This is a genomic window from Anaerorhabdus sp. (genome assembly GCF_036657415.1).
Taxonomy (GTDB): Bacteria; Bacillota_I; Bacilli_A; order Erysipelotrichales; family Erysipelotrichaceae; genus Anaerorhabdus.
Genome location: NZ_JAVXGL010000004.1, coordinates 1 through 57,671, shown reverse-complemented (window position 1 = coordinate 57,671; position 57,671 = coordinate 1). Strand labels below are relative to the sequence as shown.

Genomic DNA, 57,671 nt, shown 5'->3' with positions numbered 1-57,671 from the left:
TTTAAAGTGGTTGTATTAGGATTTAAAATCAAGCTATTACTACAAGAATGATATAAAAGTGGTTTATAAAAATAAAAGGAGGATTCAACATGAGTGCAATCATAGAACGTCTTCAAAAAATTGAAGATCGTTATAATGAAATAAATGATTTATTAATTAGTGATGAAATTATTTCACAGCCAAAACTTATGGGTAAACTAGCAAAAGAACAAGCAGGTTTGAAACAAGCAGTTGACGCATATAAAGAATTGAAAAGTTACGAGTCTCGTATTAGCGAAGCACACGAATTATTAAAAGAGGACGACCATGAAATTAGAGAAATGGCACGTTTAGAATTAGATGAGTGTGAGCCAGCAAAAGAAGAATTATTAGAAAAAATTGAAATTTTATTAATACCAAGAGATGCGATTGATGATAACAATGCAATCGTTGAAATTCGTGGTGCTGCGGGTGGCGATGAAGGAAATATTTTTGCGGGAGATTTATATCGCATGTATTCTCGTTATGCAGAAACACAAGGATGGAAGACAGATATTATTGAAATGATGGAAGCTGAAGCAGGTGGATTCACACTTGTATCTTTCATTGTTAAGGGTGATGGAGCATATGGCCAATTAAAATTTGAAAATGGTTCTCACCGTGTACAACGTGTTCCAAAGACTGAAACACAAGGACGTATTCATACTTCAACAGCAACTGTATTAGTAAGTCCTGAAATTGCTGAAGAAGACTTTGAAATCAATATGAATGATTTAGAAATTGAAACAATGCGTGCAAGTGGTGCAGGTGGGCAACACGTTAATAAGACAGACTCAGCAGTACGTATTACACATATTCCAACGGGAATTTATGTAAAGTGCCAAGATGGGCGAAGTCAAATTGAAAACCGTGCAACTGCATTAAATACGATTCGTGCTAAAGTTTATGCAGAAATGAAACGTATTGAAGATGAAGCAAAAGATAAAGAACGTAAGAGTAAATTAGGAACAGGCGATCGTTCAGAAAAAATTCGTACGTATAACTATCCACAAAACCGTGTGACAGATCATCGTATTGGACTAACAATTACGCAATTAGATCGTATTATGGAAGGAAAACTAGATGATATAATCGCTGGTTTACTTCAAGAAGAACAAAGACAAAAGTTGGCAGGGAATTAATCATGCCAACTTTTAAACAACTTATACATCAATATACAGAAAAGTGTGCAGAACTTGATTTACCAGATCAAACAGCACTTACTTATCTAGTAGAACTAACACAAAAAAATCGTGTTGATTTATATATGAACTATGATGAAGAAGTTCCTGAAAAAGTAAAAGAAGAATATGAGTTGGGAATGACGAGAATTCTAAATCATGAACCTATGCAACATGTTCTTGGATATTCATGGTTTTATGGGTATCAATTTGTGGTTAATGCGAATGTTTTAATACCAAGACCAGAAACGGAAGAACTTGTATCACATATTTTGGCACATATCGATGAACATTTTCCAAAAGGAGAAATTATTTGTGCAGATATTGGAACGGGCAGTGGAGCAATAGCGATTTCGGTAGCTAAAGAAGAAGCTAGAGTAAAGATGTTTGCGACAGATATTAGTGAAGAAGCAATTGAAATTGCGAAGTTAAATGCTTTGAATAATGAAGCAAAAGTTGAATTTATGACTGGCGATATGTTACAACCATTAATTGATAAAGGAATTAAATTAGATGTACTCATCAGTAACCCGCCTTATATTCCTCAACAAGAAGTACTAGAGGAAGCTGTTATTGATTTTGAACCTCATGTAGCACTATTTGGTGGTGAAGATGGATTGAAATTTTACCGCGCAATTTTAGAAAATTGTAATAAGGTATTAAATGAGAAAGCGTTTATGGCTTTTGAAATGGGTTGGGATCAAAAAGAAACACTAACAAATGAAGTAAAAAAATATCTTCCAGATTCTAAAGTGGAAGTGATAAAAGATATAAATGGCAAGGACAGAATGCTATTTGTACTCATTGAGCCTAAGTAGGCTCTTTTTTTATTCTTGAAACGATATTATAAGATAATTTGTGACCAAAATGTCAGTACTAAGTGTTTTTAATATAATATTGTAATTGACACATTATATAACTTTGTAATAACATAGTTATATAAATGAGATTCATAAACAGAAAGGAAGTGAAGAAGTGAATTTTATTGAAGTATCAGATTCTGATATGTGGAGTGAAATACAAACGGAAGCAGAGATTGTTGAAAACTCATATAGAAAGAATATTGAAGTAATTCAAGCGATTTGCAATGAAGTAAAAAAAAGACCTATCAATAACGTTGTATTGGTAGGAAGGGGTTCTAGTGAACATGCACTTATTGTAGGAAAATATGTTTTTGAAATGTATACACCATATGTAACAAGTTTAAGTGCACCTTCGGTATTGACACTTTATGAAGGTAAACAGGATTTGAGTCATTCTTTGGTGATTGGTGTATCACAATGTGGCGAAGCGAGAGATGTTTGCACAGTAATTAAAAACTGTAAAGATCAAGGAGGAATTAGTGTAAGTATTACGAATGAACCGGAATGTTTAATGAGAAATGCAGGTGATTTTTATATTAATTGCGAATGTGGCAAAGAAAAAAGCTTTACTGCTGCAAAGTCATATATAGCTCAGCTGACAATTATTATTGCGTTGGCACTTCATATGAGTGAAAGAGAAGACTTAATTGATGAAATCAAAAATTTCGTGAAAATAACGCAAGATAGTTTAAATTTAGAATCACAAATAAGAAATATAATTCCACTTTTTAGAAATGTTAAAGATATTTTATTGATTGGAAGAGGTTTATCTTATGCAGTTTCTCAAGAAACGGAACTGAAGATACAAGAAGCGAGCTATACAAATGCTAAATCATATGCTGCAAGTGACTACCAGCACGGTCCAATCGCAACTACTGAGAGGTTTACTCCGATACTGTATTTTGCTAATGACATAAAAACTAATCAGTCAACTGTGGATCTCATGAAGAAATTGAAAAATGATTTTAAAACTACAAACATTATGGTTACAAATGATGAGGAGATTGCTAAAATGGCGGATTATGCAATTTTATTACCAAAAGAAGCGGAAGGATTACGAGGGGTTTATGCACTTGTAATTTTCTCTCAAATGTTTGCTTGTTTACTATCATTTGCTAGAGGTTACCACCCAGATAAGCCAATGGGCTTGTCTAAAACGACAATAACTTTTTAAAGTTAATTAATAGGAGAAGAATATGCAAATAACATTAATACAAGGTATATTACTAACAATCATGGTTTTCTTATTTGCTTGGGATGCGAGATGGGAAGCATTCTTTGTGTTTAGACCAATAGTGGTAGCGTTTTTTACAGGGGCAATATTAGGTGATGTGACACTAGGATTAAAGGCTGGAGCTATTGCGGAACTAGCTTATTTAGGATTATTAACGGTGGGGGGAACTGTTCCACCAAATCCATTAATTGCTGGCTTAATGACTACAGTTTTAGCTTACAAAAATGGAATAAGTGTTGAAGCTGCTTTAGGATTATCTTTACCTTTTGCATTGCTTATGCAATGGACAGTAATTGCTTGCCAATCTTTATTTTCTGGCTTCAATGTGTATCTAGACAAATACTCACAAGAAGGAAATTTTAAAAAGTTCTCTTTCTTTATATTTTTACCTGAGTTTATCTTGACAGGTTTATATGCCTTAATTGCTTTCTTATCAGTTTATGCACTACAAGATAGCATTACTTTGTTTGTTAATAGTTTCCCAGAATTCATTATAAGAGGATTTGATATAGCAGGAGGGATATTACCAGGTGTTGGTTTAGGGTTGTTGTTAAAAGTTATGGTAAAGAAAGAAAATGTCGCTTATCTAGTTATAGGTTTTCTACTAATGACCTTTATGGGATTCTCGAATGTACTACCTGTAGCACTTGCAGGTATGGCGGTTGCATTTATTAGTTTCTTAGCTGACACAAATAAAAAATCGGAGGTAAATACAAATGACGGTATCTAGAAATAAACTTTCAAAGAAAGATTTGACAAAAATAGGTTTGAGATCAATTATGTATCAAACAGGGTTTAACTTCCAAAGAATGCAGGCAGGGAGTTTTGCATGGTGTTTACTTCCAGCATTAAAGAAAATTTATGGAAATGATACAGAACAAATTGCGAAGTCACTATCAAATAATTTAGATTTTATTAATACTGAGCAACATGCTGCATCCTTTCTTATGGGACTACTTCTTTCGATGGAAGAAAATGGAGAAGATAGGGAATTGATTAAAAGTATAAAAACAGGTTTGTTTGGTCCTTTTGCTGGTTTAGGCGATGCTGTTTTCTGGTTTACCTTGCTACCAATTACAGCGGCTATCTGTTCATCATTAAATAATCAAAATTTAGTTGTTGGGCCTTTATTATTTATTGCAATATGGGCAGTCTTAGCATATTCAAGAGTTTGGTTTGTTCACGCAGGATATAAATTGGGGACAAGTGCTGTTTCTAAATTAACCACGAATGCAAAGCCATTAACAAAAGCAGCTGGAATTCTAGGTGTAATGGTTGTAGGTGCTATGGTTCCAATCTATGTAAAGTTTGCTTTTCCAGAAGAAATTGTATTATTCAATGTCGTAGGATTGCAATCGATATTTGATGCAATTATTCCAAATTTACTCCCTGCTCTAATTGTTGGTCTATTTTACTTTTTGTTCAAAAAGAAAAATATTAATATTATTACATTGATTGCTTCAATCATTGTTGTATCAATACTATTGGCATTAACTGGGATTATGTAAATGAGTCCAAATATAGTATTTACAAGAATAGATAATCGATTAGTGCATGGACAAGTAGGAAGTACTTGGATCAGTTCAACAAATGCAAATTTGATTGTCGTTGTCGATGATGAAGCAGCTACTAATTTAGTTCAACAGCAATTGATGAGAATGACATCAGACGGAGCAGGAGTAGGGATACGTTTTTTTACAACGCAAAAAACAATAGAAATTATTAGTAAAGCATCAGCTGAACAAAAAATATTTTTGATTGCAAAAACACCGAGTGTAATTCGTGAATTACTTAACGGGAATGTTCCTATTAAGAATGTAAATATAGGAAACATGCATTTTTCTGAAGGAAAAAAAGAATACATTGATGCTCACGTTTATGTTGATCAAAAAGATATTGAGGATATAGCATATATTAAAAGTAAGGTGGAAGAAATTTTTATACAAATGCTTCCAACCGATAGAAAGCAAGTAATATAATGATTTTATGTTCTAGTATGATGTGTATTGATTATGATAATTTGAAGGATGAAGTTATCTCTTTAGATGAAGCGGGTATTGATATATTTCATTGTGATGTGATGGATGGAAATTTTGTATCTAACTTATCAATGGGATTAAATGACATAAAATGTATTCGGAAAAACACTTCAAGAAAAGTAGATGTCCATTTAATGATGAATAATCCAAGCAACATTATTGATACAATTATTAATCTAGGTGTTGATATTATCTACATTCATCCCGAATCGGAAAGAAAATTACTTAGAACAATCGAAAAAATAAAAGATCGAAATGTGGGTGTGGGACTGGCGATTAATCCCGAGACAAGTGTAGAATCAATATTGGAAGTTTTGTATTACGTAGACTATTTGCTTATTATGACAGTAAATCCAGGTTTTGCAGGTCAAAAATTTATCAAGCATACGTTAAATAAAATTTTGAAATTGATAGAATTAAAAGAAAACTTTGATTATCAGATTATTATTGATGGAGCATGTTCATTAGAAGTGATTAATGATTTAAGTTCCAAAGGAGTAGATGGTTTTGTATTAGGAACAAGTGCATTGTTTGGAAAGATGCAAAAATATGAAGATATTTTGATGGATATACGTAAGAAAAAGTGATGGAATAGTCCATCCTTTTTCATAAACTTATTTGAGAATAACAAAATAATGAAGTATAATAACTATGTAATGTTATTGGAGGAAAAATGAAATTAAATACAAAAGAAATAGAATTATTAATTGATTCTACTTTATTACGCCCTAATGTTACCGAAGAAGAAATTAAGAATCATTGTAAAGAAGCAAAGGAATATAAGTTTAAATCTGTTGCAGTTAATTCAAGTCAAGTAAAAAAATGTAAAGAATTACTAGAAGATAGTGGTGTTCTTGTAGGTGCAGCAATTAGTTTCCCTTTAGGACAAACAACAATTGAGACAAAGTTATCAGAAATTGAGAATGCTATTCAAGATGGTGTTGATGAAATTGATTACGTAATCAATATTGGGAAAGTAAAAGATAGCGACTTTAATTATATTGAAGAAGAAATGAAACGAATTGTAGAGTTATGTAGACGTCATAAGGTGACTTCAAAAGTAATTTTAGAAACCTGTTATTTAACAAAAGAAGAGATAGTAAGCGTTTCAACAATTGCTAGAAAGATTAGACCGAATTTTGTGAAGACATCAACAGGTTTTGGAACTGCTGGAGCATGTGTAGAAGATGTTGAACTGATGAAAAGTATCGTTCATGATGAAGTAGCAATCAAGGCTTCAGGAGGAATTCGTGATTTGGAACTATTGGAAAAAATGATTTCTGTAGGTGCAACGAGAATTGGAACATCGAAAGGTGCTCAAATTATAAAGCAAATAAATTCAATAAAATAGGAGATAGATTATGGATTATATTAAAATTAACAAGTTCTCATCAATTCCGCTATACATTCAATTAAAAGAATCAATAAAAAATGCAATACTTGTTGGCAGACTGAAACAAGGAGATCAAATTCCAACAGAAGCTGATGTATGTAATATCTTTGGTTTGTCAAGAACGGTAACAAGACAGGCATATTATGATTTGATGGCTGAAGGATATATCGTTCGATATAAGAGTAGAGGGACTTTTGTAAAGAATGCAGATATAAGTACGGGATTTTTTAAAGAAATTAAAAGTTTTAATGAGGAAATGAGACGCGCAGGATATAATCCAAGAACAGTTGTTTTGAGTAAAGGTGAAGAGGTAGCAAGTGAAGAAATTGCAAAGTTGCTTGAAATTAATGCCGGTGATCCTTATTTAAGGGTGAAAAGACTTAGATTTAGAAATGATGTACCTGTTGTATATGTAGATGCATTCATTAAGAAGGACAAACTTACAGGACTTTTAGATTTTGATTTAGAAAATAATTCCTTATATGAAACAATGGAAAAGGAATTTGGAATTAAAATTTGTAGAACTTGCAAAACATTTGAAGCAAGAATTATAGAAAATCAGTATGCTGACTTGTTGAAAGTAAAACGTGACTCAGCTGTTCAATATGTTGAAAGTAAAGATTACGATCAGGATGCTTCGCTTATTTCTTATGATATTTCGATTTATGTTGGAGAAAGAAATAGTTTTGAAGTCGATATAAATAATCTTAAATAGAAAAAATATTGATACAATGTTTTATTTATTGTTGTAGATAGTATTTTAGCTATAAAATCTCGTTATTAGTAAAATTTAAGTAATGATAACGAGGAGTTTATGATGGAAAAAATATTAGATTTAGTTTTAACGGATCTTGTTAACTACGCAATTCTCTTTTTTGAATTTATTGGTGTTATTATTTTAATTATTTCAGGAATAAAGGGGTTAATTAATTATATTAACAAAAATCCTAAAACTAGACTTGATTTAGCAAAAGGAATGGCGATGGGGTTGGAGTTCAAATTAGGAAGTGAGATTTTAAGAACGGTTATTGCGCAAGATGTTAATGATTTGATAATAACAGGTTTTGTTGTAATTCTAAGGGCGGCTTTGACGTTTTTAATTCATTGGGAAATAAAGAATCAAGAAATGGCACGTATTACGACACAAGGAACAGCAGAACAAAAAGATTAAGGGGAAGAAATCCCCTTTTTTGTTGTTAACAGGGTAAAAACAACAGATATAACCACGATATAACCGAATAAAACAAAACTTCATTAAAAAATTACAGGTGCTTTGTATTATAACCACCATATAACCACGCATTGTTATGATAGATTTATCAAAAATGAATAGAGGGATTAGTGCCATGAAAAATAAAGAAAGAAAATTAGGACCTATTTTAAAAAATATTTTAAGTGCTATTACTGTATTAGCAGTTGTTTCATCAATTGCCATGCCAGTATATGCAGAAGAAGATATTCAAATAGAAACAATGAGTGAACCAGTACAAGTTGAAACGGAAGTTTTAGTTCAAGAAGTTATTGAAGAAACACCTGTAGCAATGATGGCGGAAATTCCTGCAGAGTATACAGTTCAATTTGTTTTAGATAATCCAACAGATGGAGTATATACTTATGGAACAACTGAAATCAAAGTAACAGCTGGATCAAACGTAAATTTAAATTTAATTCCTAATTTTGTAAGTTCAGGCGAAAGAAAGCTAATTGGATGGACAATTAATGGTCAAGCTATGACAGGTTATGCAAATCCATATATGTACTTCATGTACAATAGAACTATCAATGAAAACAAAGTAGTAAAACCAGTATTTGGAGCATATACAGAATATACAATTCAATTGGGCGTTAAAGAATTAAATACAGGTTGGTTAACAGGTCAAGTAACATTTATGTATTCAAGAGATATTCCATTCACTACAGTATTTACTGAAACAAACTTTAATCAAGTTGAAGCGCCAATGGGTTACTATTTCAAAGGGTGGGAACTTAATGGTGTTCTTTATAAAACATACACTGCATTGAGTGAAGAGGCATCAAAAATTCAAAATCAAGCAATTGACTTAACAGCAGTATTTGGGAAAATAGCATTCACAATAGAATTTTTTGTGGATGAAAATAGTAAAGGACTAGTTTCTTTTGAAAATGGAACGGATTATATCAAATTTGTATCGGATACAAAAAATGTAAATGGATACAGTATTATTCAGAAAGTACCTACATTAACTATTGCAGAAGGATATGAAATTGATACTTGGGTATTTGGACAAAGAAACCCAATGAATTATACACAAGAAGAAGTGAATGCTTACTTTATGGCTGATGACTTTAGTTGTAATCAATACTTCACAATTAAAGTTAAGAAAAGTTTAGAAAATAGTACAAATCTTCCAGTAGATTCTGAAAATAGCGAATTATCAAAGGATGATACAAATAATAGCAACACAAATGATACACAAGAAGGAAAAGGCTCTGATGGCGAAGAAGTAAGAAAAGAAACAGTAGTACAAGAACAAGTAAATAACGTAATTACTGAAATTGCACCGGAGTTAGTTCAACTACAAACTGTTCCAGCTACTGAAGAAGTAGCAACGGTTTTACCAGTTACTTTAGAAGATTCAACGATTGAAGCAACAGATAAGAATGAAAGTCTTAATAGTACAATCATTGCTGATGAAGAAACACCATTAGCGTTGAATAACAAAGGTACTTGGGCACTATTTAATTTACTTTCTATGGGTCTTACAATTATTCTAGCAATCTTCTTTCTATTCAAAAAAAATAAAGAAAATGAAGAAGAAACAACAGAAGTTTATTATAAAAAATGGGCTAAAGTGATGATGATTTGTATTGCGGTATTATCTTTAGTTGCCTTTGTCTTAACTGAAAATATGTCATTACCAATGGTAATGGTAGATAAGTATACAGTTGTGATGTTTGTTATCGCTGTGGCACAAATTGTAATGATGGTTATGGGTAAGAAAAAAATAGAAGTTGAAGAGAAAGAAACATTATCAACAAAAGCATAAAATAAACTGTTTGGGAAACTGAACAGTTTTTTATTTATCTACGTTTAAAAATAACTTTTAAAGCTTTCTTGTTTGTGGTATAAAGTATGCTAAAATAGGTGTAATGAATTGAGGGATAGATATGGCTAAAATAGTAGATATCACACAGTGGAAAGAAGCGAGTGAAATTTTAAAAGAAGGTGGCTTGGTTGCGTTTGCAACAGATACCATTTATGGAATTGCATGTCGTTATGATAATCAAGCATCGCAAGAAAAACTTAAACATGCTAAAGCAAGACCAGAGGAAAAATCATTACCACTTGTTGTAGGTAATTTAGCACAATGTGAAGAAATTGCAGAAATTACAAGTAGAGAAAAAAAGATAATTGAAAAATGGCTACCGGGAGCAATAACACTTATACTAAAAAAAAAGTCCTGTGTTCCTGACTGGGTAACAAATGGAAAAGATACATTAGCAGTTAGAATGATTGATGTTACTGGAATCAATGAGATGATTCAAGATGTTGGTGTACCATTATTTCTAACAAGTGCAAATTTATCGGGTGAACCTGTTTGCCAAGATGCAAATGAGGTTAATGAAAGATTAGGTAACAAAATAGAAGTAATTCTTGATGGAAAACATCGTGATGGTCTTGCGAGTACAATCTTAGACTGTACACAAGATGAATTAGTTGTTTTACGTCAAGGACCAATTCAATTAGAAGATATATTAAAATCATTGGAGGGATAATCATGAAAGATATGATCGTATTGGAAGCATTAAATCTAGAAACAAAGCGTCAAAAAAATAATATTGAATTAATCGCATCAGAAAATTTTGTTTCAAAAGATGTTCGTGAAATTACTGGATCAATTCTTACAAATAAATATGCCGAAGGATATCCAGGGAAACGCTACTATGGTGGCTGTGTATATGTTGATATGATTGAAAATATAGCACGTGATCGTTTATGTGAATTATTTCATGCTGAACATGCAAATGTTCAACCTCACTCAGGTTCTCAAGCGAACATGGCTGTTTACATGTCTGTATTGAATCCTGGAGATAAAGTTTTAGGAATGGATTTAAATAGTGGTGGGCATTTAACACATGGTCATAGTTTAAACTTCTCAGGAAGACTTTATCAATTCTTCAGTTATGGCGTAGACAAAGAAACTGAAATGATTGATTATGAAGATGTAAGACGAATTGCAAATGAAGTAAAACCTCAAATGATTGTTTGTGGAGCAAGTGCATATCCACGAGAAATTGACTTCAAAAAATTTAGAGAAATTGCAGATGAAGTAGGGGCATATCTTATGGTTGATATGGCACACATTGCCGGATTAGTTGCAACAGGGTATCATATGTCACCAGTTCCATATGCCGATTTTGTTACTAGTACAACACATAAAACATTACGTGGACCTCGTGGTGGAATTATTTTATGTAAAGAAAAATATGCTCAAGTCTTGGACAAAAATGTATTCCCAGGTATTCAAGGCGGACCACTAATGCATGTAATTGGTGGTAAGGCAATTTGCTTTGGTGAAGCTTTAGAACCTTCATTTAAAGATTATGCAAAACAAATCATTACAAACTGTAAGGCATTAGCTGAATCACTTAATGAAGAAGGATTTAGATTAGTGACAGGTGGTACGGATAATCACTTAATTCTAGTGGATGTGAAATCATCAATTGGAATGACAGGGAAAGAAGCTGAGAAGCTTTTAGATGAAATAAATATTACATGTAACAAGAATACAATTCCTTTTGATACAGAAAAACCATTTACAACAAGTGGAATACGTTTAGGTACTGCAGCTATGACAACAAAAGGATTTAAAGAAGAAGAATTCAAACAAGTTGGAAAATGGATTGCGGATGTCTTGAAAAATCCAAGTGAAGATAATATTACAAAGATAAAACAAGAAGTTGTTGATCTAACAGAAAAATTTATATTCGAATAAGCCAGATTAATTCTGGCTTTTATATTGACGTTAAGAAATATAGCCACTATAATAGACCATATGGTCTATTATAGTGGAGGATTATATGAAAAAGGAACAAAAAACGGCAATTACCAAAGAAAAAATTATTAAAATAGCTCTTGATGAATTTGGAGAAAATGGTTATTCTGGGACAACTTTGAATACAATTTGTAAAGCTGGAGTATCAAAAGGATTGTTTTATCATAACTTTGCAAGCAAAGATGATTTGTATTTGGAGTGTGTTAAGCGATGTTTTGATAGTTTAATTGATTTCATTGAAAAACAAGATATTGGAACTGATTCACAAAAATACTTAGCAGTCCGTTTAGAATTTTTACGGGACAATAAAAATTATGCACGCTTATTTTTTGAAAGTCTTATGCAACCACCAAGAAGTTTAGAAAGTAGTATCAATGAAATAAAAAAAGAGTTTGATTCACTAAATAAGAATATTTATATGAATATATTAAATTCTGTAAAACTTCGCAATGGAATTACATATGAAAATGCGATGAACTATTTTACGTTGATGCAAACAATGTTTAATGGTTATTTTAGTAGTCCCATATCAAATGAGATATCAATTGCAGAATGTATTGACTTACATGAAGAATATTTGTCAAAGATAATAGATTTCATGATTTTTGGAATTGCAGAAAGAGGATAAGAAAATGATAGTTAATTGGATAATTTGTATTGCGTTTGCTTATGTCGTCGGAAAATTGATAACGTTAGTTAAACTTCCTTCAATTCTAGGTTGGTTAATAGCAGGTATGATTGTGGGTCCTAATGCACTGGGGATCTTGTCTACTGATTTATTAAATACTTCAGGATATGAAATGACTTTACATATTTTAGAATGTGCAGTTGGTTTAATGATTGGTACTGAACTTGTATGGAATCGTATTAAGAAAAGTGGAACAGCACTGATTATAACAACCTTGACTCAATCATTAGGGACTTTTGTTTCAGTGACATTCGTATTTAGCTTAGTGTTTCTATTTATGGATATTCCGCTTTACCTCGCTTTCATTTTTGGTGGTATAGCATTAGCTACAGCACCAGCGCCAGCCTTGTCAATTGTCAGAGAATTTAAAACAGATGGGCCAGTAACAAAAACACTAATACCAATGGCAGCATTAGATGATGTAGTAGGAGTTGTAGTCTTCTTTACAGTCATTGCGGTTGTCGCAAGAAGTATTTCAGGTCAAGATATGTCATTGATTGTGATTCCAATAATGATTCTGTTACCACTTGTAATTGGCTTTTTTACAGGATTACCAGCAGGTTTACTTTTAAAGAAAAAGAATTCTAAAACATGGACATTGGTCGTTCTAATAAGCATGATTTTATTGACTGCATTTGTTGGAATTTTATGTAACACATACTTAATGCCAGCACCAATCTTAAATTTTATGTTGATGGGAATGGCTTTTTCAGCAACCTTCTCAAATATGGTTTCAGAAGAGAGATTGAATGAAATCATGGAAGGATTTAATCCGTTTTTAGGAATTTCCATGATTGTTGTTATTTTAAATCTAGGAGCACCTTTAGATTATAAAGCGGTGTTTAGTGCAGGGCTGTTTACTGTTATTTATATCGTTGTACGAGGAATAGGAAAATATAGTGGAGCACGAATTGGTGCAAAACTAACTAATATGCCAATTACTGTTCAAAAATATTTGGGGTTTACGCTACTACCTCATTCAGGAGTATCACTCATATTCACTGGAATTGCAGTTTCAGTTCTATATGAACAAGCTCCTGAATGTGCAGTAATCATTCAAGGAACAATTGCCGCTGCCGCCGTTCTTAATGAAATTATTGCAGTTATTGCAGCCAAAAAAGGATTTGAGTGGGCAGGCGAATTTAATAAAGCAACCAACTAAATAATCTCCATAAAATCATGTGAAAAAATACACGACTAATAATATTCGTTATCATGATTCAAAATCAATAAAAAATGAGTATAAATGCATCGTTAATCCCTAAATTAATCAGCAGAATTATAGAACTTTAAATATGTAAATGATATAATGACAAAAGAATGATAGAAAGAGGTATTTACAATGTTAAATGTAATGAATCATCCATTAATTACGCACAAACTTGCGCAAATGCGAAAGGTTGAGACAGGAACTAAAGATTTCCGTCAAAACTTAGATGAAATTGCGGGATTAATGGCTTATGAAATTTGTCGTGACTTGCCTGTAAATGAGGTAACTGTTATGACACCAGTTTCAGAATGTAAAACTTATGAGTTGTCAAAAGAAATTGTACTAGTTCCAATTCTTAGAGCGGGGCTAGGATTAGTGAATGGAATTACTGACTTAATTCCAACAGCAAAAGTAGGCTTTATTGGATTATATCGTGATGAAGAAACATTGATGCCTCATGAATACTTCGCAAAGTTTCCAAGTACAATGCCTGATGCAGTAACAATGGTTTTAGATCCAATGCTTGCGACGGGTGGAAGTGCTGTTGCAGCAATTGATAACATCAAAAAAAGAGGCGCTAAAATTATTAAACTAGTTTGTTTGGTAGGCGCTCCTGAAGGTGTTAAAGCAGTTGAAGAAGCACATCCAGATGTAGATATTTATTTAGCTGCATTGGATGAAAAGTTAAATGAAAAGGGTTATATCGTTCCTGGTCTAGGAGATGCAGGCGATCGAATTTTCGGAACTAAATAATGAAAGCAATTGCACAAGCGTTATCCCTTGGATTTACTGTTATTGCGAATATATTAGTTGGATGTGGATTTGGATATGTACTTGACTCTTGGTTACACACAACACCACTCTTCTTAATACTAGGAATTCTTCTTGGAACAGTAAGTGCATTTTTATCGCTTTATGCAATGGTGGTGAAAAAATGAATGTTGAATTAAAGAAGACAATAAAGCCGACACTAATCCTATGCGCAATTGCAATGGTAATTAGTGCCTTCATTGACTATCGGGTAAGTTTATCAATTCTAGTGGGAACGCTTGTATCTATTCTCCACTTGAATCGACTTGAAAAAAACATAACTCGTGGACTTGAAGATCGGCAAAAAATTGGTGGTTGGATATTTATGTTTATCACTGATTTTATTCTATTAGCTTTACCATTTATTCTTGCGATTGTTTTTCCACAATTTTTTGAATTAATAGGTGCAGCTATTGGATTACTACTTAATAAGTTTGTAATCTATGGAATGAATTTGAGAAGAAAGGGGAGTTAACGGATGGGTCCAATTACAATAACAATACAAAAAGAAGTTCCTTATATCATTGGTATAGTAACTTTGTTATGTATCGCATGTGTGATAATTGGAAATAAAATTAAGAAAACTGATCCACTTGAAAAACCAAAAGGACTCGTTATGATGGCATGCTGGCTTGTTGAACTGATTGACAATACAGTTACAAACACAGTTGACAAGAAACATGCGAAACGTTTAGCACCTTATATCGGTACAATTGCAATTTATATTTTTGTATCAAACATTAGTGGATTATTTGGTTTATTTTCACCAACACAGAATTATAGTGTTACATTATCATTAGCTTTAATTACTTGGATTATGATTCAGTACACAAGTATTAAGGAAAATGGTTTGAAAGCTTATTTACATGGATATATAGAACCATTTGCATTTTTAATCATTCCAAACTTCTTTGGTAGAATAGCACCATTAATCTCTATGAGTTTGCGTTTGTTTGGAAATATTTTGAGTGGTGCGATTATTATGTCACTTGTATATTCATTTACTGGATTTATTTCAAGTTCAATCGTAGGATTGTTTGCATCAGGTGCGGGTGTGTTAAACTTTATCGGACCATTTGTAGCACCGGTATTACATGCATACTTCGATGTGTTCTCAGGATTTATCCAAATGTTTATCTTTATAACACTTACAATGGTATTCATTGGAAATGAATTACCACAAGAATAGATGATTGAAATAGAGGAGGAAAAATTATTATGGATATCACTAGAGGTTTAGTAGCGATTGGAGCAGGTCTTGCAATCATGACTGGTATGATGACTGGGATTGGGCAAGGATTTGCAGCAGGAAAAGCAGTAGAAGCAGTAGGACGTAACCCCGAAGCAGAACCAAAAATTCGTACAATGTTAATCGTTGGATGTGCGCTTGCAGAAACATGTGCCATCTACGGTATGTTGATTGCATTCTTATTAATTTTCGTATTCAAATAGGATACAAACCTATTGATCACGAAGGAGGAATGAATGATGATCGATATCGATATCGCCCAACAGCTATTTCCTAATCCATCAACAATGATCACTCAACTTTTGGCAACAGGTATCCTATTTTATTTTGTATTTAGATTTTTATGGAAACCAGCTCGTGCACTTATGGCAAAACGTTCAAATTTTGTTCATGAAAAATTGAGTGAAGCGGAAGAGAAACTTGCAGAAGCAAAAGAAAAAAATAAATCAGCTCATGAAGAAGTTTCAAAAGCTGTATTTAGATCTCAGGAAATAATTTCAAAGGCTGAAAAAGAAGCTCTTGCATCAAGAGAAGAAATTCTTGAACAAGCTAAAAAAGATGCAACATCAAAACTCGAAAAAGCACGTGATGAAATTGCGATTGAACGCAGTCAAATGCGTGATGAAATGGTAGAAGAAATGGTTAGTGTAGCAATGTTAGCTGCTGAGAAATTAATCAGTGAAAAAGTGGACAGTGATTCTGATCAAAAAACTATCGAAAAATTCGTAAAGGAACTTAACAAACAAAATGAATCAATTAGCTGAGCGTTATGGAACCGCACTTTTCGAGTTGGCAATGGAAAATAATAAAATTGATGAATGGCAAAAACAAGGTAAATTAATTCAATCATCATTAACAGAAGAAATGGATAAATTTTTTAATTCATATCAAATTTCTAATGAAGAGAAAAAGAATGTACTTTTAAAAGCATTCTCAACACATTTAGATTCAATGATGTTAGATTTTTTATGTTTATTAATTGATACACATCGTTTCATGGGTGTTTCTTTAATCCTAAGTAGTTTTAACACATTGTGTAATGAAGCTAAAAAGATAAAAGAAGGTCTAGTTTATTCAGCAAGACCATTAACACTAGAACAAGTTCATCAAATAGAAGAAGCAATGGAAAATCGTATTCATTCAAAATGTGAACTAACAAATAGAATTGATGAAAGATTAATATCTGGATTCAGAGTAGTAATTGATAATGAAGTTGTTGATTCTTCAATGAAAAATAGAATTGCTTCAATGAAGAGTGAACTAATAAAAGGAACGAGGTGACGTGCTTGGAACAACTTAAACCTGGAGAGATAAGTGCATTAATTAAAGAACAAATTAAGCACTATCATGAAAAAATAGAAATGAATGATGTGGGTACAGTCATCAGCGTTGGTGATGGTATTGCGTTAATTCAAGGTTTAGAACACGCTATGGCAAGTGAACTATTGCTTTTCCCAGGCGATGTTTATGGAATGATATTGAACTTAGAAGAGAATCATGTAGCAGCAGTATTATTAGGTGATGATATTGGAATAAAAGAAGGCGATGAAGTAAAACGTACAAATCGTATTGTTGAAGTTCCAGTTGGTGATGGAATGTTAGGCCGTGTTGTCAATGCTCTTGGGCAACCAATTGATGGCAAGGGTGAAATTCCTTCAACAAAAACTAGACCAGTAGAACGTGTAGCACCTGGTGTTATGACAAGAAAAGGTGTTCATCAACCGTTAATGACTGGATTGAAAATTATTGACTCAATGATTCCAATTGGAAAAGGTCAACGTGAGTTGATTATCGGGGATCGACAAACTGGTAAAACAGCTATTGCAGTCGATGCTATTTTGAATCAAAAAGGCCAAAATGTGAACTGTATTTACGTAGCTATTGGACAAAAAGCAAGTACTGTTGCTCAAATTGTTGAAAAGCTTCGTCAAAATGGTTCAATGGATTATACAACAGTAGTTTGTGCTACTGCGAGTGAGCTTGCTCCATTACAATTCATTGCACCTTATTCTGGGTGTACAATCGGTGAAGAATGGATGGAACAAGGGAAAGATGTTTTAATCATTTATGATGACTTAAGTAAGCATGCAGTTGCTTATCGTACGATGTCACTTCTTATTCGTCGTCCACCAGGACGTGAAGCATATCCAGGAGATGTATTCTATTTACATTCTCGTTTACTTGAACGTGCTGCAAAATTGAATGATGAATTAGGTGGTGGTTCATTAACCGCTCTTCCAATTATTGAAACTCAAGCTGGAGATATTTCAGCTTATATTCCTACCAATGTAATTTCAATTACAGATGGTCAAATTTTCTTGCAAACAGAATTATTTAATTCGGGTGTAAGACCAGCGGTTGATAGTGGATTATCAGTATCACGTGTTGGTTCTGCTGCGCAAACAAAGGCAATGAAAAAAGTATCTGGTTCACTAAAACTTGATTTGGCTCAATATCATGAATTACTTGCATTTACACAATTCGGTAGTGATTTAGATCCTGTTACCAAAGCAACAATTGATCATGGAGCACGTTTAACTGAATTACTAAAACAAGGACAATATCTGCCACTAACAATGGCTTATCAAGTTTTATCACTTTATGCAGCAAAGAATGGTTTCTTAAAAGATGTTAACGTAGAAAAAGTACATGTATTTGAAGAACAAATGCATAAATATTTCAAAACAAATCATAAAGAGTTAGTAGATGAACTTGAGTCAACAGGAACATTAAGTGATGAACTTACCTCAAAGATTCAAACTGCAATGGAAAAATTCTTAGAAGAATATAAACTCATGAATGAGGCTTAATTATGGCACAAGGTAAGCAAGCATTAAAACAAAGAATTCGTTCAATTAATGCGACAAAAAAAATTACAAGTGCAATGGAGTTAATAGCGAATTCAAAACTTCAAAAACAAAGAAACTTAATGGAAAAAAATCGTGAGTACTCTACAGTTTTGAAAAAGACAGTTGGAGAAATACTTGCGAATAATCAAGGATTGGATAATCAGTTCTTGCAAGAAAAGAAATCAGAAAAACGTTTAACTTTCTTGTTTTGTAGTGATCTTGGTTTATGTGGTGGGTATAATTCAAATATGATGAAATTAGCCCATCAAGTATTAAACCCAAGTGATCCAGTAATTTTAATTGGAACAAAACAAATTCATTGGTTGGAGTTAAGAGAGTTTAATATTATCAATGAACATATAAGTTCAGACAATATTTCTTTTTTAGAAATTAAAAAATTAGTTCATCGAGCAATTGATATGTTTAAGAAAGATGAAGTATCTTCATTACAAGTTGTATACACTGAGTTTGTGAATACAGTTTCATTTAACCCAGTGATGGAAACTTTACTACCTTACTTTGCAAAAGGTGAAGATTTAGAGGTTAAGCGAAGTAATGTTGAAACAATCTTTGAACCTAGTCCAAATGAAATTTTAAATTCATTGATTCCAATGATGTTGGAAAATGTGGTTTATAGTCTTTGGATGCAAACGAAAACAGCTGAACAAGGTTCGCGTCGTTTGGCGATGGAAAATGCGACCGACAATGCGAATGAATTAAATGATAAATTAGTACTAGCATATAACCAAGCAAGACAAGCTGCAATCACACAAGAGATTACAGAAATTGTTGCTGGGGCAGATGCTTTGTAGAAAGGATAAAGATATGGCAAGAAATATTGGAAAAATTGTACAAGTCATTGGACCAGTTGTTGATATTCGCTATGCGAATGGTTTATTGCCTTCGTTAAAAAATGCAGTCGAAGTAGTTAAGAGTGAAAATGAAAAACTTGTAGTTGAAGTTGCACAACACGTTGGCGATGACTGTGTTCGTTGTATAGCAATGGGATCAACAGATGGATTGGTTCGTGGCATGGATTGTATTGATACTGAAAGTGCTATATGTGTTCCTGTAGGAGCGGAAGTTCTAGGTAGAATGTTTAATGTGCTAGGTGAAGAAATCGATGGGCTACCACCGCTTGGCTCAGAAATAAAAAGACTACCCATTCATCGTGATGCCCCTTCATTTGAGGAACAACAAACATCAGCTGAAATATTAGAAACAGGAATTAAAGTTATTGATTTACTATGTCCTTATGCACGTGGTGGTAAAATTGGATTATTTGGTGGAGCCGGTGTTGGTAAAACTGTATTGATGCAAGAACTTATTCACAACATTGCGAAAGAACATGGTGGTCGATCAGTTGTAGCGGGTGTGGGAGAACGTACTCGTGAAGGAAATGATATGTATCATGAAATGAAAGATTCAGGCGTTCTTGATAAAACAGTATTAGTGTATGGGCAAATGAATGAATCTCCAGGAGCTCGTATGCGTGTTGCGTTATCTGGATTAACAATGGCTGAATATTTCCGTGATTATGAAGGACAAGATGTATTGTTATTTATTGATAACATCTTCCGTTTTACACAAGCAGGTTCAGAAGTATCAGCTCTTCTTGGACGTATGCCTTCAGCAGTAGGTTATCAACCAACGTTGGCAACAGAAATGGGACAACTTCAAGAACGTATTACTTCAACAAGCAAAGGATCAATTACATCAGTGCAAGCAATTTATGTTCCAGCAGATGATTTAACCGATCCAGCTCCAGCAACAGCTTTTACACACTTGGATGCGAAAACAGTACTTGATCGTGGAATTGCAGCGCTAGGATTATATCCAGCAGTAGATCCACTTGAATCAAGTAGTAGAATTCTAGATCCACTTGTTGTTGGTGAAGAACATTATGCAGTTGCTCGTGGGGTACAAGCATTACTTCAACGTTATAAAGAATTACAAGATATTATCGCAATCCTTGGAATGGATGAATTAAGTGAAGAAGATAAAGTTCTTGTTAATCGCGCACGCCGTGCACGTAACTTCTTATCACAACCATTCAATGTTGCAGAACAATTTAGCGGATTAAAAGGAAGATATGTTCCACTAAAAGATACCATTCGCAGTTTTAAAGAATTACTTGCAGGTAAATATGATTATCTACCTGAACAAGCATTTACCTATGCTGGATCAATTGATGATGTGCTTGAAAAAGCCAAACAGTTAGGTCAATAATGATTCATTGCAAAATTGTAACACCACTTGGTCAATATAAAGAATGTGATACAACAATTCTTAATGTAAAAAACCAATTAGGTGAAATGGGAATATTACCTAACCATGTACCACTTGTAACAATGTTAGAAATATCTAAAATGTCTACAATTGAAGATGGTGTTAAAAATGAATATGCGATTGGTGGAGGTTTATTATACTTTCAAGATAATGAAGCTATGATTTTAGTGGATTCAATTGAAAGCAAAGATGAAATTGAAGCAGAGAGAGCGTTAGCGGCTAAATTAAGAGCCGAGGAACGTTTGAATCAAGCAGATAATTCAATGGATGCTAGACGTGCAGAATTAGCCCTAAAACGTGCTATGAATCGTCTAAAAGTAAAAGGTGAATAAACATGCTAGATTTTATTATTCGTCTCTTTGTTTACTTAGGTTGTTTTGTATTATCAATGTATGGATTAAGTAGTGTAAATTATGAAAAATTCATACGAAACGGAAAAGTAAAACAAGCACAAGTTTTATATCTTCTTGTAGCAATGGGAATCGCAAAACTTGCAGCTGAATTTTTAATGAATATTGCGTATAAAGTAATACCGTAAAGTCATGACATCTTGTCGTGACTTTTTTAAATATTTAAGTTTTTAAAAAAGTGCTTGAAATCAATTTTTAATGAACTTATCATTCAGTTAAGGATATCCTTCAACTAAATAAGGAGGAAATAAAATGCATCAAAAAATGATTGATGAGTTAAATCAGCACATTCTTCAAGATTATGAAAACACTGCAGGAATCATAATTATAAAGAATGGAAAAATGGAATATGAGAATTATTTCAATGGAGCCGATGTAAATAGTTCAAGTCATATTTTTTCAGCTACTAAGAGTATTGTTTCTATTTGTATTGGGATTGCAATTGATAAAGGATATATTAAGGGAGTACAAGAAAAGGTATTAAATTATTTCCCGGATTATAAAATAAAAAGGGGAGAGAAAACAATTCAAACTGTAACATTAGAAAATTTACTAACCATGACAGCTCCCTATAAATATATTTTTGCACCATATACAAAACATTTTTCAAGTAATGATTGGGTAAAAAGTTCACTAGATTATTTAGGTGGAAAAAAACCAATTGGAACATTTAGATATACCCCAATGATTGGACCAGATATTCTAACAGGCATATTGGCAAGAACAACAAGACAATCAGTTTATGATTTTGCGAATGAAAATTTATTTGAACCTCTTGGAATTAAAGTAGAAAAAACAATGATTCTTAAAGACAAAGAGGAACACATGAAATATCACAAAGCCAAAGAAACTAGTGTTTGGATTATGGATGAACAAGGAACGAATACGGCAGGATGGGGCTTGTCTTTATCAACGAGAGATATGGCAAAGATAGGCCAGCTTTATCTCAATGATGGAGTTTGGGAAAATAAACAAATTGTTTCATCAACTTGGATAAAAGAAAGTACAAGTGAACATAGTCGATGGGAAAAACAAAATCTAGGTTATGGTTACTTATGGTGGATAATGAAAAATGGTTTTGCGGCAGTTGGTGATGGCGGTAATGTAATCTATGTGAATAAAGAAAAAGAATTGGTTATTGCGATTAGAGGATATTTTAAACCACGATGCAAAGATCGAATTGAATTAATAGAGAAATATATTGAACCTTTGTTCAAATAAAAGATTGGCTGATTTCATATTCATTCTAGAATTTAAATAATTTGATAAATTAAAAGAAACAAAATTCTATTAATGAAAAATAAGTTGTTTCTTATATTAGAATACGATATTCTTGAAATGAACTTATCATGGGGAGGTTTGTATGTTTCAATTACTATTAGCTGTCATTTATTTAGCATTCATTAGTTTGGGACTACCAGATTCATTGCTAGGATCTGCATGGCCAATTATGTATAAAGAATTTTCTGTACCGTTATCGGCAGTAGGATTAATAACAATAATTATTGCATTAGGTACAATCATATCAAGTCTTCAAAGTGACCGTTTAACTAAAAAACTGGGAACAGGCAAAGTAACGTTATTTAGTGTCTTAATGACAGCAATAGCATTATTTGGATTCTCAATAAGCCGTTCATTTTTATCACTATGTCTTTGGGCAATACCCTATGGGCTGGGTGCAGGAAGTGTAGATGCATCATTGAACAATTATGTTGCACTTCACTACAAGAGTCGGCATATGAGCTGGTTACATTGTATGTGGGGAGTTGGAGCATCATTAGGTCCATATATTATGGGATATGCACTAACAGGTGGGCAAACATGGAGCGATGGATTTAGAATTGTATCAATTCTTCAACTAGTTTTAACAGCAATTTTGTTGTTTAGTTTACCATTGTGGAAAAAACAAAAAAGTGACAATATCATTGAAGAAATAGAAGTAAATAAAAAGCCACTTAAGTTAAAAGAAATTATACAATTTCCAGGTGCTAAAGCAGTAATGGTTACTTTCTTTTGTTATTGTGCACTTGAATCAACAACTGGTTTATGGGCAAGTAGTTATCTTGTATTACATTGGCAAATTCATCCTGAAACAGCTGCAAGTTTTGCGAGTTTATTTTATGTAGGTATCACAGTAGGAAGAGCACTAAGTGGTTTTCTTACAATGAAATTTAATGATTCACAAATGATTCGCTTAGGTTTAGGGGTTATTGCGATAGGTGTACTAGCATTATTACTTCCTTTAGGTGAACAAGCAGCACTTGTGGGATTAATTATAATTGGTTTCGGTTGTGCTCCGGTATATCCATCTATTATTCACTCAACACCAAAACATTTCGGTAAAGACAAATCGCAAGCAGTAATTGGTGTGCAAATGGCTTCGGCTTATGTAGGCGCATGCATTATGCCACCTTTGTTTGGATTAATTGCGAACTATATCAATGTAGCTCTATTACCAGTATATTTGACTGGATTACTTATATTAATGTTTGTGATGCATGAAAAACTGATTAGGGATACAAAATAAAAATAGTAATATAAACATCAAATAAATTTAAATGTAGATACAAACAATATTTTGTTTCTACATTTTTTATATTGTTGACAAATTCAATGACATTAATCATAATATAAACATGTTTATATAATTGTATTTATGGAAAAGAGGTTTTATTGTGGCTAGAAAAATACAAATATCAAAAGAAGTGATTTTACAAGTGGCGCTAGAAATGTTGATTCGAGATGGGTTTGCATCAGTAAATATAAAAACATTATCAAAAGAGATTGGATGTTCAACACAACCTTTGGTATGGCATTTTGAAAATATGGATGGATTGCGTAAAGCATTAGCACAATACGCTTTAGCATATGCGAATACTAAAATGGAACCTAAAGATGGAAATTCAATTGAAGCTTTCAAACAAGTAGGAACAGGATTTGTGCAAATTGCATTAGAAGAACCTAACCTATTTCGTTTTCTTTATTTGGAAGGTTATATGGGATCACCAGCAGATAATTTAGAGATGCTCATCAATGATGAAGAAAATATTGAATTAATAAAAAGAATATCAAAAGACTTAGAAATTTCTAAAAAGAAGGCGAGTAGATATTTACAAAATACAATTGTTTATACATATGGAATTGCAACACTAATTGCTATTGGAATGATTAAGACATCGCAAAAAGAAGTAATGAAACTCGTTAATAATGCTGCCAATGCATTTTTGATACAAGAGGGAGTATTATTAGACGAACTATCTAGTAAAAAAAGGAAGTAACTATGAAAACAAGAAGTTTAATTTTATTAAGTGCAATAATCTTGGAACTCTTATTTATTATTTATTGCGTTTTTCAAAAATCGAATCGTGTTCCTCTTGGATATATTTGTGCTTTTTTATCTTTCATCTTGTTGATTTGTACGGGTTGGTTGCTATTGTTTCCTAAAGTTCCATTAATTGAAACTACAGGAAAGTATGATATTAGTGAAGAAAGTACTTTTTATAAAGATACAAAAAGAGTTGAGATATACACTAGTGATGGAAGTTATCGAGAATTGCCAGTTACATTTTGGTATCCTCAAAAACAGGAGGAGAATCAGAAATATCCACTTATACTATTTTCACATGGAAGTTTTGGAGTAAAAGAGAGCAATCTAACTCTTTATCGTGAATTGGCAAGTCATGGATACATTGTTGTTAGTATTGATCATACATATCAATGTTTTTCCACAAAACTATCAAATGGAAAAACAGTTCGGGTAAGTAGTGAATTCATGAAAGAAATTGCATCAGAGAATCCTCAAAAGAAACCAGAAGAATCGTTCACTCATTTTAAAAAATGGATGGATATTCGTTCGGGAGACATTAATTTGGTATTAGATACAATTATTGAGAATGTATCTAATAAGAGTGAAGAACTTGATGTATATAAGTATATTGATACGACACAGATTGGATTAATTGGTCACTCGCTAGGAGGTTCTGCAGTGTTAGGTGTAGGTAGGCAGAGAGATGATATATCTGCCGTTATATCCTTGGAAGCTCCATTTCTTGCAGATATAAAAAGTGTAGATGAAAAAGGAAATTTTATTTTTGAACAATCAGATTATCCAATTCCGGTGCTAAATATTTATTCAGATGAATCATGGAAAAATTTAAGAAATTGGAAACAATATGAAGAGAATGCTAAACTTTTAGATATAGAATCCGAAACAATTCAAAACGTTTATTTAAAAGGCATTGGACATTTTTCACTAACAGATTTATCTTTGTCATCACCATTTTTAACAATGCTATTAGATGGTGGTCATACAAAAAATAATCCACAAGAAACATTGATAGAAATCAATGAAATATGTTTATCATTTTTAAATAAATTTATGAAGAAATAAAATATTGATAATAAAAGGCATATCCTCTCAAATGGATATGCCTTTAAACTATTTAGAATTGATTGTACTAACACCTACTGTTATTTCTTCTAATACATTTAATAATACATTCACAGTTGATAATGATGTGAACATTGTAATTCCATTTTCCACAGCAGCTTTTCTAATTTCAATACCATCTTGTTGGGCATGATTACTTTCATGAGAAACAGTATTCACAACGTAGGTAATATGTCTTTTTTGTAATGATTCAAGAATTTGATTTGAACCGTTACTTATCTTTTCTTTAACACGTGTCTTGATACCATTTCTTTTTAAGAATTCAGCAGTACCATAGGTAGCTTCAATATTGAAACCTAGTTTATAGAAACGCTTAATTAGTGGTAGTGCATAGTTTTTATCTTTATCAGCGATAGTGACAAAGATTGTTCCATAGTTTGATACAGTAGAACCACTTGCCTGAAGAGCTTTATAAAGAGCTCGATTCAAACTGTCATCATAGCCTATGACTTCACCAGTAGATTTCATTTCAGGAGATAGATAAGCATCTAGTCCTCTAATTTTTGCAAAAGAGAATGTTGGAACTTTTACAAACCATCTTTCTTTTGCGGGTTCTACAAATGTTCCATATCCTTGACTCTTTAATGAATATCCAAGCATTACTTTCGTCGCAACATTAGCTAGTGGAATTTCAGTAACTTTAGAAAGAAATGGCACAGTTCTTGATGATCGAGGATTTACTTCAATGACATAGACTTTTTCATCTTCATCCACAATGAATTGAATATTGAACAAACCAATGATACCAAGACCAAGACCAAGTTTATTTGTATAGGTTGTAATGGTATCTTTTACTTTATTTGAAATTGAGAATGTTGGATAAACACTAATAGAATCCCCAGAATGTACACCGGTTTCTTCAACATGCTCCATAATCCCGGGAATGAATACATCTTTTCCATCTGATATTGCATCAACTTCTAATTCTTTACCAATGATATATTTATCAACAAGTACAGGTTGTTCTTCATCAATATGCACAGCAGTTGTAAGATATGTTCTTAATTGCTCGTCATCATTAACGATTTGCATTGCTCGACCACCTAAAACATAACTAGGACGGACAAGAACTGGATAGCCAATTTCATTCGCAATTTTGATGCCTTCTTCAATTGCGAATACAGCTTTTCCTTTTGGCTGATTTAGTTGAAGTTGAGTCATTATTTTTTCAAATGAATCTCTATTTTCAGCACGTTCAATGGCTATTGTATCACTGCCAATAATCTTTACATTATGTTGCGCAAGCTTTGCTGCTAAATTTACTGCTGTTTGTCCACCGAGGGTAACAATGACTCCTTCAGGATTTTCAGTATGAATAATATTCATCACATCTTCAATAGTTAATGGCTCAAAATATAGTTTATCTGCTACGGTGAAGTCAGTAGAAAGAGTTTCTGGATTGTTGTTGATAATGATAGCTTCATAACCAAGTTCCTTGATTGCCCAAATTGCATGGACTGTTGAATAATCAAATTCTACTCCTTGTCCGATACGAATAGGACCACTTCCAAGAACAATAACTTTTTTATTTGTTGTAACTCTATTTTCATCTTCCTTGGAATATGTTGAATAGAAGTAAGGCACATATTGTTGTTGGTACTTAACATTATCAACGATACGATAATGTGGATATAAATTATTTTTTTCTCTTAACTTATAAATATCATATTCACTACATCCCCAACATTTTGCAATATAGCTATCTGCAACTGATAATTTTTTTGCTTCGCGTAGAATTTCAATATCATTTTTATTTGCGTGTAGTTTCTTTTCAAATTGGATGATTGTCTGAATGCATTCAATAAAATATTTGGTGATTTTTGTTGCTTCACAAATTGTATCAATAGATACACCTTTTCTTAATGCTTCAAATAATGCAAACAAACGATCATCAGTAGGCGTAGTAATATAGGTTATTAAATCACTGCTATTCATATTGGTGAATTTTTCTTTGTTAGGATAAGTGGCACCAGCTTCAAGACCACGAATAGCTTTTAGTAGGCATTCTTCGATGCTTTGCCCTAAACTCATCACTTCACCAGTAGCTTTCATTTGTGTAGATAGATGATTATTTGCTTGTTCAAACTTATCAAAAGGAAAGCGTGCAACTTTAGCGACAATATAATCTATCGCAGGTTCAATGGATGCAGGAATTCCATTAATATCAATTTCATCAAGTGTTAATCCAATCGCAATTTTTGCAGTAACACGTGCAATTGGGTATGCTGTTGCTTTAGATGCTAATGCACTTGAACGACTAACACGTGGATTAACTTCAATTAAGAAATAATTACAAGTGTTTGGTTCTAATGCAAATTGGACATTACAGCCACCTTCGATTTTTAGTTCTTGTATAATTTTCAATGCACTTTGTTTTAACGTTGTCAGTTGTTCTTGTGTCAAGGTTTGGCAAGGTGCAAATACAATTGAATCACCAGTATGAATACCTACAGGATCCATATTCTCCATATCACAAATTGCAATGGCTTTATTAGTTTTATCACGCATAACTTCAAATTCAATTTCTTGATAACCCTTTATACTTTTTTCAACCAGCACTTGATGAACAGGACTTAATACTAATGCATGATTCATGAGTTCAATGAATTCTTCTTCCGTATCTACAAATCCGCCACCAGTACCGCCGAGGGTAAAAGCTGGGCGAAGAACAAGGGGATAACCAATTTCTTTTGCTGCAAGTATTCCTTCTTCTAAATTATTTGCGATTTTTGAAGCGATAACGGGTTCGTTAATAGCAATGCACATGTCTTTGAAACATTCTCTATCTTCTGCTTTTTGAATTGATTCAATGGATGTTCCAAGAATTTCAACTTGGCATTCATCAAGAATTCCTTTGTTATGAAGTTGCATAACAAGATTTAATCCAGTTTGTCCGCCAAGACCAGGAACAACTGCATCTGGACGTTCCATACGGATGATTCTAGCTACATACTCCAATGTTAGTGGTTCCATGTAGACTTTGTCTGCCATGTTTGTGTCAGTCATAATTGTAGCTGGATTTGAGTTAATTAAGACTACTTCATATCCTTCTTCCTTTAAAGCTAAACATGCTTGAGTTCCCGCATAATCAAACTCTGCAGCTTGTCCAATAATAATTGGACCGGAACCGATTACTAATACTTTTTTAAGATCATTTCTTTTTGGCATAATTTTACCTCCCGTGTAAACTTAATCATTTCCAAAAAAAAGCTGATAACAAATGTTAACAGCTTTATGTATAACGATGAAAATAAATGTCAAAGGCATTTTCTGAATATTTATAGTGTTTAAATGCTCTATTACTATAAGTCATCATGAATCCTCCTTGCACTTCTAGATTAATTTTAAAGATGTTTTCAAAAATTGCAAGAAATATTTTATGAATAATTGCCAAATAGTACAAAAATTTAATTCAAAAAAGAGTACTAATCATTTTTGAAATAAAGTAAAATAAAAATGGAAAAGAAGGTGCTGTAATGAAATTAGAAATGATTCAAGAAGCCAAAGCAGTTTTAAAACCAATTTTAAATAGTACACCACTTATTGATGCGGTGACATTACATGATAAACTGTGGATAAAAGCAGAAAATCTTCAAAAAACAGGTGCTTTTAAATTACGAGGAGCATATTTCAAGTTAAGTAAGCTTACACCCGAGGAAAAGTTGAGTGGTGTTGTAGCAGCAAGTGCAGGGAATCACGCTCAAGGTGTAGCGTATGCTTGTAAAGATATGGGGATCAAGGGAACTATTGTGATGCCAGCGACAGCACCTTTATCAAAGATAGAGGCAACACGTAGTTATGGAGTTAATGTAGAACTTGTTGGAGATACCTTCAATGATGCTTATGAATATGCAAAGGAATTAGTTGCGAAAACAGGTAGTGTATTTATAGAACCATTTGATGATGAGATTGTCATGGCAGGACAAGGCACAATCGGACTAGAAATAATAGAAAAAATGCCAGATGTTGAAGTTGTACTCATACCAATTGGTGGGGGAGGTCTTGCAGCGGGTATTGCATATGCAATTAAATCTTTAAAACCATCATGTAAAGTGTATGGCGTTCAAGCAAAACATGCGCCAAGTATGAAAGTATCAATAGAAGAGAAAAAAATCACAGAATGTGAAGTAAATACAATGGCAGATGGAATTGCGGTTAAAAAGCCAGGAGTTAAAACTTATGATATTTGTAAAGAATATTTAGACGGTGTAGTATTAGTAAATGACAAAGAAATATCCGCAACAATTTTAATGCTCCTAGAAAAACTAAAACTTGTAGCTGAGGGTGCCGGAGCAACGGCAGCAGCGGCAGCACTTTTTAATAAAGTTGATATTGAAGGTAAAAAAACAGTAGCTTTATTATCAGGAGGAAATATCGACGTAAACTATTTAGCACAGATTATTGATTTAGGTTTAATTAAGACAGGAAGAAGATGTACAATTTCATTCCGCCTCACAGATAAGCCAGGAAATCTAAAACGCGTTATCGATACTCTTTCAGAATCAGGAGCTAATATCATTACCGTAGAACATGATCGTTTATCGAATGAAGTATTAAAACATCGTTGTTCAGTAACTATTGTCATGGAAACACTTAACCAAGCTCACAAAGAAAGTCTTGTTCAAAAATTAATTGCAGATGGCTATGAAGTAGAAGTCAGAAAAGGTGAATTAATTGCGACAGATTTAGATGAATAAGAAAAAATAGTAAGCATAGTTTGAACTCCGTTATTAAGATAAATATCTGAAGGCGGAGTTTTATTGTGAATTGATGGAATTCAATACTGCTATTTTATAGTTGATGATGAGTGATAAATAATAAAAAATCATTCTTCAAATGGAGAATGATTTTCAGTAACAGTTATTTTGGTTCAAATAATTCAATTACTTGAATATCGTAGAAGTTTTTGTACTCATCAAATTTTTCTTGATTTTCTATAGCCCAACCAGCAAGTGTTCTTTTGAATAACTTATTCAAACGTACAGACCAGTTAATTTCATTATAACCATAACTAATAATATCTGGTTTTGCTAAAAAATTGAGAAACATATTTTGTAATATAAATCCTAAAAACTTAGGATATTTTTCATTTTTGAAATTTTGTGAAATAACACCACGTAAGATTTTTGGATTTAATTTTCTTAGGTAAATAATCGCAATAACATTGAATGAACATACATAATAATTACCAGGATATTTTTCCATTAATTGTAATGTCATATTCACTAACTCTTTGAAGTTCATACTAAAATCTTTAATTTCGATATAAATGGGAACTGTACCATGATTGAGTTTTAATACATCTTCAAATAATGGTATTTTATCCATTGTATTGAGAAGATTAAATTGAAGTAAATCATCATAGGTGGTCTCTTTAATAATTAAAGATGAGTTAGACATTCTTTTAAGGTCATCATCATGGAAAACAACAACTTGTTTATCTTTTGTAAGTTGAACATCTAATTCGATACCATAGCCTTTATTTATACATTTTTCAAAGGCTTTCATACTATTTTCAGCAATTTTTTTATTATCATAAAAACCACGATGATAGTAGATTCCCTTTAATGATTCTAATGACTTTGCACGTTTATTTGTTCCTAAAACACTGTATAGGATAAATAGAAGCAATAGGATTAGTATACTAATGAATATCATTCAATTTTGCACTCTTCTCTCTAAGCTCTTGAAGCTTTTCGCCAAAGAAAGGATAAAACTTTATTACGATAAATGCAAGTATAAAACATACACATGGTGCTAATCCCATAAGGAATCTAAATCCAAGTAATGCCTCACTTGGTTGTGAAGTTGCATTTGCGATATATCCTGTAGAATCTAGAATAAAGGCACTTATAAACCCTTGAATAACAATGCTAATACGCATGATAAGTGCATTAATTCCGTAATAAGACCCTTCTCTTCGTTTGCCTGTACGAATTTGATCTTCATCAATGATTTGACCATATAATACATTAGGCATAATCATTGAACCACTTACGGCAAAACCAAGAAATAATGAAATAATAGCAACAACGATAATGTTAGGAGCTACAAAGAAGCCCAGAGTACCTAGACAATATAAAGCAATTGAAAGCTGATATGTTTTCTTAGGACCAATCTTACTAGCTAGTTTAACAATAAGTGGAGTGAAAATCATCGATGAAATGAACATAGCACCCATGATGATAGTAACACCTAAATCATTACCTAAAACATAGCCAGTATAGAAAGGCATACTAGATGTAATTAGAATTTTTCCAGTTTCAAGAAGTAAAACACTCGATACACAAATGATGAAAGCTTTACTTGAGAATGTTTGTTTAAAAGATTCAATAAGGCCTAACGGTTCTTCTTCCATGTTTTCTTTCTTTTCATGAATACCATAAACTGAAATCAGCATAGTAACGGCGGAAACAATTGCGAAGATAATAGACATCGTTGCATATCCAAAGGCATTGACGATAGGTTGGACTAATAAAGTTGCACCAACAGCTCCTATAACACCTAGGATTTGAGAAATACCACCAACACGAGAACGATTTTTCTCATCGTTATACATTTCAGGCAAGGCAGCTGACCAGTTCAACATAACAATAGTAAAGAAGGTATCGTATAAGCACATAGCAAATAAGAAATACAAGAATAGTGTTGTTTGATTATCAAGTGCGAATTGGGGAGGCATGAACACAAGCATGAATGAAATTGCAAGCGGAATAGCACCAAACATAATATAGGGCTTTCTTCTTCCCCAGCGTGATTTGGTACGGTCAGAGAAATAACCAGCAAGTGGATCATTAATGGCATTCCAAATTCCATAGATAAGCATTGCAAGTGCATAATAACTCGCACTTAAACCTAATTGATCGACATAGAAAAACATGTAGAATGATCCAACTGCATAACTTACAATTCCCCCTGAGAAATTTGCAAGCGAGTAAGCAAAATCTTTTAACTTATTCATAAAGTGGTTCTCCTTTTATTTTTTTGTACTCATTGAATAATTGATTTTTAATGCTTTCATGACATTGAATATCTGGATTCAAATGATTGGTCAATTTCATTGAAATAACTTTTTTCGTTGTTGTTGATTCAATAATGGCGCCATTTTGAAAAAGTGTTGTCACCCCTGTGATTTTAATTGCACCGTCAAGAATGAGTGGACTTTTAATACCGTTCATCATGACTTCTTTCATTCGCATATCGAGTCCACGTAATGCTAGATAGTAGTTGTACTCTTCCATATTCGCAATCGGTAGTGCAATAATTGTACAGCCCTTTTTCTTAGCGATTCTAAGTGTTTCAAAATAAGATGCATCCATACAAATAGGCATACATAATTTTCCAAAAGGTAAATCAAATGTTTTAAGATCATCCCCGGCGGTTAAACCAAATTGTTTTTCCATATCAACTAAATGAAGTTTGTTTTGAAAGCCGAGTAGTTCACCTTCAGGTGACACCAAGTGCTGGCGATTGTATATCTTATTGTCTTCAACCACAAACATCGAACCACTACAAACATATATTTTATATTTCATGGCTAAATGTTGGAGTAAGAGCAGTGATTCTTGATAGTAATCAAATTTTTTTAAAAGATTTAAAATAGATATTTCTTTTGAATCGGTTGTGTCTGAGGATACTTTAGAAGATTTCTTGAATAGAAATGTACGCACAAATGGAATAAACAATAGAGGTATCATTCCAAACAATTCAGGAAAACAAAGGAGTGAACTGTTCTGACGTTTTGCTTCTATAAAGTAACTTTCCACATCATGTTGGTAGTCTTGCATAGAGTGATATTTCTTCACCTTAAAGTTAACAGCACTTACGATATTAGTATTAGAGAAATTTTGAATTGTTATTGGGGTTGACTTTACTTTAAATTTTGAATGCATATAATTATTAAATTTAGATATCATAACTTCACCATTGTTCCTCATATAAAATAGGATTTAAACTATCTAAAATTGGAAATGAGCGATAAGCCTTATCAAGATTATGTCGACTTAACTCTCCCTCCTCTAATTGTCCACAATAATTTAAAGTTAAATCACAAGGTGCAAAAAGAAGGAAATCGTTTGAATAATAACCTACGTACATACAGTTGCTTTGAGCCATATTCCATGGACCAAGCATTAAATCATTTACTTGATTATTTTGATCAATACATAATACGAAATCGACTTTCTTACATGCAAGGTAACGACCAATTTCTGGTACAAGTACATCATCACCTAGAATAACTGCTAGATTCAAATCTTGATATCTAACTATATTAATAGGATTTCCATCATTGACTTTGTATTGTGTAAACTGAAATTTTTTATTGATATAAAGTTCGATAAAATTAGGTTGAATTAAAATTGAACAACCATCACTTAACTGATTAAATGAAATACCTTCACAATGTTTATCAACGTACTTAATCATGATGGGATACCTTATAAATTGAATAAGCAAGATAACCTGCAAATGTCGCAAAGGCAGCACCTGTTTTAGCTTTTGATGTTTTCGCATCAATTGTTTCGCATGCAAATCCATTGTCTAATTTCATCGTTTCAAAACATGCCATGATTTTTTCATTATATCCATTTGCGAGAAGATGATTGCATAAACTCATAGGCCATATATAAGGAGCATGTTCAGAACCCTGACCAAAGTAAACGTCTTCATAATAATAGTTATTGTTTGTACTGAAGTATTTATTTAATGTATTTTTGTAACGTTCATCATTTTTATCAATGAGGCCATAATATGGAAGTGTGATGAGTGAACCAGGAGGGTTGTCATAGATTTCTACTTCACCCTGATCACCAAGAGCATAGACAAAGATATTGTCTTTCACAAAGTGTTTGAGAATATTTTGTTTTAAGATTTCTGCACGGTCATCATGAATAAACTCAAACATTCTATAGACTAATGTATTATCATGGCATAGGAATTGATTGGTAAGTGGATCATCACTAGGATTTAGCTCCGTTCGATATAAACCTAATGACGGTTCATACCAATCTTCTAATTGTGAAAGAATTTCTTTAACTGTATCTTTATATTCTGGTATTTCTAGAATAGTGTCATCATGAGTCATTTCTATATATTTTTCAGTAGCAATAATAACACTTACTAACTCATCTAATTCAAAGCCAGGATATAAAATATTTCCATTAATGTACAATGCATGATAAGCACTATTTTTTCGATAACGGGTATATCCAAGATTTAATAGTTCTCTGGCTTTTTTTCTGTTCGCCAAAACAATACTTGGGAATGCCCATAAATAAACATCACGTGCCCAAAATGCGCTAGATACATAATAACGTGGACTTCTTGAAGTCATTGCGACTAATTCTTTTGTATCAAGAGTTTCACTTAATGAAAAGTAATAACACATATTAAGGTTTAAATTAACTAATTTTGATAACGATTCATTACTTATATCAAGATGACGTTCATCTAAAACTTTGATGAATTCTTCTTTCAGTTTTTTACTTCCTCTTCTTTGCATATCCATGTTATGAAGAGTCGCACCATCCGCATCAATTCCTATCGTTACAATGCATGTAATGATGTGGGATTCATTTGGACACAATTGAATTTCTTCTTCATAATCATGATTATAACTAATAGCACAAAGTGCACCACCATGACGATACTCAACTACATTTGTATTTGTCCATTTGTTATAGAATCTTGCGATTTCTACATTGAGAGGATATGTTCTAAAAAGTGTGCGTGTAGCTTCAGTTAAATTTTCAATAAATTCATAACTCAGATGAATATCTTTTTTTGCATGAACATTAATTTCGAATACAGCACCTTGATAACCTTCAGGGGCAAATAAACTACATTCAATTTCGCATGATTCATCTTGATACTCAAATGTTGGGATAAAATCATGTGCATAATAATTAAAGTTTAAATTTATTTCTGAATCATTTATACATAAATGATGTTTGAATAAAGGTTGTCCTTTAAATTCAATCAGTGAATTTGTAGACATAAGTAATCCATTTAATGAATATATGTTTGCGTGAGTATCTATATGTGGTAATGCAATCGAATGATTTCCGCAAAGAATAATTTCTTCATCTTCAAGTATTGAAGGAACAGTTAGTATTTTTTTCATGGTCGTTTTACCAATCGCAGTGCATTTTCTCTAAATATTTTTTTAATATCTTCATTTGGAATATTTAAATTTTTACATGCACGATATTGATCCAAGAAGTAACGAATTGCATATCCACGAGGGAACCATTCAGAATCACTTCCATAGATGATTCTATCAGGACCAATAGTACTATAGAATTTTTGAAAGAGTTGTTCGAGAGTATATGATTCCATTGTCCACTTTGTCCATAAATTATTACCAGAAGTATCAACATAAACATTTGGACATGCCCAACATAGTTGGAGTAAATCATTTGTATAACCGCATCCAAAATGAGGAATAATAAAATTAATATTTGGGAATCGTTTTGCAACTTCACCTAATACAAGTGGTGACATATTTGGTCCACTGACTATTCCACTTCCACCACCAAGAATACCAAAATGTACAAGAACAGAAAGTTTGAGTTCATCACATACTGCCCATACTTTATCGAATTGTCGATCATTTAATGGAATATCAACAACTGGTCCAAGAATTTTGTAGCCAACAAGTCCTTGATTACATATAGCATTTCTAAGTTTTAAATCAGCATCCTCATCTTTTATATAGTGATGAGCAAATCCAGCAAATTTATCTGGATGCATTTTGATAACATCACTTAATATTTCATTGGTACCACCTGTCACAAAAAAGACTTTTTCAATTGGATAGCGATTAACTTCTGCAAACCAGCGATGAGCAACTTCTTCGATATTATCACTTGTTTCTTCAGGAGTAGGAAAACACCAGTCTCTTAGCCAAGAGGGTTGTGCATCGTTGAGTGCTTGTAATTCATCCCACTTATTTTGTCCATTCTCTTGGATATAACGATCACGATAGGGTTTTAGCCAATCATCTTGTGTTATTGGAAAGTGTAAATGAAAATCAACAATTTTAAAATCTGGGAATTCAACTTCAATTTCAATTTTACTCATGTTTTAGATCCTCCATTATTTGTTGTAATCTTTTTTCTATTACTTCAAGTGGATTTGTTGTTGCGGATGTGAAGGTCGTTACTTCATCAACAAGGGGATAAATTGCATCAAATCCAGCATTTAACAATTCTTCTTTATTTTCAACACAACCACAAAGTCCAATGATTTTTTTATTATGTTTCTTTGCGAGAGTTAAGACACCATATGGTGCTTTTCCCTGTAATGTTTGTAAGTCCATTTTTCCTTCACCTGTGATAATAAGATCAGCTTTCTTAATTTTATCTTCAAGATGAAGAATATCAGAGATAAGTCCAATACCATGTTTCATCTGGGCATTGAAGCAATTTCTAAATGTGAATCCTAAACCACCAGCTGCACCATCGCCAGGTTCTTCGGTAAATGGAATTGATAGACTTGAACATAATAGCTTTGCTAGCCGTAATAATTGAGAGTCTACAAAATCGATTTCATCTTTTCGTAATCCTTTTTGTGGACCGAAAATGGCGGTTGCACCCTGTGTGCCTGTAAGTGGATTTTTTACGTCACTGGCAATAATGAATTCTGATTCGTGAATTCTGGAGTCAAAGTTAGAAAAATCAATCGCATCAATTTTTTCAAAGTTCATTAATAAAGGATGAATAATTTCATGATTCGAGTAAAAACGTATACCCAAACATTCCAACATACTTAATCCTAAATCATTTGTAGCACTACCACCAAGACCAATAATAAATTTACGGTAACCTTGATTTAACGCATACTGTATGAGTTCACCACAACCTGTTGTTGCCGCTGAAAAGGGATCTAATATTTTAGAAAGGGTAATTCCATTGGCTTGTGCCATTTCGATGATTGCGGTATCTTTATCAAATGCAATCTTGGCTTTCACACGAACTTGATTAACACCACACACATTGATTTCGTGGAATATCGAATCTTGATTTGTTAAACAAGTTAGTGTTCCTTCTCCACCATCTGCAAGAGGTACAACCTCTACTTCTATTTGTGGCGAAATGGAATATAAATTATTAGAAATAATTGTGCCAATTTCATGCGATGATAAAGTGCCTTTGAACGAATCACATGCAATAAGTAATTTCATAAGATACCTCTTCTTACTATTCATTATAAATAAAGAAAAGTAGCGATTCAATGTACGAATCAACTACTTTTAAAGGGTAGAATAGGACGAAACTTTGTTTGTTTTGCCCAATAATTTTGAGATGATGATTATTTTAAGACATGTCATACAATCACATAGATCAAGCCCTGTAACAATTTGAATTTTTTCCAAGCGTTTTATGATTGTATTACGATGTAAAAATAAGCGTTGTGCGACTTTATTCATATTCATATTTTCCTGAATCATGGCTTGTGCAAGTTCAACCATTTTGTTAAACTGTTTTTCGTTTTTAAAATTGATACCCGTTGTTTTCAATAAAAGGTGAACATTATGGGGCTGTATATAACTCAGAATGAAATCAAGACTCAAGTCTTTAACATCAAAGTATTGATGAGTGGATACTGTTTTCATTACTTCTTTTGCCACAGCATAGCTATCATAATAGTCTGTCACATTTGTACAAGAGATTGATTTGATCAATGTAAATTGGAGATGATGATTTTCGGTTATTACTCGATGCATATCTTCAACAATATCGTAGTTTGAAAAAATTACAAAGATTGAAGAGTTTAGATAAAGAGCAACAGATTTTTTTTCTAACATGAAAGAAACAATATCTTGTCTAAGATTTTGAAAAGCAAATGATGTAAATTGTTCAACATCAACTTTTAATAAATAAAGTAGATTATATTGTGCAGGAGCATCAACTTTTATTCTTCCTTCAATTGAGTTTCGAAGAAAAGCTTCGCTGGCTTCTTTAGAAAGTAAAGCCTCACGATTAGCAAGTTGTTCATTCATCATTAATTCTACAAGTTCTTTAATCGTGATTGCGATTAATCTTGCTTCATCAATTTCTCCAGTTATACCTACTACACCGATAATTTGATCATATAGTTTAATAGGGATATTGATGCCTTCTTTACAACCAGGGAAATCATGGATATTTTGTTGATTAATCACTACTTCTTGATTATGTTCAACTGCTTGTTTTGCGCCCATATGTATCATGCTTAAACGCTTTGGCTCGCCACTGGCAATAATGACGCCATCTGTATTCATGATGTTTATATTTTTCCCAAGGATAGAAATGAGACGGTCGACAATTTTCTGAGCATTAATGAGTTCTATCATCATAATAGTATCCTATATTCACATAGATAACTGGAATACATTTCCTTATATTAATATTTTACAAGCCTGATAGAGAGATGGAAAGAATTATTTAAAATAAAAAGGAGCAATGCTCCTTAATACTTATTTTGTAGATAGTGAATCATAGGTTGGTGAGGAATAAGTTTTTTGCCATCACTATATCCTTCTTCACGATCCGCAAGTTCTTTTATTAAGATATTTCGTAATTCAGTAATACGTGTTTGTACCTTTGGATCATGAATAAGATTATGTAATTCTTTTGGGTCATGTTCTAAATCAAAATATTGTTCTTCGTTACGTTGTGTAAACCAAATAAATTTATCTTTTTTGGTAACGATATATTGATTTGCGATATAAGGCGATCCAGTATGTTCACCATGAATATAGGTACGATTGATTTCCTCTTTCGTTAAGATTTTTTTCTTGAATGAAATACCATCTACGTCAAGCGGGATAGGAATATCCGCAAAGTCTAATAGTGTAGGCATTACATCTTTTAGTTCAAATAAATTATCTGAAACGAATGGTGTTGTTTTTGCGAGATCTTTTCCAATATGGAAGATACATGGAATATTGATACTGCCTTGGTAAGGGAGTGTTTTTCTAAATGTGTTGTTGTCAAAGAGTAATTCACCATGATCGCTAATAAAGAGAATAATTGTATTATTGTAGCTTTCATCATTTTCTAAAGCAGTTATTAAACGACCAATTTGATGATCAAGATGAGTAATGCATGCATAGTATCCTGCAAGTGCTTGATGTTTTAATTCTTCATCATTACATCCATCAGCTGAATCCATGATATATCCATTTTTTTCAGTTCGTTCTTTATTTACCCAATCGCCCACTTCTGGCATCTTTAAGTCCTTATTGATGTACATATCAAGGTAGGCTTTTGGTGCATCAAAAGGAGGATGAGGACGTACAAAGCTACTCATTAAGAAGAATGGCTTTGTACGATCTCTAGTTTCTAAGAAACGAATGCTTTCATCAACCACCCAATTAGTTGGGTGATAACGATCTTCATAAGGCCATGGAGCAGTAATCCAAGAATTATTCTCTGCACCACTTTCATTGACATCGGCGCTAGGACCAAGGTGTGATTTCAAGAAATACATATAATCATCACACACATTTTGATGTTGCCAGTAAGGGGTATTATAACGACGATAATGGCCAATATAACCATCGTGGAGTTTTACATTTTGAAATCCACACGATAAACGAGGAGGATGAACATGCATTTTTCCAACACATTGAGTTTGATAGCCCGCATTTGATAATTCTTCTGCAAGCATATGTTCATAATTCCAATCTATACATTCTTCATAACCAACACGTTTTGTTTTACGTTGGCTTTTACCAGTAAACATGATTGCACGTGCAGGAATACAGGTAGGACAAGCAGAATAAGCATTTTCAAATAATTGGCCTTCAGCTGCCAAAGTATCTAGATAAGGGGTTTTCACATCAGGATGATTCAATATTGATAGACAGTCCCCACGAAACTGATCTGACATGAATACAACGATATTCGGTTTATTAGACTTCTTCATAAATTTGACTCACTTTCTGAGCAGATTATAGCATTAGAAAATATAGACAAAATTGACAAAAATGCAAAATTTAGATATAAATATAAAAAAAGTTAACATTTTCCATAAAAAAAGAGGTCAAGATGGCAAGAAAAATGAAAGTTCTAATTGTAGAACGACAAAAACAAATGATTAAATACTTAAAAGATTTTATTCCTTGGGATGAATTAGGGTATGAAATAGTTAGTGTTACACAAGGTCAAGATCGTGCTATGGCCTATTTTGGAGAATATAATCATGATGTTGTAATTACGAATTTAAAATTATCGGATGGAGCAGGAATCAGCTTTATTCAATTTGTAAAAAAGGTACATCCATCAAGTAAAGTCATTGTTATTTCTGATGATGAAAGTTACGCAATTGTACGTGAAGCTTTTCTTGCAGGAGCAGATGATTATTTAATTAGATTACAGTTTAAACCAGTAGAGTTAATTGAAATCTTAAATCGTTTTAAAGGTGATGAAGACGCAACGGTTAATTTGAATTGGAAAATCGAAATGAAAAATCTATTAGGTGGAATTCGCGACCATCAAAATGTAAATAAAGAGATTTTAAGTGAAGCTTTTAAGCACTCTGAGTTGAGCCTTATTAAACAAGACTATCACATGATTTATGTGAGAATGGATAATGTATCATATGTAAATAAAGGATTTCCAATTTATGGATCACCAGGTAATAATCCAATATCAGAGTTTGAAGATATGTTTTTATTGGCTTTGCGTAATCGCCAAAATTTAGAAGAAAATATAAGTGCAATTTGCACTAAATATTTTGGTGGGTTTGAAAATTCGTGTACTCTATTCACAAAAAATCACTCACTGATTGCGCTAATTGAGGAAAAAGATAAAGAAAAGTTTATAGAATCATTCAATATATTCAAAAATGATTTAGAAGAAAAGATTGGGCAAAAATTCTCAATCGTACTTTCAAAAATGAATCGCGGTTGTGATTCTTTCTTGGACGACTACAATTCTCTTTTACAAGTTCATCGTGATAAATTCTATGAGGGTGATGGTGTTTTTCTCGAAGAAGAAGCTAGAAAAAAATATAATGCCGTAGATTTATCAAAAATGAAAAATCATCAAATTATTATCAAATGTTTTAAAAATGATGAGTGTGATAAATTACAATCTTTATTTGAAAATACTGTTAAGTATTTTGAAGAAGAATGCATATCACCTGACGATGCAATGTCTTACTTTGAAACACTTTTTAAACAAATGAAAAGCATTGCTGAATATAATAATTTAGAGGTAACACATTTATTTGATGACTTTATTTTAGGAATTCAACGATGTGAAACATCAACAATGATGACATCCGAACTAGGAAGAATTGCGAGAGTCATAAAGGAAGTAATTGCTCAAACACAATTTAGTAAATCAAAACGCTATGCCCAAACGATTTGTCAGTACATTGATGCAAATATGACGAGTAAAATTTCAATTAATGAATTATCGAATTTATTAGGACTTACAGGCATTCACACAAGCCGTGTCTTTAAAAAAGAAATGAATGAAGATTTATCGAAATATATCGCTCGTAGAAAAATGGAAGCGGCAGCTGTATTATTAGAAATAAGTGATTATCGTATTAAGGAAGTTGCACAAAAAGTAGGATATGAAGATCAATTATATTTTGATAAAGTATTTAAAAAATATTATGGAGTTACACCAAAGGTATATCGTAAATCAAATCAGAAGGTAAATTAAAGGAAGATAAGTTATTTATCTTCCTTTTGTAAAAAATTGAGAATGTCTATGAAATTATTTGCGTGGTAAAGTACTTCAGGGTATTGACTAAAGATGGAGTTGTAATCTTTATAGTGTAATACAATGATTTTCTTGAAACCAGCTTTAATTGCGTTTTTAACACCACTTTCAGAATCTTCAAAGATTAAACAATGATCTTTGTCGGTATGAATGTTTTTTAAAGCGTCATTAAACATTTCTACTTTATCAGCATATGTACCATCATCATAAATAATATCTTCTTTCTTTATCCAATGAGTTAAATTGAATACATCACAAAAGAATTCAATGTTTTCAATGATAGAAGCACTTGCGATTGTAAAGGGAATTTCTTTTTTGACAAACCAATCAAATAATTGAGTAGCACCTTCAACTAATGAAAGTGAAGGCTGTTCATGACAGATATCACGATATATTTTCTCTTTTAATTGCGATAATTCTTGTTTTTGTTCCATCGTATATTTATTTGGAATTAAATTTTCGATAGCTTCAACATTAGGAACGCCATGAAAACCTGAATTCATTTCTTCAATTGTAATAGGTTGATTTCTAATTTCATAAGAGAGACGGTTCCAAGCTTGGTTGTGATAATCGCTATCAAAAAATAGTGTTCCGTTAAAATCAAATATTGCACCAGTAAGTTTCATAAGTCCAACCTTTCTTTTATGATATAACGGTACTAGACAAAAGAGTCAATTGCTATGGAAATTTTTTACATTTCAAAATACAAAGAATTATTTATGGAAAATATAAACATTTCTAGATAAAATGTTATTTATTTCTATTTTATTTTCTTGCAAAGGTCTATTTTGTAGCTAAACTATGAAGTATGAAGCGCTTTCAAATGAGTAAGGAGGGGTAGTTATCATAGGAATTATTGTTGCAAGTCATGGTGAATTTGCAAAAGCAGCAGTAGAAACTGTTGAAATGATTGCAGGTCCTCAAGACAATACAAAAGCAGTTGTTTTACATGAGAGTATGTCATTAGAACAATTTGAAGATTCGATGAAACAAGCAATTCAAGAATTAAAGAAGAATTGTGAGAATATTGTTATTCTTTGTGATATTTATGGCGGTACACCATTTAATGTCACAAGTAAATTGAAACTTACTGGTTATGAGTTCTTAGCATTTACTGGATTTAATTTACCAATTCTTATGGATTTATGTTTTTCAAGAGATTGTTCACTAGACGAAATCAGCGAGAGAATTAAAGAGACACACGCAAATTCATGCACAGAAATAAATCCAATCGTACCAAATGAAGAGTCTGAAATAGACTTATAAAGGAGAAAATATGGGATTAGCATTAGTAAACATTGATGATCGTTTAATTCATGGACAAGTTGCAACTACATGGATAAGAGACTTCAACATTGAATCTGCAATTATTGTTAATGATGCAGTTGCAAATGATCCAGTTCAAAAATCAATTGCAGGACTTGCCGTTCCAGGCATTAAAGTAAGTATTTTTGGAGTTGATCAATTTATTGAGATATTGAAGAAGACGGAGTTAAAAAAGGTAACAATGGTACTTTTTACTAATCCAATGGATGCGTTAAAGCTTAAACAAAATGGATTAGATTTTGCTTATTTGAATGTGAGCGGAATGCGATTTAATGAGAATCGTAAACGTCTACATAAAAATATGTCAGTAACATTAGAAGAAAAAGAAGCTTTTGAAAAACTTATCAATGATGAAAAAATCGAAGTTTATATGCAAACAACGACACGTGATGAAAAAACAAATGTTATTGAGTTACTTAAAAACTATTAAAGGAGAATAGAAGATGAGTGGATTAGTACAATCACTTTTACTAGCAGTATGGGCTGGACTTTGTGCACTTGACCAATTTGGTCCTCACTTAGGTTTTAGAAAACCATTACTTGCTTCAGTAGGAGTAGGGATTATCTTAGGTGATTTACAAACAGCAATTATAATTGGAGCAACGCTTGAATTAATGTGGCTTGGTGTTAACAACATTGGGGCTTATGTTCCACCAGATGTAATTTCAGGAACAATAGTTGGGGCTTCAATTGGTATTTTATCAAATCAAGATTTGGCAACATCCATTGCGACTGCAGTTGCGGTTGCAGTACCAACAGCTTTATTGGTTCAACAAATTAATATGTTAGTTATGACATTAAATATTTCTTTAGTTCATAAAGCGGATAAAGAGGCTGAAAAGGTTAACTATAAAGGAATAGGTCTATTAAACTGGACAGGTGGAGCAATGTTCTTCTTAAGTAGAGCAGTTCCAGTATTTATTGCCGTTTATTTAGGTGCTAATACAATTGATATGATTCTTGCATTCATTCCTGCAAAAATTTTAGCAGGTTTTGGAGTGGCATCTAAAGTTATACCAGCTGTTGGGTTAGCAATGTTATTAACAATGATGTTGAAAAAGAACATGTGGATGTTCTTGATTCTTGGATTTGTATTATCAGCATATTTAGGACTTCCAACATTAGCCATTGCATTAGTTGGTGCAGTAGCTGCAGGAATTTATGATTTAATTCAAAGTAAGAGTGATAATGAATCAAAGATGGAATCAAAGATTGAGGAAGGGGAGTATGATTTATAATGGGAAAGATATCTAAAAAAATATTGAATCGTGTTTTATTGAGAACTCAAATTACTCAATTCGGTCACAACTATGAAAGAATGCAAAGCTTAAGTTTAACTTATGATATGATTCCAATCATTGAAGAATTATATAAAGATCGTCCAAAAGAAGAACAAGTAAATGCATTAAAAAGACATTTAGAATATTTTAATACACATCCAATTGCAATTCCTTTTATTATAGGAGTTACAGCTGCACTTGAAGAAAGTACGGATGAGGATCATAAAGATTCAGTAAGTAATATTAAATCCGGATTAATGGGTCCTTTTGCAGGGCTTGGTGATTCAATGCTTAATTTAACTTGGTTTCCGATTGCTGGTTCAATTGGTGCCTCAATGTGTGTAAATGATGGAAGCATCATTGGCCCAATTGTCATGTTTTTAATGATTAACTTACTTTACTGGCCACTAAAATATTTTGGATTAAAGTATGGATATGAAAAAGGATTAAGTTTGCTTCAAGGAGGAGGCATTTCTAATCTCAAAATATTTGATCGCTTATCAAATTTTGCGAATGTATTAGGAATTGTTGTTGTGGGAGGACTAATACCGACAACAGTTAAAATGACTACTGGATTAACAATAGCCTCAGGAGAAGGAGCGATTGCTCTTCAAGACTCATTAAATATGATTATGCCAGCATTACTACCTGTACTTGCGACAACAGCATGTTATTTCTTGATTAAAAAAGGAAATGGTAAGAATACTGCAATTGTAATTCTAGGTGTTTTAGTTGCTTGTATTGTATTAGCGTATTTTGGAATTTTAGTTTAATTAATAAAAGCAGGTAGAATAATCTTCCCTGCTTTTTCATTTTATGAGAGAATAATAATTAAGGTGATACTATGAAATATTTTTCAATGTTAATAAAACCAGCATCAAGCTCATGTAATTTGAAATGTAAATATTGTTTTTATAATGATGTCGCTGCACATAGAGATATTTATAACTATGGAGTTATGGCAAAACAAACAGTTGCTAATCTAGTTGAAAGAACGGTGGGATATTTTAAAGAAGAGACGCAAATATCATTTGCGTTTCAAGGGGGAGAGCCCACTTGTGCAGGACTAGAATATTTCAAAAAATTTATAAATAAAGTGAATGAATATAAAAAAGAGTATCATCACATTCATTATTCAATTCAAACAAATGCAACATTATTGAATGAAGAATGGATACAATTTTTTAAAGAGAATAACTTTTTAGTGGGTGTATCTTTAGATGGTTTTAAAGAAAATAATGATTACTTTAGAATTGGAAATAATAATGAAGGAACCTATACTAAAATTATGGCAGTGATTCAATTATTAAGAAAATATGGAGTAGAATATAATATACTCACAGTATTAACTTCTGACCTATCTAAATATCCTAAAAAATTATATGAGTTTTATAAAGAAAATGATTTTAAATATATTCAATTAATACCTTGTTTATCAGAATTTGAGAAAGAAAATGAATATGGATTAGAACCAGAAGAATTTAGTAAGTTTTATATTGAATTTTTTGATTTGTGGTTTGAAGAGTTAAAAAATAACACATATCGTAGTGTTGCATTGTTTGATAATATTATTCCACTATTTGTGGGTCGACCACCAATGCAGTGTGGCTATTTAGGATATTGTTCAATGCAATTTGTAATTGAAGCAGATGGTTCAGTTTATCCATGTGATTTCTATGTTCTTGATAAATATAAAATAGGTAATATTAATGAGCATACGATTGTAGAGTTAGTTAAATCTGATATTACAAATTCGTTTATTCATGAACCACGTTCATTTAGCAAACAATGTGATACATGTTCTTATGTTAAAATCTGCCATGGTAATTGTAAGCGAATGATAGGTACCTATTATAATGATGATTTTTGTGGTTTGCGAGAATTCCTTGGTGCTAGAGAAAAAGAAATTATCGCAATTGCAAATGAATTATGAAATTAAATTCGTTTTAATAAAACGAATTTTTTTTGGCACTAACTACAATTCTAATAAGTCTTTTAATTAGTGAGTAGACTAGAAAGAGGCCAAAGTGAAGACAAGTAAAAAACTAATTTGTTTTATTTTAATTACAATGCTTGTGGGATGTGCAAGTAAACCTAAAGAGCCAACACTTCAAAATCAGCAATCAAATGCTACAGCGTTTGAACATCTACAAGAGATTAAATTATCAGGGGGAGAAGATAATGGATATAACATGATTGCGTATCTTCCAAGTGCTGTAGATATGGGTACTTCAAGCTATGCTTTCGGGTATGAAAGTGGTGTAGCAGTGGAAGTAGATGTGAATGGGTATAATTATGATAAAGGTGAATATGCCGATGTTGCAGCAGAAAACTTAAAAGAAGAGATTATAGATTCGTATGGCACTATAGATTCTATCTATGACACTGCAATTACTAAAGATGAAAATAGAGAAACATCTACCTTTGATGGAGTTATCTTAAGAGAAGACTACATGGGTAATGCACAAGCAGTTTATTATTTTGGCTTAGCAAAAGAAATAGATAAAGATAAACGTATCTTAGTGCGAATTGAAATAGAAGATGATCGAACAAATAAATTAACAAATCAAATTATCGAAGAATTAGAAAAGTATTATGAAATAGATATTAACTTTAATCAAGAAGAAGTTAATAAGTACGCTGAAGACTATAATGCGAATCCTCCTGTGACTCGTAAAACTAGTGTTTTGGGATTAACTTTTGAAATACCTAGAAGATATGATATTGATTATAAAACATCAAGTATTGTAAATAATACATATGTATTTGGTCCAGATGGAGATAGCACAACACCAGGACAAGTATTAATGGTTGTAGCAAGTGATATCGGAAATGTTAAGATAACAAAAGAATACCTAAAAATGGCAATTGAAGAAATGTATGATACAGATATTGTGAAGATTACTGAAGCAGATATTGAATTTAATGGTGGCGAAATTATGAAAATATCAATGGGAACAGATTTAATTGTAATTGATGGTTATGTTCTCACAAAAGAAAATAAGTTAATTCTTGTAGCAACCATGTCAATTCTTGATAAGGTATCAGATGAACAAATGGCAATGATTCATCAAGTTATTCAAACGTTAACCATAGAATAGAAGTGTAGTTTAACTACACTTTTTAATTTGTAATGCATATTCATCAATTTGTTAGATATCTTATGCTACTATGAAAATAGAGTACTAGGGTAGGTAGTTATATGATTATGTTTTATACAAGCTTGGCAGCATTCCTTGCGATTGTTGTCGGTGTTGCTTCAGGACTTGGACCGGGTGTTATCATTAAGACACTTTTTGATGCGGCTAATTTTCACTCAATTACAGAAATCAGTTTCTACATCTCAGTTGCTTTTTTACCAATGGTTGGAATACTTTCATATAGAAGGTTTCATAATAATAAGTCACCAGTAGATATATCAAGAATGGCAGTTGCGGCAGTTGGTGCGGTGGCAGGGGCTGTTCTAGGTGAATATCTACTTGAATACGCTGTGCTACATCTTAGTACTATTTTAAAGGGAATACAGGCTAGCTCACTTATCATTATTTTAGTTCTACTATATTTAGATGAACTAAAAATATTAAAAATAAAAGAATCTAAGATAGAAACAAAACCAAAAGTGCTTATTTTAAGCATGTTTTTATCTTTGACTATTGTATTTTTGAGTGTAGGGGGACGAGGTTTGAACTTAGCAGCCTACTTAACGTTCTTTCCTTACGATAAGAATGAAGCACCAGTGTTATCACTTGTGATTATCTTTTTTGCGCAAATTACGAAGATTACAAAGATCTTTGTTACAACAGGATTTGGTCAATTTGATGGGAAAATTGTCATCTTGTTAATTATAGTTTCAACAGTAGGAACATTAATTGGAATTGTATTAAACAACAAAATACCCAAGAAATACAATCATTCTTTGAGTATTGGAATCTTATCGGTCATTCTTGTTTTAGCAATCGTGAATTTAGTTCGATTATTTTAATGCATATTTAGGTTTTTTAGACATTTGTTTCTATGCTATAATGTTACAAGAGTTGAAAGAGAGGTATACAAGATGAATCTGATTGTAGGTGCGTTTCCTTATTTTGTATTGCCATTAATTCTTTCGTTAATTGGAGTACCAATAGCCAAGAAAATAGGTTTAAAATTAGGCATTTATGCAGAAGAAAATCAACGTACAGTCCATCATGGGAAGATTGTTCGAATGGGTGGATTAGCAATTTATATCGCATTTATGATATCTATGGCAGTATTTGTGAAAGCCGATGATACATTGAATGGCATCTTATTAGGTGGATTAGTCGTTTTTATTGGTGGACTTTTGGATGATATCTTTGACTTAAAGCCTATTATTAAGCTTGGATTTCAAATTGCTGCAGCATTAATCGCAATTTTTGTAGGACAAGTTTATTTACCATCATTCACTTTACCCTTTGGAATTATGATTGATAGTATATTTGTAACAGGGTTTATCTCATTTGTATGGATTGTTGGAATTACCAATGCAATTAACTTAATAGATGGTTTAGATGGATTATCGGGTGGAATCTCGTTTATTGTAACATGTACGGTAGGGGTCTTAGGGTTCTTTATGGGACGTAGAGATATTTGTATACTATCACTTATTTTGGCGGGATCTATTTTGGGATTCTTGAAGTATAATTTTCATCCAGCTAGTATTTTCATGGGAGATTGTGGAGCTTTATTTCTTGGCTACATGATTGCGACTATTTCCTTACTAGGATTTAAAACAACAGCGTTTATTACATTGGGATTACCTATTCTTATGTTATTTATCCCTATTTCAGATACGATTATCGCGATAATACGTCGTAAGCTAAAAGGTCAAAAAATATCAGAAGCAGATCGTAGTCATCTTCACCACATACTAATGTACAAGCTTGATTTAGGTCATCGTAATACTGTGCTAATATTATATGCAGTTACATTACTATTTGGTATAAGTGCAGTTGTGAGTTACTTTGATAAAACATTAGGTGCAGTACTGGTTATTATTTTAGTTTTCTGTGCAGAAATATTTATTGAAAAAACAGGAATGATTAATCCAAAGTTTCATCCATTATTAGGATTATGGCGAAGAATTCTTCGAAAAGAGAAGAAAGATATGTATAAGTAAGAGCTTGATTATTGAGCTCTTTTTTATTTAGTAGGGAAAAGAATAAACAATAATTTATCTTTTTTTTAGGAATTTAGAAATTACTGCATATACATATGTAGGAGGTTCTATGAATAAAGAGACAGTAAAACAATTGATTAATGGTATTTCATGTCAAGATATCGAAAATAATGATGCTTGGATTAAATACATAAAAGCGAAAAGAGAGTTTGCGAAAAGTGTAGATGAAAAGAATTATGAAGGGAATTTAATTAGTGAAGCAAATTGGTTATTACGTAATCAAATGACTTCTTGTGAACCATTAGGGTTTGAAATACGACAAGGTGATATTTGTTACATTGATTTTGGACAAGCGTATCTTAATGAAATTGGTTTTCAACACTTTGGACTAATTTTATCTATTAAACAAAAGAAGGCATTTGTAGTACCAATGACATCGAATGAAACACAGTTTAGAACGGCTTATGATGAAATTGATAATCCAACAGGTAAGAAACATCTTATGCGTATAGGCTGTTTGCCAGGTATGGCTAAACCATCGGTTCTATTTTTAAATGATTGTAAGTATATTAATACGGCTCGAATCATTGATGTGAAAGCACATTTGTCGATAACATCACCTTGTTTCAAAGAAATTAAGAAAAGAATTATAAAAACAATTTGCGATAGTGAAAACCTTTAAAGAAGCTTAAAATATGTTAAACTAATACTATGCAAAAGAAGATTTTAAATAAAAAGTGGATAGTAGCTGTTTCAGGAGGGCCAGATTCAATGGCTCTTTTAGACATGTGTAGAGAAAATCGTGTGGATATTATAGTTGCACATGTGAATTATCACAAAAGAAAAACCGCTAATCGAGATGAAAAATGTGTACGAGATTATTGTACGAAATATAAGATTGAGTTAAAAGTTATCCACCCCAAACAAAAAGGAAAAGATAATTTTCAAGCATGGGCTAGAGATGTAAGATATGCGTTCTTTTTTGAATGTTGTGATGAATTTTCAGCAGATGGAATTTTAGTTGCACATCATCAAGATGATTGTATAGAAACATACTTACTTCAAAAACAAAGAAAATCAATTCCAGATACTTATGGAATTGCAGAAAGTTTAGTAATGCAAGGCTATAAACTGGTTCGGCCACTTTTAAAAATGAGCAAGCAAGAATGTATCGATTACTGTAATAGCCATCATGTACAATACCAAATTGATGAATCAAATCTTACTGATGCTTATTCACGAAATAAGATTCGTCATAAAGTTGTAGAAAAGTTAACAAAACAAGAACGTAAAGAAATTCTACAAGAAATTAGAAATCTAAATACGCAAAAGCGCGAACAAACAAAAATAATTGATAAATTTAGTAAATCGTCAATATTGGATTGTACAAAGCTTAAAGAACTGGATGAAGAATTAAGATTATTAATAATTCGGCAATGGTTAAAAAACAATAAACAAGAAGAACATAAAAAATCACGTGATTTTATTCATCAGTTAGACAAGATGATTTGTTCAACAAAAAATTATGAAATTCCATTGCGGAATGCAACTTTATACAAGTCTTATCAAATTTGTGAAATTGTGGGAAATGAGGACAAAGACTACTGTTTTGTACTACAATCTATGCAATGCATAAAAAATTCTTACTTTAAAATTAGCTATAAGGGAGATAGAAAAGATGCAGTATCCGTGACGGAAGAAGATTTTCCGATTACAATTAGAAATGTGAATCCTAAAGATAAAATCAAACTTCGACTCGGAAGCAAGAATATTCATCGTTGGTTTATTGATAGAAAAATACCGTTAAAAGATAGAAAAACTTGGCCAGTAGTCCTAAATTCTAAAAATGAAGTGATTTTAGTGCCTGGAATTGGATGTAATGTCGAACATTACACTATAAAACCTAGCTTTTTTGTGATAAAATACTGAATATCACGGAGGAAATGAGATGCATCAATTAATCAAAAAAATACTAGTTTCTGGAGAAGAAATTACACAACGTTCTAAAGAACTTGGGCAACAAATTACAAAAGACTACGAAGGACAAGAACCACTCTTTGTAGCACTATTAAAAGGGTCTGTACCATTTCTTGCAGAGCTTGTTAAGTATGTTGATTTAGATATAGAATACGATTTTATGGATGTTTCAAGTTATGAGGGTACAGAATCAATTGGCGATATAAAAATATTAAAAGACTTAGATCGCTCAATTAAAGGAATCGATATTATTTTAGTAGAAGATATCGTAGATACTGGAAGAACATTAAGTACAGTAAGAAACATGTTATTGAATAAGGGTGCTAATTCTGTAAAGATAGTAACTTTACTCGACAAACCTTCAAGAAGAGTTGTCGAGATTTCTGCCGATTATACTGGATTTGAAATAGAAAATGAATTCGTTGTAGGATTTGGATTAGATTTTGATCAAAAGTTCCGCAACTTGCCTTATGTAGGTGTTTTAAAAGACGAAGCTTATCAAAATAAATAAAGGAGCGTGTTGAATCGATGAAAAATAACAACCGATTTTTAAATTATTTACCTTATTTGGTTGTGCTCATTGCAATGTTTAGTTTGTTCAATTTGGGGGGCAATCAGTCAGCTACTCAAAAACTAACGTACAATCAGTTAATTAAGGTATTAGAAGAAGAAAAAGTTACGCAAGCAGACTTTAGCATTGGCTACAATGTAGTTACTGTTAAAGGAAAGTACAATGATGGAGTACAAGATGTTGTATTCTCATCAACAATTCCAAATACTGAAGGTCAAACTGATTTAGTATTAGGATTACTTGAAAAAGGTGATGTAGCTGTCATTGATGCTGAACAAAGTAATCTACTTGTAGATACATTGTTATCATTTATTCCTTACCTATTATTAGGAGGGTTTGCAGTTTTCATGCTTACTCGTATGAATGGTGGAGGACAAAACAAAGCATTTGAATTTTCTAAATCGCGTGCACGTTTAGAAGGGAACATTCGTGTTCGTTTCAAAGATGTAGCTGGATGTGATGAAGAAAAAGAAGAAATGGCTGAAATTATTGATTATTTAAAATCACCAAAGAAATTCGCAAAAATGGGAGCACGTATCCCTAAGGGAATATTGATGGTAGGATCACCAGGTACTGGTAAGACATTACTTGCCAAAGCAGTTGCTGGTGAAGCAGATGTTCCATTCTATAGCATTTCTGGTTCTGATTTCGTTGAAATGTTTGTAGGGGTTGGGGCAAGCCGTGTGCGTGATATGTTTAAAAAAGCACAACAAACTGCGCCGTGTATGATTTTTATTGATGAAATTGATGCAGTTGGACGTCAACGTGGAGCAGGATTTGGTGGTGGACACGATGAACGTGAACAAACATTAAACCAATTACTTGTTGAAATGGATGGTATCGGGGAAAATGCTGGAGTTGTAATTATTGCGGCAACTAACCGACCAGATGTTCTCGATCCTGCATTACTTCGTCCAGGTCGTTTTGACCGTCAAATTACTGTTTCTTTACCTGACCGTAAAGGACGTAAGGAAATTCTTGAAGTACATGCTAGAAATAAAAAACTTGGAAATGACATTGATCTTGAAGCTCTTGCAAGACGTACACCAGGATTCAGCGGAGCTGATCTTGAAAACGTATTAAATGAAGCTGCAATCCTTGCAGTTCGTGAAAGCTCAGACGTTATTCATATGGCTCAACTTGATGAAGCGGTTGACCGTGTAATGATGGGACCTGCTAAAAAGAGCCGTAAATATGATGAAAAATCAAAGAAACTTGTTGCTTATCACGAAGCAGGGCATGCAATTATTGGCTTGTTCTTGGATGATGCAACAGTAGTACAAAAAATTACAATTATTCCACGTGGACAAGCAGGTGGATATAACTTGATGACTGAAAAAGAAGAAAAAATGATGCACACAAAGAAAGATTTAATGAGTACCATTACATCTTATATGGGTGGACGTACTTCAGAAGAAATTTTCTTTGATGATATTTCAGCAGGTGCATCAGGTGACATCGCTTCAGCAACACGTATCGCTAAAGATATGGTAACAGTTTATGGAATGAGTGATTTGGGTCCAATTAAATATGATAGTGGTAGTGACAATGTTTTCTTAGGAAGAGATTATAACTCGCCTTCAAATGTATCTGGACAAATCGCATTTGAAATTGACCAAGAAGTTCGTAAAATTATTGATACTTGCCACAAACAAGCACACAAGATTATTACTGAACACCGCGAAGAATTAATTAAAATTGCGGATGCGCTTCTTGAATATGAAACAATCACTGCTGAACAAATTGATCGTGTAATCAAAGGATTACCAATTAATATTGAAAGTTCAAAAACTGATGAATCAGTGGAAGTAGTGGATGCAGAAGTTGTTGAAACTACTGCAGAAGAAAGTAAAAAAGAAGAAAAACCTGTTAAGAAATCAACACGTGGTCGTAAACCAAAAGCGACGCAAGTAGGATTAGACTTAGAATCTACACAACATGTTGAAGAAAGAACAGATATGGAAGAAGATGACCAAGAAGAAGATGTCATCATAAAAACACCAAAAATGTAAAGATAAAGGGGCCGATGCTCCTTTTCTTATGAGCATTTGAAATACGAAAGCAATAGCATATGATATAATCATAGAGATAAAAAGAGGTAATAAAGATGAAAGATAGTTTAGTTAAAGCAATAGCCCTTGATGGCAAAGTAAGAATATACGCAGTAAAGAGTACAGAGTTATGTGAGACAGCACGTCTTCAACATGATTGTTGGCCAACTTCACAAGCAGCATTAGGAAGAATAATGTCAATTGGAACTATTATGGCAGCGATGTTGAAAAATGAAGATGAAAAGATTGTCATTCAAATCAACGGAAATGGACCAATTGGAACATGTATGGTTGAATGTCGATACAATGGTGATGTCAAAGGATTTGTTGGTGACAATGAAATTTATTTGAAATACAATGATTCAAATAAACTAGCAGTAGGTTTAGCAGTGGGTACAGATGGTTATTTAAAGGTTACTAAATACACTGGTCTTAAAAATAATTTTACCGGACAAGTCGCATTACAAAGTGGTGAAATTGGCGATGACTTTGCGTATTACTTTACAGTATCTGAGCAAACACCATCAGCTGTATCTGTGGGTGTTCTTGTAAATACAGATTATAGTTGTAAGGCAGCAGGAGGATTACTAATCCAAATTCTTCCAGATGCTACTGAAGAAGATATCCAAAAAGTTGAAAAAGTAGTTGCGAATTTAAAACCTGTTAGCCAATTAATTGATGAAGGATTGACACCACAAGATATTATAAAATTATGTTTTGAAGATGCGGAAATTCTAGAAGAAAAATCAATACAATGGAACTGTGATTGCAGTAAAGATCGATTTAAAGCAGCACTTTCAACGATTACTTCACAAGATCTTGAAGAAATGATTCACGAAGATCATGGATGTGAAGTAAAGTGTGAGTATTGTAATAAGACATATAAATTTAATGAAGATGATTTAAAACTTATTTTGGAGTTTAAGAAATCATGTGGAAAATAAGAGACATAGAAATTCACAATCCAGTGGTTATTGCACCTATGGCAGGTGTAAGCAATAGTGCATTTAGAGAAATATGTTTTGAGTATGGTGCAGGGTTAGTCTATACAGAAATGATTAGTGATAAAGCATTATGTTTCAAAAGTAAAAAAACATTTGAAATGACACGTTCATTAGATACAGAACATCCACTAGCAATGCAACTTTTCGGACACGATAAGGAAACAATGATTCAAGGTGCAATTTATTTGGATCAACATACTAACTGTGATATCATCGATATCAATATGGGATGCCCGGTTAATAAAATAGTAAAATCCAACGCTGGATCAGCATTGATGCGTGAACCAGAATATGCGATTGAAATGATTGGTGAAATTGTAAAAGCAGTAAAAAAACCAGTTACTGTTAAAATGCGTTCTGGTTGGACAAAAGATACAATCAATTGTGTAGAAATTGCAATGGGACTTGAAAAAGTTGGTGTAAGCGCAATTGCTGTTCATGGTCGAACACGTGGGCAAATGTATGAGGGCGAAGCTGATTGGACATGGGTGAAAAAAGTAAAAGAAGCTGTATCAATACCGGTAATAGGAAATGGTGATATTCGTTCGATAGAAGATGCATATCGTCGTTTGGAAGAAACTGGATGTGATGCAGTTATGATAGGACGCGGAGCAATTGGAAATCCCTTTTTAATTAAACAACTTGTTGCATCATTTAAAGGTGAAAGTGATTTCAACCCGACATTTGAAGAACGAATGGAAATGGGAATTGATCATGCAAAACGATTAAGCAATCTACTCGGTGAAGAAGTTGCGATGAAACAAATGCGTAGCTTAGCGAGTTGGTATATTCAAGGAATGCCCTTTAGTGCGAAAATTAAAAATGAAACGAGTAAACTACGAACATTAGATGATTTGAAGACACTATTTGGTGATTATGCAAAGTTTTTGAAAGAGTGGGAAGATGCTTATGAAGGTAGAGAAACCAAAGATTAACAGCTTAGAAACTGCAGTATTTGATAAATGTATTGATGAACTTGATTTTTATGGGAAATTCATTGAAACAAATCCTACAAAAGACTTATGGGATGATTGTAAAGTAGATAGTTGTCATTTCAAGAAAGTAGATTTTACAAAAAATCACTTTGAGTGTAGTGAGTTTTTAGATGTAATATTTGAAAATTGTGACTTTTCAACAATTGAATTCAATGATGTAAATTTTCATCGTTGCCAATTTATTAATTGTAAGTTTGCAGGAACTAACTTTTATAAATGCATTATTAAAAATGTGGAGATACGAAGCTCCTTATTATGCATGGCTAATTTCTCGAATGGGAAGATGGATAAAATAAAAATTGAAGATTCTAATTTTGAAGAATCACGTTTTTTTCAAATGAATTTAAAAGAGTTTGAAATTTTAAATCTTAATTTTACTAAAGCAGAATTTTTTGAAACATCATTAAAAGATATTGATTTCTCAAAATCAGAAATTGAAGGAATTACATTAGATTTAAATAGCATTAAAGGTATTAAGGTGAACTCAAATCAAGCTATACGTCTTGCGAGTTTATTAGGGATACAAGTAATTGATTAAATCGCTTTGACAATACCTTTAAAAGCCGATATAATCAAAGCGTATATCAACGAAGAAGAGAAGAGTATTTTATATAGAAGCTTAAAGAGAACCCTAGAAGGTGTGAATGGGTAGTGGAAGATAAAAGAATAAAGACTTGGAGTTGAACGTGTATTCGCGTTAAGAATGACTTATAAAGTCACTAAGACAGTACAAGTGATTGTACTGTGAATTAGGGTGGTACCACGATTAACTCTCGTCCCTATTGGATGGAGAGTTTTTATTTTGGAAAGAAGGAGTAAAAATTATGGAACAAAATCTATCAGAACAAGAAGTAATACGTCGTCAAAAGATGGAAGAATTAAAAGAA

At 32.5% G+C, this 57,671-nt stretch carries 59 protein-coding genes and 1 other annotated feature; of the genes, 48 read left to right on the top strand and 11 right to left on the bottom strand.

Translation table 11 applies throughout. From position 1 onward, the window contains the following. Positions 1-89: 89 nt before the first annotated feature. From prfA to RSB60_RS01190, 31 genes are all read left to right on the top strand, one after another. On the top strand, positions 90-1,160 hold the full coding sequence (prfA, locus tag RSB60_RS01340; RefSeq protein ID WP_332614096.1) for a peptide chain release factor 1: 1,071 nt from the start codon (positions 90-92) through the stop codon (positions 1,158-1,160). A gap of 2 nt (positions 1,161-1,162) precedes the next feature. Further along, positions 1,163-2,017: a peptide chain release factor N(5)-glutamine methyltransferase gene (gene prmC, locus RSB60_RS01335; protein ID WP_332614094.1), complete on the top strand. Its 855-nt coding sequence runs from the start codon at positions 1,163-1,165 to the stop codon at positions 2,015-2,017. A gap of 157 nt (positions 2,018-2,174) precedes the next feature. After that, positions 2,175-3,236, top strand: coding sequence for an SIS domain-containing protein (locus RSB60_RS01330; protein WP_332614092.1), 1,062 nt, complete (start codon positions 2,175-2,177; stop codon positions 3,234-3,236). Positions 3,237-3,258: 22 nt separating this feature from the next. Then, positions 3,259-4,026 (top strand): PTS sugar transporter subunit IIC, encoded by a 768-nt coding sequence (locus RSB60_RS01325; protein ID WP_332614090.1) that lies wholly within the window; start codon positions 3,259-3,261, stop codon positions 4,024-4,026. Continuing rightward, positions 4,013-4,804 (top strand): PTS system mannose/fructose/sorbose family transporter subunit IID, encoded by a 792-nt coding sequence (locus tag RSB60_RS01320; RefSeq protein ID WP_332614088.1) that lies wholly within the window; start codon positions 4,013-4,015, stop codon positions 4,802-4,804. Before RSB60_RS01325 ends, RSB60_RS01320 begins: the two co-directional genes overlap by 14 nt. Continuing rightward, positions 4,805-5,275, top strand: coding sequence for a PTS galactosamine transporter subunit IIB (agaB, locus tag RSB60_RS01315; protein ID WP_332614086.1), 471 nt, complete (start codon positions 4,805-4,807; stop codon positions 5,273-5,275). Beyond that, complete coding sequence (locus tag RSB60_RS01310) at positions 5,275-5,922, top strand: ribulose-phosphate 3-epimerase (RefSeq protein ID WP_332614084.1); 648 nt, start codon at positions 5,275-5,277, stop codon at positions 5,920-5,922. Before agaB ends, RSB60_RS01310 begins: the two co-directional genes overlap by 1 nt. A gap of 86 nt (positions 5,923-6,008) precedes the next feature. Next, entirely contained in the window at positions 6,009-6,686 is a 678-nt protein-coding gene (gene deoC / locus RSB60_RS01305; protein ID WP_332614082.1) for a deoxyribose-phosphate aldolase, read from the top strand. Positions 6,687-6,696: 10 nt separating this feature from the next. After that, a complete protein-coding gene (locus RSB60_RS01300) occupies positions 6,697-7,443 on the top strand; it encodes a GntR family transcriptional regulator (RefSeq protein ID WP_332614080.1) in 747 nt (248 codons plus the stop codon). 102 nt (positions 7,444-7,545) lie between these two features. Continuing rightward, positions 7,546-7,899: a DUF1622 domain-containing protein gene (locus tag RSB60_RS01295; protein ID WP_332614078.1), complete on the top strand. Its 354-nt coding sequence runs from the start codon at positions 7,546-7,548 to the stop codon at positions 7,897-7,899. 175 nt (positions 7,900-8,074) lie between these two features. Continuing rightward, positions 8,075-9,754, top strand: coding sequence for a hypothetical protein (locus RSB60_RS01290; protein ID WP_332614076.1), 1,680 nt, complete (start codon positions 8,075-8,077; stop codon positions 9,752-9,754). A 121-nt stretch (positions 9,755-9,875) separates the two neighbouring features. Next, on the top strand, positions 9,876-10,484 hold the full coding sequence (locus RSB60_RS01285) for an L-threonylcarbamoyladenylate synthase (protein ID WP_332614074.1): 609 nt from the start codon (positions 9,876-9,878) through the stop codon (positions 10,482-10,484). Between the two features lie 2 nt (positions 10,485-10,486). Beyond that, a complete protein-coding gene (gene glyA / locus RSB60_RS01280; RefSeq protein ID WP_332475149.1) occupies positions 10,487-11,704 on the top strand; it encodes a serine hydroxymethyltransferase in 1,218 nt (405 codons plus the stop codon). Between the two features lie 85 nt (positions 11,705-11,789). After that, on the top strand, positions 11,790-12,392 hold the full coding sequence (locus RSB60_RS01275) for a TetR/AcrR family transcriptional regulator (RefSeq protein ID WP_332614071.1): 603 nt from the start codon (positions 11,790-11,792) through the stop codon (positions 12,390-12,392). Between the two features lie 4 nt (positions 12,393-12,396). Then, positions 12,397-13,614: a cation:proton antiporter gene (locus RSB60_RS01270; protein ID WP_332614069.1), complete on the top strand. Its 1,218-nt coding sequence runs from the start codon at positions 12,397-12,399 to the stop codon at positions 13,612-13,614. A gap of 180 nt (positions 13,615-13,794) precedes the next feature. Then, positions 13,795-14,415 (top strand): uracil phosphoribosyltransferase, encoded by a 621-nt coding sequence (gene upp / locus RSB60_RS01265; protein ID WP_323381164.1) that lies wholly within the window; start codon positions 13,795-13,797, stop codon positions 14,413-14,415. Then, positions 14,415-14,600 carry an AtpZ/AtpI family protein gene (locus RSB60_RS01260; protein ID WP_332614067.1) on the top strand — a complete coding sequence of 62 codons (186 nt, stop codon included), beginning with the start codon at positions 14,415-14,417 and terminating at the stop codon, positions 14,598-14,600. The genes upp and RSB60_RS01260 overlap by 1 nt, the downstream gene beginning before the upstream one ends. Beyond that, positions 14,597-14,947, top strand: coding sequence for an ATP synthase subunit I (locus RSB60_RS01255; protein WP_323381166.1), 351 nt, complete (start codon positions 14,597-14,599; stop codon positions 14,945-14,947). The genes RSB60_RS01260 and RSB60_RS01255 overlap by 4 nt, the downstream gene beginning before the upstream one ends. A gap of 3 nt (positions 14,948-14,950) precedes the next feature. Beyond that, positions 14,951-15,661, top strand: coding sequence for a F0F1 ATP synthase subunit A (locus RSB60_RS01250; RefSeq protein ID WP_332614065.1), 711 nt, complete (start codon positions 14,951-14,953; stop codon positions 15,659-15,661). A 29-nt stretch (positions 15,662-15,690) separates the two neighbouring features. Then, positions 15,691-15,924, top strand: coding sequence for an ATP synthase F0 subunit C (gene atpE, locus RSB60_RS01245; protein WP_323381168.1), 234 nt, complete (start codon positions 15,691-15,693; stop codon positions 15,922-15,924). Between the two features lie 33 nt (positions 15,925-15,957). Next, the gene (gene atpF / locus RSB60_RS01240) at positions 15,958-16,485 is read left to right on the top strand and encodes a F0F1 ATP synthase subunit B (RefSeq protein ID WP_332614062.1); all 528 of its coding nucleotides are present in this window, start codon (positions 15,958-15,960) and stop codon (positions 16,483-16,485) included. Further along, entirely contained in the window at positions 16,469-17,002 is a 534-nt protein-coding gene (atpH, locus tag RSB60_RS01235; protein ID WP_323381170.1) for an ATP synthase F1 subunit delta, read from the top strand. The genes atpF and atpH overlap by 17 nt, the downstream gene beginning before the upstream one ends. A gap of 5 nt (positions 17,003-17,007) precedes the next feature. Beyond that, the gene (gene atpA, locus RSB60_RS01230) at positions 17,008-18,531 is read left to right on the top strand and encodes a F0F1 ATP synthase subunit alpha (RefSeq protein WP_332614060.1); all 1,524 of its coding nucleotides are present in this window, start codon (positions 17,008-17,010) and stop codon (positions 18,529-18,531) included. Between the two features lie 2 nt (positions 18,532-18,533). Continuing rightward, positions 18,534-19,382: an ATP synthase F1 subunit gamma gene (gene atpG, locus RSB60_RS01225; protein WP_332614058.1), complete on the top strand. Its 849-nt coding sequence runs from the start codon at positions 18,534-18,536 to the stop codon at positions 19,380-19,382. A gap of 13 nt (positions 19,383-19,395) precedes the next feature. After that, the gene (gene atpD, locus RSB60_RS01220) at positions 19,396-20,799 is read left to right on the top strand and encodes a F0F1 ATP synthase subunit beta (RefSeq protein WP_323381173.1); all 1,404 of its coding nucleotides are present in this window, start codon (positions 19,396-19,398) and stop codon (positions 20,797-20,799) included. Then, positions 20,799-21,191, top strand: coding sequence for an ATP synthase F1 subunit epsilon (gene atpC, locus RSB60_RS01215; protein WP_323381174.1), 393 nt, complete (start codon positions 20,799-20,801; stop codon positions 21,189-21,191). The genes atpD and atpC overlap by 1 nt, the downstream gene beginning before the upstream one ends. Positions 21,192-21,193: 2 nt before the next feature. Continuing rightward, positions 21,194-21,397 (top strand): DUF1146 family protein, encoded by a 204-nt coding sequence (locus tag RSB60_RS01210; RefSeq protein WP_323381175.1) that lies wholly within the window; start codon positions 21,194-21,196, stop codon positions 21,395-21,397. A gap of 124 nt (positions 21,398-21,521) precedes the next feature. Continuing rightward, positions 21,522-22,490, top strand: a complete 969-nt coding sequence (locus RSB60_RS01205) for a serine hydrolase domain-containing protein (RefSeq protein ID WP_332614055.1) — start codon at positions 21,522-21,524, stop codon at positions 22,488-22,490. Between the two features lie 142 nt (positions 22,491-22,632). Then, positions 22,633-23,796, top strand: coding sequence for an MFS transporter (locus RSB60_RS01200; RefSeq protein WP_332614053.1), 1,164 nt, complete (start codon positions 22,633-22,635; stop codon positions 23,794-23,796). A gap of 148 nt (positions 23,797-23,944) precedes the next feature. Then, a complete protein-coding gene (locus tag RSB60_RS01195; RefSeq protein ID WP_332614051.1) occupies positions 23,945-24,547 on the top strand; it encodes a TetR/AcrR family transcriptional regulator in 603 nt (200 codons plus the stop codon). 2 nt (positions 24,548-24,549) lie between these two features. Further along, complete coding sequence (locus RSB60_RS01190) at positions 24,550-25,659, top strand: alpha/beta hydrolase family protein (RefSeq protein ID WP_332614049.1); 1,110 nt, start codon at positions 24,550-24,552, stop codon at positions 25,657-25,659. 48 nt (positions 25,660-25,707) lie between these two features. On the opposite strand, the gene carB is transcribed toward RSB60_RS01190, so the two are convergent. Next, positions 25,708-28,887 carry a carbamoyl-phosphate synthase large subunit gene (carB, locus tag RSB60_RS01185; protein WP_332614047.1) on the bottom strand — a complete coding sequence of 1,060 codons (3,180 nt, stop codon included), beginning with the start codon at positions 28,885-28,887 and terminating at the stop codon, positions 25,708-25,710. A 308-nt stretch (positions 28,888-29,195) separates the two neighbouring features. Between carB and ilvA the strand changes: the two genes are divergently transcribed. Beyond that, the gene (gene ilvA / locus RSB60_RS01180; protein WP_332614045.1) at positions 29,196-30,416 is read left to right on the top strand and encodes a threonine ammonia-lyase; all 1,221 of its coding nucleotides are present in this window, start codon (positions 29,196-29,198) and stop codon (positions 30,414-30,416) included. Positions 30,417-30,579: 163 nt separating this feature from the next. Here the strand turns inward: ilvA and RSB60_RS01175 are convergent, their stop codons facing one another. The 9 genes from RSB60_RS01175 to RSB60_RS01135 all read right to left on the bottom strand — a co-directional run bounded on the left by RSB60_RS01175 (position 30,580) and on the right by RSB60_RS01135 (position 40,632). Then, entirely contained in the window at positions 30,580-31,377 is a 798-nt protein-coding gene (locus tag RSB60_RS01175) for a glycerophosphodiester phosphodiesterase family protein (protein ID WP_332614043.1), read from the bottom strand. After that, on the bottom strand, positions 31,364-32,680 hold the full coding sequence (locus RSB60_RS01170) for an MFS transporter (RefSeq protein WP_332614041.1): 1,317 nt from the start codon (positions 32,678-32,680) through the stop codon (positions 31,364-31,366). The genes RSB60_RS01175 and RSB60_RS01170 overlap by 14 nt, the downstream gene beginning before the upstream one ends. Continuing rightward, positions 32,673-33,635 (bottom strand): nitrilase-related carbon-nitrogen hydrolase, encoded by a 963-nt coding sequence (locus RSB60_RS01165; protein WP_332614039.1) that lies wholly within the window; start codon positions 33,633-33,635, stop codon positions 32,673-32,675. The genes RSB60_RS01170 and RSB60_RS01165 overlap by 8 nt, the downstream gene beginning before the upstream one ends. Before the next feature lie 4 nt (positions 33,636-33,639). Next, positions 33,640-34,146: a hypothetical protein gene (locus RSB60_RS01160; RefSeq protein WP_332614037.1), complete on the bottom strand. Its 507-nt coding sequence runs from the start codon at positions 34,144-34,146 to the stop codon at positions 33,640-33,642. Further along, on the bottom strand, positions 34,139-35,842 hold the full coding sequence (locus RSB60_RS01155) for a glycoside hydrolase family 125 protein (RefSeq protein ID WP_332614035.1): 1,704 nt from the start codon (positions 35,840-35,842) through the stop codon (positions 34,139-34,141). The genes RSB60_RS01160 and RSB60_RS01155 overlap by 8 nt, the downstream gene beginning before the upstream one ends. After that, a complete protein-coding gene (locus RSB60_RS01150; protein WP_332614033.1) occupies positions 35,839-36,801 on the bottom strand; it encodes an amidohydrolase family protein in 963 nt (320 codons plus the stop codon). The genes RSB60_RS01155 and RSB60_RS01150 overlap by 4 nt, the downstream gene beginning before the upstream one ends. Beyond that, on the bottom strand, positions 36,794-37,903 hold the full coding sequence (locus RSB60_RS01145; RefSeq protein WP_332614032.1) for a glycerate kinase: 1,110 nt from the start codon (positions 37,901-37,903) through the stop codon (positions 36,794-36,796). The genes RSB60_RS01150 and RSB60_RS01145 overlap by 8 nt, the downstream gene beginning before the upstream one ends. A 69-nt stretch (positions 37,904-37,972) precedes the next feature. Beyond that, complete coding sequence (locus RSB60_RS01140; protein WP_332614030.1) at positions 37,973-39,058, bottom strand: CdaR family transcriptional regulator; 1,086 nt, start codon at positions 39,056-39,058, stop codon at positions 37,973-37,975. Between the two features lie 113 nt (positions 39,059-39,171). After that, a complete protein-coding gene (locus RSB60_RS01135; protein WP_332614028.1) occupies positions 39,172-40,632 on the bottom strand; it encodes an arylsulfatase in 1,461 nt (486 codons plus the stop codon). Positions 40,633-40,754: 122 nt separating this feature from the next. Here RSB60_RS01135 and RSB60_RS01130 point away from each other — a divergent pair, with 122 nt between their 5' ends. Beyond that, a complete protein-coding gene (locus RSB60_RS01130) occupies positions 40,755-42,383 on the top strand; it encodes a response regulator transcription factor (protein WP_332614026.1) in 1,629 nt (542 codons plus the stop codon). A gap of 11 nt (positions 42,384-42,394) precedes the next feature. Here the strand turns inward: RSB60_RS01130 and RSB60_RS01125 are convergent, their stop codons facing one another. Continuing rightward, on the bottom strand, positions 42,395-43,069 hold the full coding sequence (locus RSB60_RS01125) for an HAD family hydrolase (protein ID WP_332490608.1): 675 nt from the start codon (positions 43,067-43,069) through the stop codon (positions 42,395-42,397). Between the two features lie 217 nt (positions 43,070-43,286). Here RSB60_RS01125 and RSB60_RS01120 point away from each other — a divergent pair, with 217 nt between their 5' ends. From RSB60_RS01120 to RSB60_RS01050, 15 genes are all read left to right on the top strand, one after another. Further along, positions 43,287-43,709, top strand: coding sequence for a PTS sugar transporter subunit IIA (locus RSB60_RS01120; protein ID WP_332614106.1), 423 nt, complete (start codon positions 43,287-43,289; stop codon positions 43,707-43,709). Between the two features lie 10 nt (positions 43,710-43,719). Further along, entirely contained in the window at positions 43,720-44,199 is a 480-nt protein-coding gene (locus tag RSB60_RS01115) for a PTS system mannose/fructose/N-acetylgalactosamine-transporter subunit IIB (protein WP_332490610.1), read from the top strand. 13 nt (positions 44,200-44,212) lie between these two features. Further along, the gene (locus RSB60_RS01110) at positions 44,213-45,007 is read left to right on the top strand and encodes a PTS mannose/fructose/sorbose/N-acetylgalactosamine transporter subunit IIC (RefSeq protein WP_323381187.1); all 795 of its coding nucleotides are present in this window, start codon (positions 44,213-44,215) and stop codon (positions 45,005-45,007) included. Further along, entirely contained in the window at positions 45,007-45,822 is an 816-nt protein-coding gene (locus RSB60_RS01105; protein ID WP_323381188.1) for a PTS system mannose/fructose/sorbose family transporter subunit IID, read from the top strand. Before RSB60_RS01110 ends, RSB60_RS01105 begins: the two co-directional genes overlap by 1 nt. 71 nt (positions 45,823-45,893) lie before the next feature. After that, entirely contained in the window at positions 45,894-46,982 is a 1,089-nt protein-coding gene (locus RSB60_RS01100; protein ID WP_323381189.1) for a radical SAM/SPASM domain-containing protein, read from the top strand. A 94-nt stretch (positions 46,983-47,076) separates the two neighbouring features. After that, on the top strand, positions 47,077-48,150 hold the full coding sequence (locus RSB60_RS01095; RefSeq protein WP_332614022.1) for a hypothetical protein: 1,074 nt from the start codon (positions 47,077-47,079) through the stop codon (positions 48,148-48,150). Between the two features lie 101 nt (positions 48,151-48,251). Further along, a complete protein-coding gene (locus RSB60_RS01090; RefSeq protein WP_323381191.1) occupies positions 48,252-49,031 on the top strand; it encodes a TSUP family transporter in 780 nt (259 codons plus the stop codon). Positions 49,032-49,103: 72 nt separating this feature from the next. Next, positions 49,104-50,186, top strand: a complete 1,083-nt coding sequence (locus tag RSB60_RS01085; RefSeq protein WP_323381192.1) for an MraY family glycosyltransferase — start codon at positions 49,104-49,106, stop codon at positions 50,184-50,186. 109 nt (positions 50,187-50,295) lie between these two features. Further along, positions 50,296-50,868, top strand: a complete 573-nt coding sequence (locus RSB60_RS01080) for a hypothetical protein (protein WP_332614020.1) — start codon at positions 50,296-50,298, stop codon at positions 50,866-50,868. A gap of 29 nt (positions 50,869-50,897) precedes the next feature. After that, positions 50,898-52,115 carry a tRNA lysidine(34) synthetase TilS gene (gene tilS / locus RSB60_RS01075; RefSeq protein ID WP_332614018.1) on the top strand — a complete coding sequence of 406 codons (1,218 nt, stop codon included), beginning with the start codon at positions 50,898-50,900 and terminating at the stop codon, positions 52,113-52,115. A 19-nt stretch (positions 52,116-52,134) separates the two neighbouring features. After that, positions 52,135-52,674, top strand: a complete 540-nt coding sequence (hpt, locus tag RSB60_RS01070; RefSeq protein WP_323381195.1) for a hypoxanthine phosphoribosyltransferase — start codon at positions 52,135-52,137, stop codon at positions 52,672-52,674. A 17-nt stretch (positions 52,675-52,691) separates the two neighbouring features. Next, positions 52,692-54,746 (top strand): ATP-dependent zinc metalloprotease FtsH, encoded by a 2,055-nt coding sequence (ftsH, locus tag RSB60_RS01065; protein WP_323381196.1) that lies wholly within the window; start codon positions 52,692-52,694, stop codon positions 54,744-54,746. A gap of 95 nt (positions 54,747-54,841) precedes the next feature. Then, entirely contained in the window at positions 54,842-55,729 is an 888-nt protein-coding gene (gene hslO, locus RSB60_RS01060) for an Hsp33 family molecular chaperone HslO (RefSeq protein WP_323381197.1), read from the top strand. After that, positions 55,717-56,724: a tRNA dihydrouridine synthase DusB gene (gene dusB / locus RSB60_RS01055; protein WP_323381198.1), complete on the top strand. Its 1,008-nt coding sequence runs from the start codon at positions 55,717-55,719 to the stop codon at positions 56,722-56,724. The genes hslO and dusB overlap by 13 nt, the downstream gene beginning before the upstream one ends. Next, entirely contained in the window at positions 56,699-57,322 is a 624-nt protein-coding gene (locus tag RSB60_RS01050; protein WP_323381199.1) for a pentapeptide repeat-containing protein, read from the top strand. The genes dusB and RSB60_RS01050 overlap by 26 nt, the downstream gene beginning before the upstream one ends. Before the next feature lie 43 nt (positions 57,323-57,365). Beyond that, positions 57,366-57,568, top strand: a binding site (T-box leader). The last annotated feature ends 103 nt before the right edge of the window (positions 57,569-57,671 follow it).

Excerpts from the sequence above, each read along its gene's own strand:
- RSB60_RS01140 (WP_332614030.1), bottom strand. The coding sequence starts at position 39,058 with ATGATGATAGAACTCATTAATGCTCAGAAAATTGTCGACCGTCTCATT.
- atpD (WP_323381173.1), top strand. The coding sequence starts at position 19,396 with ATGGCAAGAAATATTGGAAAAATTGTACAAGTCATTGGACCAGTTGTT.
- ilvA (WP_332614045.1), top strand. The coding sequence starts at position 29,196 with ATGAAATTAGAAATGATTCAAGAAGCCAAAGCAGTTTTAAAACCAATT.
- RSB60_RS01165 (WP_332614039.1), bottom strand. The coding sequence starts at position 33,635 with ATGATATCTAAATTTAATAATTATATGCATTCAAAATTTAAAGTAAAG.
- RSB60_RS01080 (WP_332614020.1), top strand. The coding sequence starts at position 50,296 with ATGAATAAAGAGACAGTAAAACAATTGATTAATGGTATTTCATGTCAA.
- RSB60_RS01100 (WP_323381189.1), top strand. The coding sequence starts at position 45,894 with ATGAAATATTTTTCAATGTTAATAAAACCAGCATCAAGCTCATGTAAT.
- RSB60_RS01135 (WP_332614028.1), bottom strand. The coding sequence starts at position 40,632 with ATGAAGAAGTCTAATAAACCGAATATCGTTGTATTCATGTCAGATCAG.
- RSB60_RS01290 (WP_332614076.1), top strand. The coding sequence starts at position 8,075 with ATGAAAAATAAAGAAAGAAAATTAGGACCTATTTTAAAAAATATTTTA.
- atpH (WP_323381170.1), top strand. The coding sequence starts at position 16,469 with ATGAATCAATTAGCTGAGCGTTATGGAACCGCACTTTTCGAGTTGGCA.
- upp (WP_323381164.1), top strand. The coding sequence starts at position 13,795 with ATGTTAAATGTAATGAATCATCCATTAATTACGCACAAACTTGCGCAA.
- agaB (WP_332614086.1), top strand. The coding sequence starts at position 4,805 with ATGAGTCCAAATATAGTATTTACAAGAATAGATAATCGATTAGTGCAT.
- hpt (WP_323381195.1), top strand. The coding sequence starts at position 52,135 with ATGCATCAATTAATCAAAAAAATACTAGTTTCTGGAGAAGAAATTACA.
- RSB60_RS01270 (WP_332614069.1), top strand. The coding sequence starts at position 12,397 with ATGATAGTTAATTGGATAATTTGTATTGCGTTTGCTTATGTCGTCGGA.
- RSB60_RS01125 (WP_332490608.1), bottom strand. The coding sequence starts at position 43,069 with ATGAAACTTACTGGTGCAATATTTGATTTTAACGGAACACTATTTTTT.
- RSB60_RS01115 (WP_332490610.1), top strand. The coding sequence starts at position 43,720 with ATGGGATTAGCATTAGTAAACATTGATGATCGTTTAATTCATGGACAA.
- RSB60_RS01130 (WP_332614026.1), top strand. The coding sequence starts at position 40,755 with ATGGCAAGAAAAATGAAAGTTCTAATTGTAGAACGACAAAAACAAATG.
- ftsH (WP_323381196.1), top strand. The coding sequence starts at position 52,692 with ATGAAAAATAACAACCGATTTTTAAATTATTTACCTTATTTGGTTGTG.
- prfA (WP_332614096.1), top strand. The coding sequence starts at position 90 with ATGAGTGCAATCATAGAACGTCTTCAAAAAATTGAAGATCGTTATAAT.
- atpF (WP_332614062.1), top strand. The coding sequence starts at position 15,958 with ATGATGATCGATATCGATATCGCCCAACAGCTATTTCCTAATCCATCA.
- RSB60_RS01150 (WP_332614033.1), bottom strand. The coding sequence starts at position 36,801 with ATGAGTAAAATTGAAATTGAAGTTGAATTCCCAGATTTTAAAATTGTT.
- RSB60_RS01190 (WP_332614049.1), top strand. The coding sequence starts at position 24,550 with ATGAAAACAAGAAGTTTAATTTTATTAAGTGCAATAATCTTGGAACTC.
- RSB60_RS01250 (WP_332614065.1), top strand. The coding sequence starts at position 14,951 with ATGGGTCCAATTACAATAACAATACAAAAAGAAGTTCCTTATATCATT.
- RSB60_RS01110 (WP_323381187.1), top strand. The coding sequence starts at position 44,213 with ATGAGTGGATTAGTACAATCACTTTTACTAGCAGTATGGGCTGGACTT.
- RSB60_RS01175 (WP_332614043.1), bottom strand. The coding sequence starts at position 31,377 with ATGATATTCATTAGTATACTAATCCTATTGCTTCTATTTATCCTATAC.
- RSB60_RS01160 (WP_332614037.1), bottom strand. The coding sequence starts at position 34,146 with ATGATTAAGTACGTTGATAAACATTGTGAAGGTATTTCATTTAATCAG.
- RSB60_RS01300 (WP_332614080.1), top strand. The coding sequence starts at position 6,697 with ATGGATTATATTAAAATTAACAAGTTCTCATCAATTCCGCTATACATT.
- carB (WP_332614047.1), bottom strand. The coding sequence starts at position 28,887 with ATGCCAAAAAGAAATGATCTTAAAAAAGTATTAGTAATCGGTTCCGGT.
- prmC (WP_332614094.1), top strand. The coding sequence starts at position 1,163 with ATGCCAACTTTTAAACAACTTATACATCAATATACAGAAAAGTGTGCA.
- RSB60_RS01320 (WP_332614088.1), top strand. The coding sequence starts at position 4,013 with ATGACGGTATCTAGAAATAAACTTTCAAAGAAAGATTTGACAAAAATA.
- RSB60_RS01275 (WP_332614071.1), top strand. The coding sequence starts at position 11,790 with ATGAAAAAGGAACAAAAAACGGCAATTACCAAAGAAAAAATTATTAAA.
- dusB (WP_323381198.1), top strand. The coding sequence starts at position 55,717 with ATGTGGAAAATAAGAGACATAGAAATTCACAATCCAGTGGTTATTGCA.
- RSB60_RS01200 (WP_332614053.1), top strand. The coding sequence starts at position 22,633 with ATGTTTCAATTACTATTAGCTGTCATTTATTTAGCATTCATTAGTTTG.
- RSB60_RS01155 (WP_332614035.1), bottom strand. The coding sequence starts at position 35,842 with ATGAAAAAAATACTAACTGTTCCTTCAATACTTGAAGATGAAGAAATT.
- RSB60_RS01050 (WP_323381199.1), top strand. The coding sequence starts at position 56,699 with ATGAAGGTAGAGAAACCAAAGATTAACAGCTTAGAAACTGCAGTATTT.
- tilS (WP_332614018.1), top strand. The coding sequence starts at position 50,898 with ATGCAAAAGAAGATTTTAAATAAAAAGTGGATAGTAGCTGTTTCAGGA.
- RSB60_RS01255 (WP_323381166.1), top strand. The coding sequence starts at position 14,597 with ATGAATGTTGAATTAAAGAAGACAATAAAGCCGACACTAATCCTATGC.
- RSB60_RS01295 (WP_332614078.1), top strand. The coding sequence starts at position 7,546 with ATGGAAAAAATATTAGATTTAGTTTTAACGGATCTTGTTAACTACGCA.
- glyA (WP_332475149.1), top strand. The coding sequence starts at position 10,487 with ATGAAAGATATGATCGTATTGGAAGCATTAAATCTAGAAACAAAGCGT.
- deoC (WP_332614082.1), top strand. The coding sequence starts at position 6,009 with ATGAAATTAAATACAAAAGAAATAGAATTATTAATTGATTCTACTTTA.
- atpC (WP_323381174.1), top strand. The coding sequence starts at position 20,799 with ATGATTCATTGCAAAATTGTAACACCACTTGGTCAATATAAAGAATGT.
- RSB60_RS01090 (WP_323381191.1), top strand. The coding sequence starts at position 48,252 with ATGATTATGTTTTATACAAGCTTGGCAGCATTCCTTGCGATTGTTGTC.
- RSB60_RS01210 (WP_323381175.1), top strand. The coding sequence starts at position 21,194 with ATGCTAGATTTTATTATTCGTCTCTTTGTTTACTTAGGTTGTTTTGTA.
- atpG (WP_332614058.1), top strand. The coding sequence starts at position 18,534 with ATGGCACAAGGTAAGCAAGCATTAAAACAAAGAATTCGTTCAATTAAT.
- hslO (WP_323381197.1), top strand. The coding sequence starts at position 54,842 with ATGAAAGATAGTTTAGTTAAAGCAATAGCCCTTGATGGCAAAGTAAGA.
- RSB60_RS01205 (WP_332614055.1), top strand. The coding sequence starts at position 21,522 with ATGCATCAAAAAATGATTGATGAGTTAAATCAGCACATTCTTCAAGAT.
- RSB60_RS01325 (WP_332614090.1), top strand. The coding sequence starts at position 3,259 with ATGCAAATAACATTAATACAAGGTATATTACTAACAATCATGGTTTTC.
- RSB60_RS01170 (WP_332614041.1), bottom strand. The coding sequence starts at position 32,680 with ATGAATAAGTTAAAAGATTTTGCTTACTCGCTTGCAAATTTCTCAGGG.
- RSB60_RS01145 (WP_332614032.1), bottom strand. The coding sequence starts at position 37,903 with ATGAAATTACTTATTGCATGTGATTCGTTCAAAGGCACTTTATCATCG.
- atpE (WP_323381168.1), top strand. The coding sequence starts at position 15,691 with ATGGATATCACTAGAGGTTTAGTAGCGATTGGAGCAGGTCTTGCAATC.
- RSB60_RS01260 (WP_332614067.1), top strand. The coding sequence starts at position 14,415 with ATGAAAGCAATTGCACAAGCGTTATCCCTTGGATTTACTGTTATTGCG.
- RSB60_RS01285 (WP_332614074.1), top strand. The coding sequence starts at position 9,876 with ATGGCTAAAATAGTAGATATCACACAGTGGAAAGAAGCGAGTGAAATT.
- RSB60_RS01105 (WP_323381188.1), top strand. The coding sequence starts at position 45,007 with ATGGGAAAGATATCTAAAAAAATATTGAATCGTGTTTTATTGAGAACT.
- RSB60_RS01085 (WP_323381192.1), top strand. The coding sequence starts at position 49,104 with ATGAATCTGATTGTAGGTGCGTTTCCTTATTTTGTATTGCCATTAATT.
- RSB60_RS01310 (WP_332614084.1), top strand. The coding sequence starts at position 5,275 with ATGATTTTATGTTCTAGTATGATGTGTATTGATTATGATAATTTGAAG.